Source organism: Mycobacterium sp. FW102-FHT13B02 (genome assembly GCF_058790275.1).
In genome coordinates this window covers 113,754-162,072 of record NZ_JBYTCM010000014.1, presented here as the reverse complement: position 1 = coordinate 162,072, position 48,319 = coordinate 113,754, and the positions used below count along the sequence as shown (strand labels likewise).

49 protein-coding genes (1 of these 49 running past the window's edge) are annotated in these 48,319 nt (G+C 65.8%); 28 read left to right on the top strand and 21 right to left on the bottom strand.

The window, feature by feature from the left end:
* Positions 1 to 100: 100 nt before the first annotated feature.
* Together tet(V) and AC3WTE_RS22170 are read right to left on the bottom strand one after the other, a co-directional pair.
* Positions 101 to 1,384, bottom strand: a complete 1,284-nt coding sequence (tet(V), locus tag AC3WTE_RS22175) for a tetracycline efflux MFS transporter Tet(V) (protein ID WP_492440950.1) — start codon at positions 1,382 to 1,384, stop codon at positions 101 to 103.
* 81 nt (positions 1,385 to 1,465) lie between these two features.
* Entirely contained in the window at positions 1,466 to 2,257 is a 792-nt protein-coding gene (locus AC3WTE_RS22170; RefSeq protein ID WP_492440948.1) for an enoyl-CoA hydratase, read from the bottom strand.
* A 121-nt stretch (positions 2,258 to 2,378) separates the two neighbouring features.
* Between AC3WTE_RS22170 and AC3WTE_RS22165 the strand changes: the two genes are divergently transcribed.
* From AC3WTE_RS22165 to AC3WTE_RS22150, 4 genes are all read left to right on the top strand, one after another.
* Entirely contained in the window at positions 2,379 to 3,479 is a 1,101-nt protein-coding gene (locus tag AC3WTE_RS22165) for a CaiB/BaiF CoA transferase family protein (RefSeq protein WP_492440946.1), read from the top strand.
* Positions 3,480 to 3,520: 41 nt separating this feature from the next.
* Positions 3,521 to 4,273 carry a 3-hydroxyacyl-CoA dehydrogenase gene (locus tag AC3WTE_RS22160; RefSeq protein WP_492440944.1) on the top strand — a complete coding sequence of 251 codons (753 nt, stop codon included), beginning with the start codon at positions 3,521 to 3,523 and terminating at the stop codon, positions 4,271 to 4,273.
* A 40-nt stretch (positions 4,274 to 4,313) separates the two neighbouring features.
* A complete protein-coding gene (locus AC3WTE_RS22155) occupies positions 4,314 to 5,315 on the top strand; it encodes an NAD(P)H-dependent flavin oxidoreductase (protein WP_459368596.1) in 1,002 nt (333 codons plus the stop codon).
* Positions 5,316 to 5,435: 120 nt separating this feature from the next.
* Positions 5,436 to 6,581, top strand: coding sequence for an acyl-CoA dehydrogenase family protein (locus AC3WTE_RS22150; protein WP_492440942.1), 1,146 nt, complete (start codon positions 5,436 to 5,438; stop codon positions 6,579 to 6,581).
* Positions 6,582 to 6,743: 162 nt separating this feature from the next.
* Here the strand turns inward: AC3WTE_RS22150 and AC3WTE_RS22145 are convergent, their stop codons facing one another.
* Positions 6,744 to 6,866, bottom strand: coding sequence for a hypothetical protein (locus AC3WTE_RS22145; protein ID WP_020099274.1), 123 nt, complete (start codon positions 6,864 to 6,866; stop codon positions 6,744 to 6,746).
* A 336-nt stretch (positions 6,867 to 7,202) separates the two neighbouring features.
* On the opposite strand from AC3WTE_RS22145, the gene AC3WTE_RS22140 reads away from it, so the two are divergent.
* The 3 genes from AC3WTE_RS22140 to AC3WTE_RS22130 are packed head-to-tail and all read left to right on the top strand — an operon-like array spanning position 7,203 to position 10,740.
* A complete protein-coding gene (locus AC3WTE_RS22140; RefSeq protein WP_492440939.1) occupies positions 7,203 to 9,437 on the top strand; it encodes an MMPL family transporter in 2,235 nt (744 codons plus the stop codon).
* A complete protein-coding gene (locus AC3WTE_RS22135) occupies positions 9,434 to 10,108 on the top strand; it encodes a TetR/AcrR family transcriptional regulator (protein ID WP_492440938.1) in 675 nt (224 codons plus the stop codon). Before AC3WTE_RS22140 ends, AC3WTE_RS22135 begins: the two co-directional genes overlap by 4 nt.
* A gap of 2 nt (positions 10,109 to 10,110) precedes the next feature.
* Positions 10,111 to 10,740 carry a class I SAM-dependent methyltransferase gene (locus AC3WTE_RS22130; protein WP_492440936.1) on the top strand — a complete coding sequence of 210 codons (630 nt, stop codon included), beginning with the start codon at positions 10,111 to 10,113 and terminating at the stop codon, positions 10,738 to 10,740.
* Here AC3WTE_RS22130 and AC3WTE_RS22125 read toward each other — a convergent pair.
* Positions 10,727 to 11,455 (bottom strand): NAD-dependent deacylase, encoded by a 729-nt coding sequence (locus tag AC3WTE_RS22125; protein ID WP_492440934.1) that lies wholly within the window; start codon positions 11,453 to 11,455, stop codon positions 10,727 to 10,729. The two genes, AC3WTE_RS22130 and AC3WTE_RS22125, sit on opposite strands and share 14 nt — an antisense overlap.
* Positions 11,456 to 11,540: 85 nt before the next feature.
* On the opposite strand from AC3WTE_RS22125, the gene AC3WTE_RS22120 reads away from it, so the two are divergent.
* A complete protein-coding gene (locus tag AC3WTE_RS22120) occupies positions 11,541 to 11,903 on the top strand; it encodes an Rv1152 family transcriptional regulator (RefSeq protein ID WP_492440932.1) in 363 nt (120 codons plus the stop codon).
* 79 nt (positions 11,904 to 11,982) lie between these two features.
* Here AC3WTE_RS22120 and AC3WTE_RS22115 read toward each other — a convergent pair whose 3' ends face one another.
* From AC3WTE_RS22115 to AC3WTE_RS22105, 3 genes are all read right to left on the bottom strand, one after another.
* Positions 11,983 to 12,828 carry an LLM class F420-dependent oxidoreductase gene (locus AC3WTE_RS22115; protein WP_492440930.1) on the bottom strand — a complete coding sequence of 282 codons (846 nt, stop codon included), beginning with the start codon at positions 12,826 to 12,828 and terminating at the stop codon, positions 11,983 to 11,985.
* Positions 12,829 to 13,183: 355 nt separating this feature from the next.
* Positions 13,184 to 14,041, bottom strand: a complete 858-nt coding sequence (locus tag AC3WTE_RS22110) for an alpha/beta hydrolase (protein WP_492440928.1) — start codon at positions 14,039 to 14,041, stop codon at positions 13,184 to 13,186.
* 127 nt (positions 14,042 to 14,168) lie between these two features.
* On the bottom strand, positions 14,169 to 14,627 hold the full coding sequence (locus tag AC3WTE_RS22105; protein ID WP_492440915.1) for a DUF3237 domain-containing protein: 459 nt from the start codon (positions 14,625 to 14,627) through the stop codon (positions 14,169 to 14,171).
* A gap of 252 nt (positions 14,628 to 14,879) precedes the next feature.
* Between AC3WTE_RS22105 and AC3WTE_RS22100 the strand changes: the two genes are divergently transcribed.
* The 4 genes from AC3WTE_RS22100 to AC3WTE_RS22085 are packed head-to-tail and all read left to right on the top strand — an operon-like array spanning position 14,880 to position 18,379.
* The gene (locus tag AC3WTE_RS22100) at positions 14,880 to 15,443 is read left to right on the top strand and encodes a cupin domain-containing protein (protein ID WP_133764878.1); all 564 of its coding nucleotides are present in this window, start codon (positions 14,880 to 14,882) and stop codon (positions 15,441 to 15,443) included.
* A 59-nt stretch (positions 15,444 to 15,502) separates the two neighbouring features.
* A complete protein-coding gene (locus AC3WTE_RS22095) occupies positions 15,503 to 17,008 on the top strand; it encodes a CoA-acylating methylmalonate-semialdehyde dehydrogenase (protein WP_492440926.1) in 1,506 nt (501 codons plus the stop codon).
* Positions 16,951 to 17,484, top strand: coding sequence for a VOC family protein (locus AC3WTE_RS22090; protein ID WP_492440924.1), 534 nt, complete (start codon positions 16,951 to 16,953; stop codon positions 17,482 to 17,484). The genes AC3WTE_RS22095 and AC3WTE_RS22090 overlap by 58 nt, the downstream gene beginning before the upstream one ends.
* 28 nt (positions 17,485 to 17,512) lie before the next feature.
* On the top strand, positions 17,513 to 18,379 hold the full coding sequence (locus AC3WTE_RS22085; protein ID WP_492440922.1) for a mycofactocin-coupled SDR family oxidoreductase: 867 nt from the start codon (positions 17,513 to 17,515) through the stop codon (positions 18,377 to 18,379).
* A gap of 48 nt (positions 18,380 to 18,427) precedes the next feature.
* Here the strand turns inward: AC3WTE_RS22085 and AC3WTE_RS22080 are convergent, their stop codons facing one another.
* The gene (locus tag AC3WTE_RS22080) at positions 18,428 to 19,138 is read right to left on the bottom strand and encodes a TetR/AcrR family transcriptional regulator (RefSeq protein WP_492440921.1); all 711 of its coding nucleotides are present in this window, start codon (positions 19,136 to 19,138) and stop codon (positions 18,428 to 18,430) included.
* 259 nt (positions 19,139 to 19,397) lie between these two features.
* Between AC3WTE_RS22080 and AC3WTE_RS22075 the strand changes: the two genes are divergently transcribed.
* A complete protein-coding gene (locus AC3WTE_RS22075; protein WP_492440920.1) occupies positions 19,398 to 20,897 on the top strand; it encodes a long-chain-fatty-acid--CoA ligase in 1,500 nt (499 codons plus the stop codon).
* Between the two features lie 279 nt (positions 20,898 to 21,176).
* Here AC3WTE_RS22075 and AC3WTE_RS22070 read toward each other — a convergent pair whose 3' ends face one another.
* Positions 21,177 to 22,226, bottom strand: a complete 1,050-nt coding sequence (locus AC3WTE_RS22070; RefSeq protein WP_492440918.1) for an NADP-dependent oxidoreductase — start codon at positions 22,224 to 22,226, stop codon at positions 21,177 to 21,179.
* Positions 22,227 to 22,515: 289 nt separating this feature from the next.
* Between AC3WTE_RS22070 and AC3WTE_RS22065 the strand changes: the two genes are divergently transcribed.
* The 3 genes from AC3WTE_RS22065 (at position 22,516) to AC3WTE_RS22055 (ending at position 25,255) form a co-directional block, all read left to right on the top strand.
* Complete coding sequence (locus AC3WTE_RS22065) at positions 22,516 to 22,998, top strand: nuclear transport factor 2 family protein (protein WP_492440916.1); 483 nt, start codon at positions 22,516 to 22,518, stop codon at positions 22,996 to 22,998.
* Complete coding sequence (locus AC3WTE_RS22060) at positions 22,995 to 23,453, top strand: DUF3237 domain-containing protein (RefSeq protein WP_492440915.1); 459 nt, start codon at positions 22,995 to 22,997, stop codon at positions 23,451 to 23,453. Before AC3WTE_RS22065 ends, AC3WTE_RS22060 begins: the two co-directional genes overlap by 4 nt.
* Positions 23,454 to 23,959: 506 nt before the next feature.
* The gene (locus AC3WTE_RS22055; protein WP_492440913.1) at positions 23,960 to 25,255 is read left to right on the top strand and encodes a PucR family transcriptional regulator; all 1,296 of its coding nucleotides are present in this window, start codon (positions 23,960 to 23,962) and stop codon (positions 25,253 to 25,255) included.
* Positions 25,256 to 25,354: 99 nt separating this feature from the next.
* On the opposite strand, the gene AC3WTE_RS22050 is transcribed toward AC3WTE_RS22055, so the two are convergent.
* Together AC3WTE_RS22050 and AC3WTE_RS22045 are read right to left on the bottom strand one after the other, a co-directional pair.
* Positions 25,355 to 26,791 (bottom strand): carboxylesterase/lipase family protein, encoded by a 1,437-nt coding sequence (locus AC3WTE_RS22050; protein ID WP_492440911.1) that lies wholly within the window; start codon positions 26,789 to 26,791, stop codon positions 25,355 to 25,357.
* Positions 26,792 to 26,819: 28 nt separating this feature from the next.
* Positions 26,820 to 27,725 (bottom strand): MBL fold metallo-hydrolase, encoded by a 906-nt coding sequence (locus AC3WTE_RS22045; RefSeq protein WP_492440909.1) that lies wholly within the window; start codon positions 27,723 to 27,725, stop codon positions 26,820 to 26,822.
* A gap of 127 nt (positions 27,726 to 27,852) precedes the next feature.
* On the opposite strand from AC3WTE_RS22045, the gene AC3WTE_RS22040 reads away from it, so the two are divergent.
* Positions 27,853 to 28,743, top strand: a complete 891-nt coding sequence (locus AC3WTE_RS22040) for a helix-turn-helix domain-containing protein (RefSeq protein WP_492440908.1) — start codon at positions 27,853 to 27,855, stop codon at positions 28,741 to 28,743.
* Between the two features lie 86 nt (positions 28,744 to 28,829).
* Here AC3WTE_RS22040 and AC3WTE_RS22035 read toward each other — a convergent pair whose 3' ends face one another.
* A complete protein-coding gene (locus AC3WTE_RS22035; RefSeq protein ID WP_492440906.1) occupies positions 28,830 to 30,026 on the bottom strand; it encodes a PucR family transcriptional regulator in 1,197 nt (398 codons plus the stop codon).
* A 130-nt stretch (positions 30,027 to 30,156) separates the two neighbouring features.
* Between AC3WTE_RS22035 and AC3WTE_RS22030 the strand changes: the two genes are divergently transcribed.
* Both AC3WTE_RS22030 and AC3WTE_RS22025 read left to right on the top strand, forming a co-directional pair.
* The gene (locus tag AC3WTE_RS22030; RefSeq protein WP_492440904.1) at positions 30,157 to 31,662 is read left to right on the top strand and encodes a flavin-containing monooxygenase; all 1,506 of its coding nucleotides are present in this window, start codon (positions 30,157 to 30,159) and stop codon (positions 31,660 to 31,662) included.
* 34 nt (positions 31,663 to 31,696) lie between these two features.
* A complete protein-coding gene (locus tag AC3WTE_RS22025; RefSeq protein WP_492440902.1) occupies positions 31,697 to 34,870 on the top strand; it encodes a bifunctional cytochrome P450/NADPH--P450 reductase in 3,174 nt (1,057 codons plus the stop codon).
* On the opposite strand, the gene AC3WTE_RS22020 is transcribed toward AC3WTE_RS22025, so the two are convergent.
* From AC3WTE_RS22020 to AC3WTE_RS22010, 3 genes are all read right to left on the bottom strand, one after another.
* Entirely contained in the window at positions 34,843 to 36,114 is a 1,272-nt protein-coding gene (locus AC3WTE_RS22020; RefSeq protein WP_492440901.1) for a uracil-xanthine permease family protein, read from the bottom strand. The genes AC3WTE_RS22025 and AC3WTE_RS22020 overlap by 28 nt on opposite strands.
* A gap of 62 nt (positions 36,115 to 36,176) precedes the next feature.
* The gene (locus AC3WTE_RS22015) at positions 36,177 to 37,010 is read right to left on the bottom strand and encodes a class I SAM-dependent methyltransferase (RefSeq protein WP_492440899.1); all 834 of its coding nucleotides are present in this window, start codon (positions 37,008 to 37,010) and stop codon (positions 36,177 to 36,179) included.
* On the bottom strand, positions 37,007 to 37,528 hold the full coding sequence (locus AC3WTE_RS22010; protein ID WP_492440897.1) for a DUF1697 domain-containing protein: 522 nt from the start codon (positions 37,526 to 37,528) through the stop codon (positions 37,007 to 37,009). The genes AC3WTE_RS22015 and AC3WTE_RS22010 overlap by 4 nt, the downstream gene beginning before the upstream one ends.
* A 54-nt stretch (positions 37,529 to 37,582) precedes the next feature.
* On the opposite strand from AC3WTE_RS22010, the gene AC3WTE_RS22005 reads away from it, so the two are divergent.
* Together AC3WTE_RS22005 and AC3WTE_RS22000 are read left to right on the top strand one after the other, a co-directional pair.
* Positions 37,583 to 38,026, top strand: a complete 444-nt coding sequence (locus tag AC3WTE_RS22005) for a PPOX class F420-dependent oxidoreductase (protein ID WP_492440895.1) — start codon at positions 37,583 to 37,585, stop codon at positions 38,024 to 38,026.
* A gap of 18 nt (positions 38,027 to 38,044) precedes the next feature.
* Complete coding sequence (locus tag AC3WTE_RS22000) at positions 38,045 to 38,233, top strand: DUF5302 domain-containing protein (RefSeq protein ID WP_492440893.1); 189 nt, start codon at positions 38,045 to 38,047, stop codon at positions 38,231 to 38,233.
* On the opposite strand, the gene AC3WTE_RS21995 is transcribed toward AC3WTE_RS22000, so the two are convergent.
* The 3 genes from AC3WTE_RS21995 to AC3WTE_RS21985 are packed head-to-tail and all read right to left on the bottom strand — an operon-like array spanning position 38,230 to position 41,303.
* Positions 38,230 to 39,513, bottom strand: coding sequence for an acyltransferase family protein (locus tag AC3WTE_RS21995; protein ID WP_492440891.1), 1,284 nt, complete (start codon positions 39,511 to 39,513; stop codon positions 38,230 to 38,232). The genes AC3WTE_RS22000 and AC3WTE_RS21995 overlap by 4 nt on opposite strands.
* 44 nt (positions 39,514 to 39,557) lie before the next feature.
* Positions 39,558 to 40,778, bottom strand: coding sequence for an MFS transporter (locus AC3WTE_RS21990; protein ID WP_492440889.1), 1,221 nt, complete (start codon positions 40,776 to 40,778; stop codon positions 39,558 to 39,560).
* Between the two features lie 3 nt (positions 40,779 to 40,781).
* On the bottom strand, positions 40,782 to 41,303 hold the full coding sequence (locus AC3WTE_RS21985) for a helix-turn-helix domain-containing protein (protein WP_492440888.1): 522 nt from the start codon (positions 41,301 to 41,303) through the stop codon (positions 40,782 to 40,784).
* 101 nt (positions 41,304 to 41,404) lie between these two features.
* Here AC3WTE_RS21985 and AC3WTE_RS21980 point away from each other — a divergent pair, with 101 nt between their 5' ends.
* The 3 genes from AC3WTE_RS21980 to AC3WTE_RS21970 are packed head-to-tail and all read left to right on the top strand — an operon-like array spanning position 41,405 to position 43,725.
* On the top strand, positions 41,405 to 42,190 hold the full coding sequence (locus AC3WTE_RS21980) for an aldolase (protein WP_492440886.1): 786 nt from the start codon (positions 41,405 to 41,407) through the stop codon (positions 42,188 to 42,190).
* Between the two features lie 24 nt (positions 42,191 to 42,214).
* Entirely contained in the window at positions 42,215 to 43,099 is an 885-nt protein-coding gene (locus AC3WTE_RS21975; protein WP_492440884.1) for a dihydrodipicolinate synthase family protein, read from the top strand.
* Between the two features lie 47 nt (positions 43,100 to 43,146).
* A complete protein-coding gene (locus AC3WTE_RS21970) occupies positions 43,147 to 43,725 on the top strand; it encodes an HhH-GPD-type base excision DNA repair protein (protein ID WP_492440882.1) in 579 nt (192 codons plus the stop codon).
* Positions 43,726 to 43,795: 70 nt separating this feature from the next.
* On the opposite strand, the gene AC3WTE_RS21965 is transcribed toward AC3WTE_RS21970, so the two are convergent.
* Positions 43,796 to 44,458, bottom strand: a complete 663-nt coding sequence (locus AC3WTE_RS21965) for a nitroreductase family protein (RefSeq protein WP_492440880.1) — start codon at positions 44,456 to 44,458, stop codon at positions 43,796 to 43,798.
* Positions 44,459 to 44,491: 33 nt separating this feature from the next.
* Here AC3WTE_RS21965 and AC3WTE_RS21960 point away from each other — a divergent pair, with 33 nt between their 5' ends.
* The 4 genes from AC3WTE_RS21960 to AC3WTE_RS21945 all read left to right on the top strand — a co-directional run bounded on the left by AC3WTE_RS21960 (position 44,492) and on the right by AC3WTE_RS21945 (position 46,445).
* Positions 44,492 to 44,641 carry a DUF1059 domain-containing protein gene (locus AC3WTE_RS21960; protein WP_459368634.1) on the top strand — a complete coding sequence of 50 codons (150 nt, stop codon included), beginning with the start codon at positions 44,492 to 44,494 and terminating at the stop codon, positions 44,639 to 44,641.
* Between the two features lie 169 nt (positions 44,642 to 44,810).
* Positions 44,811 to 45,239 (top strand): MarR family winged helix-turn-helix transcriptional regulator, encoded by a 429-nt coding sequence (locus AC3WTE_RS21955; RefSeq protein WP_492440964.1) that lies wholly within the window; start codon positions 44,811 to 44,813, stop codon positions 45,237 to 45,239.
* 40 nt (positions 45,240 to 45,279) lie between these two features.
* Positions 45,280 to 45,642, top strand: coding sequence for a nuclear transport factor 2 family protein (locus tag AC3WTE_RS21950; protein ID WP_492440878.1), 363 nt, complete (start codon positions 45,280 to 45,282; stop codon positions 45,640 to 45,642).
* A 62-nt stretch (positions 45,643 to 45,704) separates the two neighbouring features.
* Positions 45,705 to 46,445 (top strand): SDR family NAD(P)-dependent oxidoreductase, encoded by a 741-nt coding sequence (locus AC3WTE_RS21945; RefSeq protein WP_492440876.1) that lies wholly within the window; start codon positions 45,705 to 45,707, stop codon positions 46,443 to 46,445.
* Positions 46,446 to 46,512: 67 nt separating this feature from the next.
* On the opposite strand, the gene AC3WTE_RS21940 is transcribed toward AC3WTE_RS21945, so the two are convergent.
* Together AC3WTE_RS21940 and AC3WTE_RS21935 are read right to left on the bottom strand one after the other, a co-directional pair.
* The gene (locus AC3WTE_RS21940) at positions 46,513 to 47,610 is read right to left on the bottom strand and encodes an Rv1157c family protein (protein WP_492440874.1); all 1,098 of its coding nucleotides are present in this window, start codon (positions 47,608 to 47,610) and stop codon (positions 46,513 to 46,515) included.
* Between the two features lie 43 nt (positions 47,611 to 47,653).
* Positions 47,654 to 48,319: the 3' portion of a hypothetical protein gene (locus AC3WTE_RS21935; RefSeq protein WP_492440872.1), read on the bottom strand. 147 nt of this gene lie beyond the right edge of the window; only the last 666 of its 813 coding nucleotides appear in the window; its start codon lies off the right edge, out of view; its stop codon occupies positions 47,654 to 47,656.

Here is a 48,319-nt window from a genome sequence, read left to right as displayed (position 1 = left end):
TCTTGGCCACCAACACATTCTGCCGAAACGCCAGGTCAAAACACCCAGACACGCTCAATCAAAACGCAACAACCACTAGGCGCGCCTTTTCGTGCATAAATCACAGCGGGTGCGCGAGTTCGTCGGCGCGCATCTTGCCCGCGGTCCAGGCGATGGCGGTCAGGACCGCCGGCACCAAGCCGGATGCCAGGAAAATCCAGTGCATGCCAATGATTTTCGACAGCGGTCCGGCGATCGCGTAGGACACCGGCAGGAATACCAACGAGACGAAGAAGTCGAGGCTCGACACTCGACCCAGCATCTCGGTCGGCACCCGTCGCTGCAGGAGCGTCCCCCAGATCACCATGCTGGCTCCGTCTCCGATGCCGACACCGAACGACGCGGCCAGCATCAGCGGAAACGACCAGGTGCTGCCGACGACGATCAGCGGCAGGGCACCCAGACCCCAGATTGCCATCATCACCGTCAGGTACCGCCGCGGCATGCGGGTCGACGAAACCGCCAACGCGCCAACGGCACTACCGATTCCGAACCCGGCCATGATGAAACCGTAGGCGCGCGGGCCGTCGGTGAATCGCTGCTCGGCGATGAACGGCACCAGCACCTCGATGGGTCCGAGCACCACCAGCACGTACACGCTCGCGACCAACAGCGTCCACAGCAACCATGGGGTGCGGGTCATGAACGTGAAACCGTCACGCAGATCATGCAGTACGTGCTTGTGCTCCGCGGGCTCATCGATGGATGCGACGGCAGCGGGTCTGGTCGCGATCAGCAGCGCCAGGCCCACCGCGAACAACGCTGCGACAGTCGTCGCACCGATCCACGGGAACGTCAGCCCGACCAGTACACCGGCAGCGGCCGGGCCGATCGCTTGCTGGAGCACCGGGCGCACCATGCCCTCAATGCCGTTGGCCGCCAACAATTGTTCGGCCGGCAGTAGCCGGGGGAGCAGTGCGCTGTAGGCCGGGAAGAAGAAGGCGACGGCGATGCCGAGGCACGCCGCGGCGACCGCCATGTGCCAAAGGCGCAGCGTCCCAGTCCAACTGAGGACGGCGACGGTCGACACCACGGCGAGGTTGACCACCTCGACGGTGATGATGATGTTGCGTCGGTTCAGCCGGTCGGCCGCGATGCCACCGACCAGCACGAAGCACACCAGGCCGGTACCCAGGCAGGTCGCCACCAGGGACAGCGCGGCCGGATCGTTGTCCAGCGCGATGACCTGCAGCGCGGCTACGACCGTCCACATGCCCTCGGCGAAGATGGACAGTGAGACGGCAGCGATGAGCAGGCGGTATTCGCGGAAACGTAAGGGCGCGAAGACCCGCCAGCGGTCAGTGGTCCGCGGTTCGGGCGTTTCGACGTCGAACTCGGAACTCACAAATCCATGGTCCCGCGCCCGTCAAGCGATTTGTGCGCGTCTTTCCGCGACGAGAGCGCAAAGACGCGCACAAATCACGCGTTAGACGTCGGAGTAGACCGGCAGCCGGCGCTGCTGGAAGGACGCCACGCCCTCCCGGAAGTCGGCGGCGTGCAAAAGCTGGATCTGCCCGGCGGTTTCGCGGGCGAACGTGTTGTTCAGCTCGGTCAGGGTGGCGTCGTTGACAGCCTGCTTGGTCTTGCGCAGGGCCACGGCCGGGCCGGACTTGAGCACCGCGAGCACGCGATCCACCTCGGCGTCGAGTTCGTCTGCCGCATGCACCGAGCTCACCAGTCCGGCGGCGTATGCCTCGGCGGCGGGCAGCTTCTCGGCGAGCAGCGCCATCCGCATGGCCCGGGCCCGGCCGATCGACGCGGCGACCAGAGCCGAGGCGCCGCCGTCGGGCATCAGCCCGATCTTGGTGAAGGCCAGCAGGAAGGACGACTTCTCTGACGCCAGGACGATGTCGCACCCGAGCGCCAGGGACACCCCGACACCGGCGGTGACGCCGTGCACCACCGCGACCGCGGGCTTGGGCAGGTTCACCAATGCCGCGACGGCCCGGTTGGCGGCATTCAAGACCGCTGCCGCGTCGAACTTCTTGACGTCCTGGTCCTCGGCGCTCAGGCCCGCGCCGGAGCAGAAGCCCCGACCCGCGCCGCCCAGCCGGACCACCTTGACCTCGGGGTCGGTCGCGGCCTGCAGCACCGCATCGCCGAGAAGTTCGAGCATTCCCAGCGACAGCGAGTTCAGTGTGTCCGGCCGGTTGAGCGTCACGGACAACACGCCGTCGTCCAGGGAGACGGTCAGATCGTCGGATCCGGTGTAAGTCATTCAGTACCCCAGTTTCACCAGCGGGCCAGATACCCGCACTAGACAGACTTCGTTATACAAGTAAGCTATGTCGCGGTCAATACGACTGGGCTCGAACCGATCGACCAAGAGGTGCATTTAGATGGCTGGACCACTGCAGGGACTGCGCGTTGTCGAGTTGGCCGGCATCGGCCCGGGCCCGCACGCGGCGATGATTCTCGGAGACCTGGGCGCGGACGTGGTGCGTATAGAAAGGCCCCGCACGGCCGTCAATCCAGCTCCCAGCGGCGACTCCATGCTGCGCAACCGCCGGTCGGTCACCGCCGACATGAAGAGCGACGAAGGCCGCGAGCTGGTCCTGAGCCTGATCAAGAAGGCCGACGTCCTCATCGAAGGCTTCCGCCCGGGTGTCACCGAGCGGCTGGGCCTGGGCCCCGAGGACTGCGCGAAGGTCAACGAGCGCCTGATCTACGGCCGGATGACCGGCTGGGGCCAGACCGGCCCGCGTGCCCTGCAGGCCGGCCACGACATCAACTACATCTCCCTCAACGGTCTGCTGCACGCCGTCGGCCGTAAGGGCGAGCGTCCTGTGCCGCCGCTGAACCTGGCCGGCGACTTCGGCGGCGGGTCGATGTTCCTGCTGGTCGGCATCCTGTCGGCGCTGTTCGAGCGGCAGACCTCGGGCAAGGGCCAGGTGGTCGACGCCGCGATGGTCGACGGCTCCAGCGTGCTCATGCAGATGATGTGGAGCTTCCGTCGGCAGGGCATGTGGAGCGACGAGCGCGGCACCAACATGCTCGACACCGGCGCGCCGTACTACGACACCTATGAGACCTCGGACGGCAAGCACATGGCCGTCGGCTCCATCGAGCCGCAGTTCTACGCCGAGCTGCTGGCCAAGCTGGAACTGGACCCGGCGAGCCTGCCCGCCCAGAACGACGTTGCCCGCTGGCCCGAGCTGCGCGACATCTTCACGGCCGCCTTCAAGGCGCAGACCCGCGATCACTGGACCAAGGTGTTCACCGGCTCGGACGCGTGCGTCAGCCCGGTCCTGAGCTTCGCCGAGGTCGAGACCGAGCCGCACATCACCGAGCGCGACACCTTCTTCCGGTTCTCGCCGGAAGACGGCGGCAACCTCGAGCCCATGCCGGCGCCGCGGTTCTCCCGCAGCGTGGCGAGCATTCCGACGCCACCCCGCGTGCCCGGTTCCGACACCGAGTCGGTCCTGCGCGACTGGGCCTGAGGCGCACCACAGATTTCCGTAACAAGAAGGGAATTGCATCAATGCAGATCAAAGATTCCGTCGCCGTCGTGACCGGTGGTGCGTCGGGCCTGGGCCTGGCGACCGCCAAGCGTCTGCTCGACGCCGGCGGCAGTGTCGTGGTCATCGACCTCAAGGGTGAGGACGTCGTCGCCGAGCTGGGCCCGCGCGCCAAGTTCGTTGCCACCGACGTCACCGACGAGGCCGGCGTCGCCGCGGCGCTGGACGCGGCCGAGGAGATGGGCCCGGTGCGCATCAACGTCAACTGCGCCGGTATCGGTAACGCCATCAAGACCTTGAGCAAGGACGGCGCGTTCCCGCTGGCCGGTTTCCGCAAGGTGGTCGAGGTCAACCTGATCGGCACGTTCAACGTGATCCGGCTGTCGGCTGAGCGCATCGCCAAGACCGAGGCGGTCGACGGTGAGAAGGGCGTCATCATCAACACCGCGTCAGTGGCGGCGTTCGACGGCCAGATCGGTCAGGCCGCGTACTCGGCGTCCAAGGGTGGCGTCGTCGGTATGACCCTGCCGATCGCCCGTGACCTGTCGCGTGAGCTGATCCGCGTGTGCACCATCGCCCCGGGGCTGTTCAAGACGCCGCTGCTGGGCTCGCTGCCCGAGGAGGCGCAGAAGTCGCTGGGCCAGCAGGTGCCGCACCCGGCTCGCCTGGGTGATCCGGACGAGTACGGCTTCCTGGCGCAGCACATCATCGAGAACCCGATGCTCAACGGCGAGGTCATCCGCCTCGACGGCGCGATCCGTATGGCCCCGCGATGAGCGCTTGCGCGAAGAGCATTCAACACAGGGAGATGTCCATATGAGCCTCACGACGAAGTTCACCGAGGCCTTCGGTGTCGAGCACCCGATCGCCCAGGGCGGAATGCAGTGGGTCGGTCGCGCGGAACTGGTTGCGGCCGTTGCCAATGCGGGCGGTCTGGGTTTCATCACCGCGTTGACGCAGCCGACGCCGGCGGATCTGGCCAATGAGATCGCCAAGACCCGCGACCTGACGGACAAGCCGTTCGGCGTCAACCTGACGATCCTGCCGTCGATCACCCCGCCGCCGTACGACGAGTACCGCCAGGTGATCGTCGATGCCGGCATCAAGATCGTCGAGACCGCGGGCTCCAACCCCGGCCCGCACCTGCCGATGTTCCACGACAACGGCATCAAGGTCCTGCACAAGTGCACCTCGGTGCGGCACGCGGTCAAGGCCCAGAGCCTGGGTGTCGACGGCATCAGCATCGACGGTTTCGAGTGCGCCGGTCACCCCGGTGAGGACGACGTGCCAGGGTTGGTGCTGATCCCGGCCGCCGCCAAGGAGATCGAGATCCCGATGATCGCCTCGGGCGGTTTCGGTGACGCCCGCGGCTTGGTCGCGGCGCTGGCGCTGGGCGCGGACGGCATCAACATGGGCACGCGCTTCATGTGCACCGTCGAGTCGTGCATCCACCAGAACGTCAAGGAAGCCATCGTGGCGACCGACGAGCGGGGCACCGAACTCATCTTCCGCAGCTTGAAGAACACCGCGCGGGTGGCGTCCAACGCCGTCTCGCGTGAGGTGGTCGACATCCTGAAGAAGGGCGGCCAGTTCGAGGACGTCAAGGATCTGGTGGCCGGTGTGCGCGGCCGCAAGGTGTTCGAGAACGGTGACATCGACGCCGGTATCTGGACCGCCGGCACCGTCATGGGTCTGATCCACGACATCCCGACGTGCGACGAGCTCATCAGCCGCATCGTCGGCGAGGCCGAGGAGATCATCACGGGCCGCCTGGCCCGGATGGTCGGCGCGGGCGAAGCCGAGCTGGCGTCCGTCTAGTTCTGACGTCGTGCGCGCAGGGCTGTGACTCGCAAGGGGCACAGCCCTCAGTTCGTTCGGCGGCGGGTGGCCAGGTAGCTTTTGGCCGTAAGCGACCCGGTACGCGTTAAGGACGTTGATATGCAGCGCAGCTTGTTCGAGGTAGATCACGACGACTTCCGGGCATCGGTGCGGGAATTCGTCGCTCGGCACATCGAGCCGAATGAAGACAAATTCATCGAGCAGCGCTACATCGACCGTGAGGTGTGGCTGGAGGCCGGCCGCAACGGGTATCTGGGGCTGGAGGTGCCCGAGGAGTACGGCGGCAGTGCGGCGGGGGACTATCGCTTCAATACCGTGCTGTGTGAAGAACTTTCGCGGTCCAGTGCGGCGGCAGCGTCGGCTTTCACCATCCACTATGACTGCGCCGCCCCGTATCTGGTCACGCTGACCACCGAGGAACAGAAGCGTCGGTGGCTGCCGAAGTTCTGCAGCGGCGAGATGATCACCGCTATCGGGATGACCGAGCCGTCCGGTGGATCGGATCTGGCCGCGTTGAAGACGACCGCGGTCAAGGATGGTTCCAGCTACGTCATCAACGGCTCAAAGACGTTCATCACCAACGGGACCCAGGCCGACATGGTGATCGTCGCCTCGCGAACCGCGCCGGAGAAAGGCTCCAAGGGCATCACTCTGTTCGCCGTGGAAACGGGAATGCCCGGGTTCACTCGTGGCCGCAAGCTCGACAAGGTCGGCCAGCCCGAAGCGGACACCGCGGAGCTGTTCTTCGAAGATGTGCGGGTCGACGAGTCGGCGATCATCGGTGAGGTCGACCGGGGCTTCATCCACATGATGACGCTGCTGCCTCAGGAACGCATCAGCGTTGCGGTGGCCAATCTCGCTCACGTCCGGCGGATTCTGGAAGACACCGTCGAATACGCCAAGGAGCGCAAGGCGTTCGGCCAGGCCATCGGCTCACTGCAATGGAACAAGTTCCTGCTCGCTGAGTTGGTCACCAAACTCGATGTGACGCAGGCCTATGTCGACAATTGTGTGGCGGCGCATCTGAGTGGTCAGTTGACCGCCATCGATGCGGCGAAGGCCAAGTACTGGAGTTCGGTGGTGCAGAACGAGATTCTGGACAACTGTGTCCAGATCCACGGCGGCTACGGCTTCATGAACGAGTACCGGGTCGCGCGGGCCTGGAAGGACGCCCGTGTCACCAAGATTTGGGCGGGCTCAAACGAGATCATGCGTGAGGTCATCGGTCGGGACCTGGGGCTGTAGGCGTCAGCGAGGGCTCCGGCCCAGACACGACAAAAGCCGCCGGCCTTATCGGTCGGCGGCTTTGACGCTGGAAATCACCCCTACGAGTCCCTGTATGCGCGGCTTCAGCGCACGGGTATCGCGCTTCGGCGCGGCATCAGACTCGCGGGTGAACCCGCGGAATCAGACAGCCTCGGCGAGGTCGGGGAACTGCTCGGACGTGTCACCCTCGATCAGGACGTCCCCGTGGTACAGGGCATCGAAATCTACTTTGATGACATCTGCGTTGGTGTCGTCGATCCACATGTCTATGAGGCTATGGGTCGCTATTAAGAAATCTTTGAGTCACGATTCGGAAAACACTGGCAATTCTTACCGCTGGGTAGGTTGGCTCAACCGGGTCGCTAAGTGACCCGTGAGTAGGCCTTATTCCGCAAGGCCACAGCTGATCTTGATGCGCTTTTCGCGCCCCGGATCGCGCGTTAGTTCACTGGTGAGTAGCAAACATGATGACCGTCACCTCGGTAACACCTGGTCGGCCACCTGAACCGGACGTCAATAAATCTCGTGATCACTGCGGGCCACTGTTGACACGTTTGAGTTATCGCCGATAACTTAGCGGTGTTATCCGAAGGGGAGTTCATGCTGAACCGCATTGCGCTGCTGGCCATCGCCGCGCCGAAGAGAATTCTGGCGCTGGCCGGGCTGGTGCTGATCGCTGCGGCGATCTTCGGCGTCCCGGTGGTCAAGACCCTGCCGGCCGGTGGTTTCCAAGACCCGAAGGCGGAGTCGTCGCAAGCCAGCCGGCTGTTGGCCACCAAGTTTCATCAGGGCGACATGCCGATGCTGGTTACCGTCACCGCGCCCGACGGGGTGCATGGGCCAGCGGCTTCCGCGGCCGCCCGCGACATCGTCGACCATCTGAAGGCCTCGCCCCACGTGGCCTATGTGTCCTCGGCCTGGACTGTGCCGCAGGCTGCAGCCGGCGAGCTCATCAGCAAGGACGGTAAGTCGGGGCTGATCGTGGCCGGCATGAACGGCGGCGAGAACAACGCGCAGAAATACGCGCAGGAACTCGCCGACCAAGTGGTGCACGACCGCCCGGGCGTCACCGTCAAAGCCGGTGGCGGGGCCATCGTCTACTCCCAGATCAACACGCAGACCGAGCACGACCTGCTTGTCATGGAATCCATCGCAGTGCCGCTGAGTTTCCTGGTGTTGGTGTGGGTCTTCGGGGGGCTGGTTGCCGCGGCCCTGCCGATCCTGGTCGGCGGCCTGGCGATGACCGGCACGCTCGCGGTGCTGCGGACCATCACGTTCTTCACCGACGTGTCCGTGTTCGCGCTGAACGTGGCCACCGCCCTCGGTCTGGCGCTCGCCATCGACTACACGTTGTTGATCATCAGTCGGTATCGCGACGAGATGGCCGAGGGACAGCCCCGGGACCGGGCGCTGATCCGCACCATGGTCACCGCGGGACGCACCGTGTTGTTCTCGGCCACGACGGTCGGTCTGTCGATGGCCGCGATGCTGATGTTCCCCATGTACTTCCTCACCTCCATCGCCTACGCCGGCATCGCGACAGTCGCGTTCGCCGCGGCGGCGGCGGTGATCGTCACGCCGGCCGCCATCTGGCTGCTCGGCGACCGGCTCGACGCCCTCAGCCTGTTCCGGCGCAACACCGCGCCCAAGCCGGTGCACGAGATGTTCTGGTACCGCGCTGCCAAAGCGGTGATGCGCCGCTCGGTGTCGGCCGGTCTGGCCGTCGTCGCACTGTTGTTGGTCCTGGGTGCGCCGTTCCTCGGTGCGAAGTGGGGATTCCCCGACGAACGGGTGTTGCCGGCGACGGCGTCTGCGCACCAGGTGGGGGACCAGCTGCGCGACGACTTCGTCAACAACTCGGCGACCGACATCACGGCCGTCATTCCCGATGCTGCGAACCTGACCCCGGCAGCTTTCGACGCCTACGCCGCCGACCTGTCACGTGTCGCCGCGGTCACGGAAGTGTCGGCGCCGACCGGCACTTTTGCCGGCGGCCAGAAGGTCGGGCCCGCCGGCCCCGGCACCGCGATCGTCGACGGCAGCGCCTTCCTGACCATCGGCAGCAGCGCGCCGCTGTTCTCCGACGCGTCGCAGGCGCAACTCGATGCGGTGCACGCGGTCAGGGGACCGGACGGGCACGCCGTGCAGCTCGCCGGCATCGCGCAGGTCAACCACGACAGCGTGCGGGCCGTCACCGATCGGCTGCCGTGGGTGCTGGCCGTCATTGCCCTCATCACCTTGGGGCTGTTGTTCCTGCTGACCGGCAGCGTGGTGCTGCCGGTGAAAGCCGTTGTGCTCAATGTCCTTTCGCTCACCGCCGCCTTCGGCGCGTTGGTCTGGATTTTCCAGGACGGCCATCTCGGCGCGCTCGGCACCACAGCGACCGGGACGCTGGCCTCCAACATGCCGGTGCTGTTGTTCTGTATCGCGTTCGGGTTGTCCATGGACTACGAGGTGTTCCTGGTGGCTCGCATCCGCGAATTCTGGCAGGCGGAGCAGGCCGCCACGCAAGAAGCCAACGACGAGAGTGTGGCGCTCGGGCTGGCTCACACCGGCCGGGTGATCACCGCGGCGGCGCTGGTCATGTCGATATCGTTCGGCGCGCTGATCGCCGCGGAAGTGTCGTTCATGCGGATGTTCGGCCTCGGGCTGACCATCGCCGTCCTGGTGGACGCCACCCTCGTGCGCACGGTGCTGGTACCGGCCTTCATGCACCTGATGGGGCGGTGGAACTGGTGGGCACCGGCGCCGCTGGCCCGGCTGCACAAGCGCATCGGCATCAGTGAGTCCGGCGCGCCCGAACCGCCCGTGCCGTCGGCGTGCGGCGCGCAATGACAGCGGCTCGGCGGCGTCGTTCCCCGCGCGGGTCGGGTGACCAGCTGCGCGACGAAATCCTTGACGCGGCAACCGAATTGCTCCTCGAATCCAATCAGGAGAAGGCGGTATCCATCCGCTCGGTGTCCCAACGGGTCGGTGTCACCCCGCCGTCGATCTATCTGCACTTCGCCGACAAGGACGCATTGCTGGACGCGGTGTGCGGGCGGTACTTCGAGCGACTGGACCAGGTCATGCAACTCGTGGCCGCCGAGCAACCGACCACGATCGGCCGGCTACGCGCTCAAGGACTGGCGTACGTCCGCTTCGCCCGGGAGAACCCGGAGTTGTACCGGATCGCCATGATGTCCGAGGGACAGCCGGGCAGCGACGTGGATCAGGCCCTCGATGCCGCAGCTTTCGTACACATGCGGGATTCGGTGCAAGCGCTGATGGACGAGGGGAGTTATCCCCGGGGAGATGCGGGAGACGTCACGGTGACGGCACTCGGACTGTGGACGGTGGCGCACGGCCTGGCGGCCCTGTTCATCTCGCGGCCGTACCTGCCGTTCGGTGATTTCGAGGAGTTCGCGGACCGGGTGCTCAGCGCCGCGTGCCTCGGTGGCATGGTGAAAGGACTGGGCGGCCCGGATACGCCGCAGCAGCTGGTCGAACGACTGAAAGGCTCCTGACGATGACCGATACGACGGTGGACAACCCGTTCTTCGCCCGCATGTGGATCGCGATGTCGTCACGTGAACGCAAGTTCATGACCAAACTGCGCCAGGAGAACCTGGCCGGACTCAGTGGCCGGGTGCTGGAAATCGGTGCCGGCACCGGAACCAACTTCGCCTTCTACCCGGACACCGTGACCGAGGTGGTGGCCGTCGAGCCCGAGGTGCGGCTCGCACCGCTGGCGCGGGAGGCGGCGCTGACCGCGCCCGTGCCGGTGACCGTGCGCACCGAGACCGTCGAGAACTTCGACAGCGACGATCTGTTCGACGCAGTCGTGTGCTCGCTGGTGCTGTGCTCGGTCGACCAGCCGGAAAGTGTTTTGCGGCAGATGTATTCGCGTCTCAAGCCGGGCGGTGAGCTGCGCTACTTCGAGCACGTCGCCAGCGGCGGGGTGCGTGGCCGGGTGCAGCGTTTCCTGGATTCGACGTTCTGGCCGAAGATTTCGGGCAACTGCCACGCGCACCGCGAAACCGAGCAGAGCATCGTCGGTGCGGGATTCCAGGTCGCGGACGCCCGGCGGGTGCTGATGCTGCCAGGTTGGGTGCCGCTGGCGGAAGTGGCATTGGGCCGGGCGGTCAGGCCTGCTTGATGGTTGGCAGCAGTTCGGGCAGCCGCTGCAACAAGGTGGGCAGCGCCGTCGCTGCCGTCTCCCGCAGGGACACCGTGGCCTGATCGGAGAACGGGGTGGGCTGCGGATTCACCTCGATCACCGGAATGCCTTGCTGCACAGCCGCTTCCGGCAGGGATGCCGCCGGGTAGACCACCGACGACGTGCCGACGGTGATCACCAGGTCGGCGGCACGGACCGCAGCGACGGAGTTGTTCCACGCGCCGGATGGCAGGTTCTCGCCGAACCACACGACGTTGGGCCGAACCAGCCCGCCGCAGTAGCACTCTGGTGGTTCGACGGCGATTTCCGGCTCCGGCATCGGCGGAAGCGCGCCCTCGAAATCGGCCTTGCAGCTGTCGCAATGGAAGTGGAACAGGCTGCCGTGCAGGTGGTGCACGCGGGTGCTGCCGGCCCGTTCGTGCAGATTGTCGATGTTCTGGGTGACGACGTCGACCTCGGCGTAGTCCTGCCATGCGGCCACCGCGCGGTGCCCGTCGTTGGGGGACACGTTGCCCATCATGTGATGCCGCCACAGATACCAGGCGAACACCCGCTCCGGGTGCCGGCGCCAGGCGTCCGAACTGGAGATCTCGTAGGGGTCGGTGTTGGCCCACAGACCGGTCTCGGCGTCCCGGAAGGTTGGCACGCCACTATCGGCGGACATCCCCGCACCGCTGAACACCGTCACCCGCATCCGACCACGTTATCGGGTTTCGGGTGATCTGGGCCACTCGCCGACGGCGAGAATGGGGTTGAGCGCCATCGGCCATACTCGGCTGATGACCGATTTCGGTGAATGGGTGCACCTCGACCCGCACGCAGGCCCCTTGTTCGACCAGCTGCGGTTGCAGATCATCGATGCCATTCGTAGTGGCCGCCTACCCGCCGGGACCCGGCTGCCCACCGTCCGTGAGCTGGCCGCCGCGCTGGGGATGGCGGCCAATACCGTGGCTCGCGCCTATCGGGAGATGGAGGCCGCGGGCGTCCTCGAAACTCGGGGGAGGTCAGGTACTTTCGTGGCCGCCGCTGACCCAGCCGCGGCGGCGATGGTGGATGCGGCCAACGCATTCGCCGACACCGCCCGGGCGCTGGGGGTGCTCAAGGCCGACGCGCTGCGGTATCTGGACGCGGCGTTCGAGTAAGTGCGTCGGGCCGTCCGGCCAATGTCTGGGAGCTTGTGGCGCTTCGCTGATCGCTGAGGGTGGCGATTGTTGCGCTCGATCAGTTGAGGCCGAGCGGTCCGGCCAGTTCGGCGAGCGCAGGGACCAGCTTGTCGAGCCCAGTGAGTACCTGCACGGGCACGTGGTCCGCGCCGGCGGTCAGATGTTGCTTGAGTCTGGCTGCAACGGCATCGGTGCTGCCATACGCGATGAGGGCGTCGATCAGGGCATCGCTACCGGGCGCGGCGACGTCGGTGTCGTTGAACCCCAACCGCTTCCAGTTGTTCACGTAGTTCTGCCCTTTGAGGTAGACGTCGAGAGCGTTGCGGCCGATGGCCCTTGCCTGCGCGGCGTCGGTCGTCAGCACCACCGTGTGCTCCGGGCCGATGAACGCATCCGGTCCGACCAGAGCACGTGCTTGGGCGGTGTGCTCGGGTGTGGTCAGGTAGGGATGGGCTCCCGCGCTGCGGCGGGCGGACAGCTTGAGTACCTGTGGGCCGAGCGCGGCGACGACGCGCCGGTCGTTGGGCACGCCGTATTCGTCGAGCTTTTTCAGGTACTCGGTGAGCGCGTCGTAGGGCTTCTTGTACTCCGCGATCAGCTCGGGATGTCCAGCTCCGATACCGAGCAGGAATCGGCCCGGGTGGGCCCCTTCGATGCGGTGAAACGACTCGGCGACCGGACCGGCGGGCGCCGACCAGATGTTGACGATGCCGGTTGCCACCTTCAGACTCTCGGTCCGCTCAAGGATCGGCTCAACCCAGTCGAGTTCGGCCGGTGGCGAGCCGCCCGCCCAGATTGCGCCATAGCCGAGCGCCTCGATGTCCCGCAGTTGGTCGGCGGTCAGTTGTTTCCACTGCTGGAAAAGCCCGAACACGCCGAAGGCGCCCAGAGTGGGTTTGGTCATCGTTCGGTCGACATGTCGCATTCTCGCAGATACTCCGTTTTGGTATGCAGGACTGCCTATTTGAGCATCGTGGCCGTCCCGGCGGGGATGTCAGCACGCCTCGGATTCGTTCGTTGTTAACGCCGTAGTTCGAAAGTGCAGAGTGCATTGCGGAATCTGAATTTCACGACCGATCGCGATGGCTTCACGTGGTCTCGAAAAATGTCTTTGGAACGAGATGCCACGAGCGTTCGAGGGACCCGATCTGGGTGATGCCGCGCCCTGGGGGCACGGTTGAAACCACGGGTGCCGTAAAAGCTCTGTGGCGGTGCGCGTTTGATCAGTTGGCGACCTTCGGCGAAGTCGTACAGGTCTGTTATCTGAGCAACGTTGCGAGTTCTCGGGCGAATACGGTGATGGCGTGGTCACCCGCGTCGAGCACGCCGGCCAGTAACGGAAAGGCATGCGGCATGCCCTCGTACTCGTGGGCGCGAACCTTGACGCCCGCCGCAGCAAGTCTTTTGCCGTAACGGTCTGCGTCATCGGCAACGGGATCGACCTGAGCGCTGAGGATCACTGCAGGTGGGGCTCCCGCGAGGTCCTCGGTCAGCAAAGGTGAGGCGAGGTTCGAACGACGGTCGTCGATATCAGGCACGTACATGTCGTACGCCCATTCGAGCGTGGCTCGGGTGAGGAACGGGCCGTCTCTGTGCCGCTCGACGGAGTCACTGCTCATGGTCGCATCGAGTGCGGGACACAGCAGGCCTTGTGCCTTGATCGGAGTGCTCTGTTCTCGCGAGGCGAGCGCAACGCTTGCCGCGAGTGCACCCCCCGACGAATCACCGGCGACGGCAAGCGATTCGACGTCGATGCCGAGTCGGTCGCCGTACTCACTGACCCAAGCGGTGGCATCGGCGGCGTCATGCTGAGCGCGGGGAAACCTGTCTTCTGGTGCTAGCCGGTATGCAACGGAAATCACGATGAGTTCACCCCGGACGCACAGTTTTCGACAGAACCGATCATGCGTGTCCAGGCTGCCTCGGACAAATGCCCCGCCATGCAGATAAACAACACCCGGCAGCGCGGAACCCGCACCGAGTGGGTGGTAGCTGCGAGCCGTGACAAATCCGTGACGCACAGGGATCGTGAAATCGCTTACTGTGCAACGCTGGTCAACATCGCCGGCCAAGGCAATCAATCTCTCGCCGGACTCTCTGTAGTCCACAATCGACATTTCCCACGGTGGTACGGCAGCGTGCGTGGACAGGGAATCCACCAGCTGTTGGGCCTGCGCATGGAGCACACTCATACGCGCCGCCGCTTCCCGGGAGCGCAGGATCTGATGGTGCCGTCAGTCGGCGTCACAGCGTGACTCGGAAGACCTGGAATTCGACGACGGGTCCGGGTTGGACGCGTCCCTGTCCGACGAAGATGGTCTGGTTGACCCAGGTGTACTTGGGGTCTCCGCATTCCAGGCGTGGGGTGGTGACGAAGTAGTGGTCGCCGAAGTCGGTGCCGCCGCCGACGCCGCCGAGTGCGGCTGCGGCTGCTTCGTTGACCTCGACCAGTCCCTGGTAGCTCATGTAGATCACCGCGCCGTCGTCGGTGTAGAACTGGGCCCGTACGTCGAGGCGGCCGTAGCCGTCGTCGCCGGCCAGTAGCCAGTCTCCGCCGCCGGGGGCGGCGGTGCCGCTGATCCGGTTCCCGGTGACCTTGCCTCCGGTGACGGCCAGGACCTGGCGCAGCCCGTAAGGGCCCGGGCCCACGATTTGCGGTGCGGCAAGCTCCGCGGTGTAGGAGAACTCCGGCTCCAACTTCATTGTCTCATCCTCATTTTCGAGTGGGACCGCTTTCAGCCCCGCGCCAGATCCGACTGTGCACTACGCGTCTTCAATAGTCAACACACTGTTGATTCTACGGCGATGTGGCGGGCCGGCGCCGCGCAGCAACAACGCGATCGCCGGAAAGTGGACACAGTGTTGACTAGTCTCGACTGTGAGTCTAATCTCAACCTTGCCGAGCCGTGACGTCGAACATCGGCGCACGGACGACACGACAAGAGAGGAATTGACATGGCAGCCACATCGGAAGTCGACCAAATCCAGCCGACCACTTCGCGCGACGGCGAGAGCTACGTCTCCCACCGTGATGACATCCACTTCAACATGACCGGTGACTTCATGACGGGCGTGGATTTCTGGATTCACGCGACCGGGGAATCCACCAATGGCCAGCTGATCATCATCGAGACCAATTGGGTACGCGGTACCGAACCGGTGTGGCACATCCACCACCGCGAAGAAGAAGGGTTCTTCGTGATGGACGGCGAAATCAAGATTCACACCGAGGCCGGTTCATACAACGCCAAAAAGGGCCAGTTTGTCTGGGGGCGTAAGGATCAGCGGCACACCTATGAGGTGGTCGGTGACGAAGCCCGGATTCTGGTGGTGTTCGTGCCCGGCCCGGACAGCAACGGCTTCGAGCCCAACGGCGGCATCGACAAGTACTTCTACGAAGCTCGCAACCGTGAGCTGCGTACGCCTGAGCAGGTGCAGGCGGAGGTCGAGAACCTGAAAGTCAACTACGGCCTGGAGATGTTCCCGGACCTGCCACATCCTCGCGACCACAAGGCCTGAGCCCCGTTGTCGTCTCAAGTATCTAGAAGTTCCCAGCCTTTCTGAGTATTGGAGTTGCAGTGACCATCGACCTATCTCTTGACACCGTGCCGCATTGGATCGCCGGCGCGGCCGTCTCTTCGGCAGCGGGACCGCGGACCGAGATCCATGATCCCGCTACGGGGCGTGTGATCGGCACAGTGGCGTTGGGAGGTGCCGATGTCGTCGACGAAGCTGTCGCCAGTGCGCGAACCGCGGCGGTGGCCTGGGCCGACACGCCCAGCCCCGTCCGCGCATCGGTACTGCATCGCTTTCGGGTGCTGCTGCATGAGCAGATGGATGACTTGGCGTGGATCATCACGGCCGAACAGGGCAAGACGCTTGACGATGCCCGGGGCGAGTTGGCGCGCTCGATCGAAGCTGTCGACGTGTCGCTTTCCGTTGTGCAGCAACTGAAAGGGGAGTACGCCGAGCAGGTCGCCAATGGCGTGGACACGTATTCCTTCCGGCAACCGCTCGGCGTGTGTGCCGGTATCACGCCGTTCAACTTTCCGGTGATGGTGCCGGTGTCGATGTTTGCGGCCGCCATTGCGTGTGGGAACACGTTCGTGCTCAAGCCGAGTGAGCAGGTGCCGTCGGCAGCGGTGCGATTGGCGCAAATCGCGAGCGATGCGGGATTGCCTGACGGCGTACTCAACGTTGTGCACGGCGGTATAGAGGCAGCCGAGGCGCTCATCGACCACCCAGATGTCGCGGCGGTGTCCTTCGTCGGATCCACCCCCGTCGCGCGTGCGATCTACCGCCGCGCGGCCGAGGCCGGCAAGAAGGTGCAGGCACTTGGAGGCGCCAAGAACCATTTGGTGGTGTTGCCTGACGCCGACCTCGATGCTGCCGCCGATGCGCTGGTGTCGGCGGCCTACGGGGCCGCTGGTCAGCGATGCATGGCCGTGACGGTCGCGGTCGCCGTCGGTTCGGCAGCAGATGCACTGGTGACCAAGATTGCCGAGCGCGCAACCACATTCAAGGTGGGCCCAGGTGCGGCGCTGGGTACCGACATGGGTCCATTGATTTCTGCGGGCGCACTCGATCGGGTCCGTGGGGCGCTGAAGCGGTCCGTCGAACAAGGCGGCCGACTGGTCGTCGACGGCCGCGAACGGCCGACACCTGGCGCGGGTTACTTCATCGGCCCGAGTCTGGTCGACGGCGTCAGCGTCGAGAGCGATCTGTACCGCAACGAAGTGTTCGGACCGGTCCTGAGCGTGGTGCGCGCCGAAGATCTCGACCAGGCGCTGCGGATCGTCAACGACAATCCGTACGGGAACGGCGCGGTCATTTTCACTGGTAGTGGGACGGCTGCTCGTCGCTTCAGCCGGGGCGTGCTGGCGGGCAGCGTCGGGATCAATGTGCCGATTCCGGTGCCGATTTCCTGGTTCGGGTTCGGCGGATGGGGTGATTCGCGCTTCGGAGACGACGGGCTCAACTACGACGGCTACCGGTTCTACACGAGATCCAAAGTCGTCACCCAACGGTGGACCGAGCCCAAGCCCGGCCTGGCTCCGCACTTCGTTGCGGCCGGCCGCCAGTGACCTCGCCACCTGATGCGGACCTCCCCCGACTCGACCATGTCGGCATCCTGGTACGCGACCTGAACTCGGCACTCACGCACTGGTGCGGTCGGTTTGGGATCGAGGTTGCTCGTGCGGTCGAGATTCCGGCCATGAGCCTCAGCGCGGCATTCCTCAACGTTTCCGGCGCCGAGGTCGAGCTGTACACGATGCACGATGTGGATGCGCTCGACCTGGCCCTGGGCGGAGCGCAGGCAAAACTCGATCATCTGGCACTTCGGCTACACCATGCCGATGGTCCCGAACTTGCGGGTTGCGCCTTCCGGGGTCCCGGGCGGCCAGAGCCGATCGCGGCGCCGATCCCTATGGGCGATACCACCCATGTCTGGACCGTGCCTCCCGGAATCGATGTTCTGCTCCAGCTGATCCGGCCGAGCCAGTGCGGTTCTGGCCCGATATCCGTTGCACCACAGCTGATCTCGCCGGACGAAACGTAAAGCAAAACAACTAGGAAAAGGAGTAGACATGGGACGCATGGAAGGAAAGGTCGCTCTGGTCACCGGAGCGGCGCGTGGACAGGGGCGAGCACACGCCATCCGCCTCGCCCAGGAAGGCGCGGACATCCTCGCCTTCGACTGCCCGGCCAACGGAGGGGTCCCGTATCCCGTTGGTACGGCAGCCGATCTCGAGATCACCGTCAAGGAAGTCGAGGCACTGGGCCGGCGAATCATCGCGCACCAGGGCGACGTCCGCGAGCAGGCGCCGCTGGACAAACTGGTCGCTGACGGCGTCAAGGCCTTCGGCGGACTCGACGTCGCAGTCGCCAATGCCGGCATCTGGACTGTGCACCCGTTCGCGGACATTCCCGAGGACGAATTCCTGGATGTGCTCAACGTCAACATCATGGGGCCCTGGCGCACTCTGAAGGCGGTAACTCCCGCCATGAAGGAGCGCGGAGGTGGTTCGGTGATCATCACCTCGTCGGGCAATGGCGTCGAGGGATCTCCCCATTACGTCCACTACGTGGCGTCGAAACACGGCGTGCTCGGGTTGGCGAAGAGCGCGGCACTCGAGTTCGGTCAGTACGGCATCCGAGTCAACTCGCTGCTTCCCGGACCGACCGACACGCCCGCCCTGGATTGGCAAGGCGGCTACGACCTTTGTGCGGGCAAGGGCCCCGGAAACGGCGTGAAGGAAGACCTACAGGGCGCGAAGTACTGGGCGCTTCTCCGAGACGTGGGGCTGCTCCCGCCTCAGGCCATGAGTGAAGCTGTTCTGTGGCTTGCCTCCGACGAATCACGATGGACGACAGGCCTGGAAATGTTGGTCGAAGGCGGCCACATGCTCATGCCCGGGCTGAACATGACGAAAATGGCGCTGGACAACCAGTAAGGTCCGACCAACACCAGAAGTCCAGCAGGCCCTCTCCCCAGGCGTCGATCACGCCTTCGGAGAGGGCTTGCGGCGTTTGTTGGCAGCCTTACGCGGCTTCCACTCCAGGCCGTACACCGTCCGCAGCCAGATCGTGGTCACCGTTTCGGCCATGTCCTCCAACGGGATTGCGTTCTCGCTGCGCAGACTCATCAATCCGAGGTTGCGTTCACCCATCCACATCAACGCGGCAGCCAACGACCTGGCCGGTGGCCCGTCGATAGCCACGCCGGTCTCTCTGTCTCGCTCGATTCCTGCGGCGGCGGCATCGATAAACCGACCGAGAATTGTGTCCCACTGCGTCTGCAGGTCCGGCTCGGCCGCGGCGGCGTCGCCTACTTCACGAAGAACGTGACCGTGCCTTTCCCACACCTGGATAACCTCGTTGACGGCATGCTCGATGGCCGCCTCTGGCGGCATGCCTGCTGGACGCTCGAAAATCAATTGCGACGCTTGGAACACATCGGCTGTGACCCGGGAGAGCAGCGCGGACAAAACCTGCCATTTGGACTCGAAGTAGAAGTAGAACGATGACCGCGAAAGCCCGGCGCGCTTGGTGAGATCGTCGATGGAGATGTTGCGCAGGGGTACTGTGCGCAACATGTCGTAAGCGCCTTCGAGGATGGCTTGCTCGCGCTTGTCGCCCTTGATGTTTCGTCGGCCCACCCGTGTTTCTGCCGCACTCAGGTTGAAGGATGAAGTGGACGCCATAGGAAGCATGATAGGTCAGGTCGACCTCGTACGGCATGCACCGGCGGCAGTCCGTACCGCGCGGCGCCACGTATGTCTGAAATTAATCGACGCTGTGTTGATGATAATGAACATGCCGTGTAAGGTGGTTGTGTCCGCGTCGCCCTCGAAGTCCGCGCAAACTCGACCGTCTTGCCTGGATTCGGCCGCTCTGCTTGCGCTCAAACAGGTTTCGGGCCCCGGGTGCGAAATCAAATGCGAGCTCTCTATTTCGAAGTAGGAGTCAACTATGACGAATCTCGCAGCCAATCTCGTCACCACTGCGCACGAATACGGGCGCCGGCCGGCCGTGAAGCTCGACGAGTACATCTTGTCCTATCGGCAGCTGCATCATCAGGCCGCGGCGGTGGCTGGGGATCTGCGAGCCCACGGCGTGCTCCCAGGCGACCGAGTGGGCCTGATGCTCCCCAATGTCCCCGCCTACCCCGTGTTGTTCTACGGGGCGCTACTCGCCGGCGCGGTCGCTGTTCCCATGAATCCGTTGCTCAATGCGCGCGAGGTCGAGTACTACCTGGCCGACTCGGGCATGACAGTGGTGTACGGGTTGGACAGCAGCGATGCCGTCGTCGCGGCCGCGGCGGCGAAGGTCGGGATTCGCTCGGTATCGGTATCCGCGACGGGTCCAATCGAGTTGTCCGGCATCCCAATCCATGACGGGACCGTTCGAACCGACGACGACACCGCTGTCATTCTCTACACCTCCGGGACCACCGGGAAACCCAAGGGGGCGGAACTCACCCACCGGAACCTGTCGACGAACGCCGCGACGACAGTGGACACATTGATCAACGTGGGTCCCGAAGACGTGATCCTTGGTTGCTTGCCCTTGTTTCACGTCTTCGGCCTCACATGCGGACTCAACGCGGCGGTCAAAGCCGGCGCCCTCCTCACCCTCGTGCCTCGCTTCGACGCCGCCAAGGCGTTGGAGGTGGTGTCCCGCGATCGAGTGACCGTTCTCGAGGGCGTGCCCACCATGTACTCCGCGATGCTGCACTCATCCGATGCAGACGACACCGACATGTCCTCGCTGCGTACGTGTATCACCGGAGGCGCACCCATGCCTGTCGAGATTCTCAAAGCGTTCGAGAAGAAGTTCGCCTGCGAGATCTACGAAGGTTACGGGCTTTCGGAGACGGCACCGATCGCCTGTTTCAACCAACCCGGGCGCCAACGTAGGCCCGGCACCATCGGGATACCTGTGCGGGGCTGCGCGCTGCGGATCGTCGGGGAGAACGGTGAAGACATTCCTGACGGCGTACCTGGTGAAATCGCCATCCGGGGCGAGAATGTGATGAAGGGATACTGGAACCGGCCTGAGGCCACGGCCGAAGCTATTCCCGATGGATGGTTTCGTACCGGGGACATCGCCACCCGCGATGGCGACGGGTACTACACCATCGTCGACCGGAAGAAAGATCTGATCATCCGCGGTGGGTACAACGTTTATCCACGCGAAGTCGAGGAAGTTCTCTACGAACATCCTTGCGTCGCTGAAGCAGCGGTGATCGGCATCAAACACGCAGAACTCGGCGAGGAGGTCGGCGCAGCCGTCGCTCTCAAACGCGGGATGCACGCAGACGCCGACGAATTGAAGGCCTTTGTCCGGGACCGACTCGCCGCATACAAATACCCGCGCGAGATATGGCTGGTCGACTCTGTACCCAAGGGTCCGACGGGAAAAATCCTCCGACGCGAAGTCAAACCGCCGAGGCCAGCCCGAATCGATTGAGAGACTGGAGGTTTCATCTGAACTTGTCGCCGGCGACGGGCGCTCGGCAGACGATCAACCGACCTTGGGGCAGTCGCTCTTCCGGTCGTCGACCAGAGCTGCAAGCGTTTGAGCGCGGGGCTGGAGTACGTCGAACAACCCGACTGCGCGAACTGCCGGCATCAGCTCGCGCAGTTGGGCTTCCACTTCCGGATGCATCCTTGGTGCTTCTCGAGCAACGCCCATAGCCGCTACCCAAAAACCGGTGAATCCTCTACCTTGACAAGCGTTCTCGCCGTATCAACCGACGGGCGAGGGGTCAGACGCGACCTTGATGACCGCTTTTCCTCGTGTGCCGCCGGACAATGCTTGGTTGAGCGTGTCCCGGGCGTTCTCCAGTCCTTCGACGATGGTCTCGTCGTACGTCAACGAGCCTTCGCCCAGCGCGGCGGCGAGCTTACCGATGATCTCGGCGTAGCGGTCGATGTGGTCGGTGACGATGAAGCCGCGCAGGGTGGCTCGCTGCATGAGCAACTGGTTTGCGTTGCGCAGGCCCGGTTGGTCGCCGTCGTCGTTGTAGGTGTCGTACTCCGAGATCAGGCCACACAGCGATACTCGTGCGCCGATGTTCAACCGGCCCAGGACGTGATCCATGATGGGGCCGCCGACGTTCTCGAAGTCCACGTCGATGCCCGCTGGGGTCGCTTCGTCGAGCTGCTCGCGCCAGTTGTCCGAGTGTCGGTCTACGCATGCGTCGAAGCCCAGTTCCTCCACGAGGTGTCGGCACTTCTCGGCGCCGCCGGCGATGCCGACCACGCGGGCGCCATGCTGCTTTGCCAGCTGTCCAGCGATCGAACCGACGGCGCCTCCTGCGGCAGAAACGACGACCGTCTCGCCGGGCTGGGGATCGCCCAGCTCGATACCGATGAACGCTGAAATGCCGGTGTGGCCAAGTACTCCGAGGAACGCGGGAAGCGGTGCCGGCAGTGGGTCGGGAAGAACCGTGAACGGAATCTCCAGAACGGAATCGTCAGCGACACAGTAGTCTTGCCAGCCGGTGAAGCCGAGGACAATTGCGCCGACGGGCAGATCGTCTCGCCGGCTTTCGACCACCTGTCCGACTCCGAGGCCACGCATCACGGCACCCAGTTCGACCGGCGGGATGTAGGAACGCAACTGGCTCATCCAGACACGGTTCGTGGGGTCGAGTGACAGGTACAGCGTGCGGATCAACGCCTGTCCCTCCGCAATATCGGGGATGGACTCCTCGACCCACTCGAGATCTTGTTCGGTGACCTGGCCTTGCGGCCGCCTCTGTAGACGGAACAGTCGGTTGGTGGGCGTTTTCATGGCGAATCCTCATCGTCGGCGGTGACTGGAATGGTGGTCATCGGGGCGCGCGGCCCCGCATCAGCAGGGATGACGGCAAGACCCTGCAATGACTGTAAACGCGTAGTCGTTATTAATCAACGCTATGTCGAGTAATTGAGCATTTTTCGCACCAATGGTCGCCAGTCGCGTTCGGGGCCAACGGATCCGGTATGTATCGACATGGTGTTGACTATCAACGACATATGGTGCACTCTCGACTTTGGCATCCGACTGTGATTGCAGTCGACCGAGAGATGGAGGTGGGCGCATGAGCGTACAAACGGACAACCGCGCGACGGTTGAGCGATTCTGGGGGGCCCTCGATGACGGACCGCCTCGCGGTGAGGCGCTGGAGGTGTGGAAGGAGAACTTTGCCGAAGACGGAGTCTGGGAGATGCCGTTCGCACCCGAGCCGCTCGCCGATACCGTTCCCGGCCGACACCTGATCGGTCATTTCATCGACTGGTTCTTCGCCTCGGTGCCCGACCTCCGGATCGATTCACTTGTCGTACACGACACGACCGACCCGGAACTCTTCATTCTGGAACTGCACGGAAATGCGACGGTCACGCAGACCGGCAAGATCTACGCCAACACCTATTGCACACATATGCGCATCCGGGACGGCAAGGTTGTGTTGATCCGCGAGTACTTCAATCCCAATGTGGTCCTGGAGGCATTTGGACGCGACGTGATCGCCGAGGGCATGTCTGCTGTGATGGCAGCCGCCGGAGTGGGGGCTGCACAGTGAAGTTGGAGCCGGAGTTCTCCTACACCGCGGAGCTTGCCGCACCGCAAATCGTGGGCCCGGGCCCTTACGGGCTGCGCCAGGTCTTGGCCGTCACCGGAGGCAAGGTCACCGGGAACCGGATCAGCGGCACCGCCGCCCCCGGCGGCGGAGACTGGCTACTGGCCGGCGACGACGGCTACGGCCGCCTCGACGTACGGGCCCAGTTCTACACCGACGACGGCGCGGTGATCTACATGAGCTACCAGGGACTGGTCGAGGTCAACGAAGCAGCCGCAGCCGCACTCGGCGGCGTCGGCGGCGGCACCGACTTCGGCGACCACTACTTCGTCACCACCCCACGCCTGGAATGCGGAGACCCCAAGTACACCTGGGTCAACCAGACCATCTTCGTCGGACAGGGACGCGTCCAACCCGGACCCGTCGTCGAATTCCAGGTCTTCCGAGTCACGCTGTGACAGGCCGCGTTTCATCAACGCGGTAACGGCGGGCGCCGGCTTTGCAAGCGTTGCTGCCGAGGTGGGAACCCAATCGGCGGATGCCTACGCTGATGCGTGCACGCCGACCCGGGCGCACGTCACCGCGCGGACGGCCGCGTCCGGTTCGGCGCTGCGTTCGGTCTCGCCTGGTCCGGGCCGAGCGCGCGATCAACGCTGACGCCACGGCGGATCTCGGTGGCGTGCGCAAAGTCGCCGTGTTCCGATATCGATTGGACCGCAGTCGATTACGACATTGCTGCACGAGCTGGGGCCAAGATTATCTGTATGTTGTTGTTCGGCAGTCACTTCCGTCCGCGATCCACTGAGTGCGGCTCAGTACCGACGAGACTTGATCGCATCGCCGCGGGAGCTATGCCTACCGGCGCAAATGAAGGCCTTTACCGTGATTCTGCGATAGCCGCGCAGAGGGGCGAATCATGTTGCCAATAAACGCTACTCGGACGCTTGCCGCGGAAACCGCCGCCATGATCATGGATCGGTTGAGCCAGAAACTTCCGGCGACGTCGCTGTCCATTCAGGAGATGCTGTACCGGGAACAGTCGGAGATGGCGGGCGACGGCGAGTTGCTGGCATTGCTTTACGACACGGTCCAGAGCAACCTTGAGACGTTCTTCCCCGCCATCCGCCACGGGATTCCCATTGACCGCATAGTGGCGCCTACCGCCGCCCTCGAGCATGCGCGTCGGATGGCGCAACGCGGTACCCATGTCGAAGAATTGGTCCGCGCGTATTGGCTCGGCTACCAAGATTTCCTCAAGATCATCCTTGCTGAAATCCAGAACGCACAGCTTGAGGCTCATCTGGGATTGCTGGTATTCGCGCAGTTGTCGGCGAGCTCATTCGCTTATCTCGATCGCGTGTCGCATCAAGTAGTCAACGCCTATCAGGAAGAACGTGATCGGTGGCTGGCCAATCAAAATCAGATGCGGTCACTACGGGTACGCGAGGTCCTGGACGGCGACGACGATCTCGATATCGACGAAACGTCCGTCCTCATCCGCTATCCGTTGCGCCGGGTTCATCTCGCACTCATTCTCTGGTGCCCGGAACAGGAAGATGGCGAGGAACTGGACGCCATGGAGCGGTTCGTCGCTGAGCTGTCCGTCGCATTGGGCGCTCGGGAGCGCCCGTTGTTTGTCGCCTCCGATCGCATCACCGGGTGGGCGTGGATTCAGCTCACCGCCGACGCGGCGGCCGGCGATGTGGTGGGCCGGCTCCAAGAGTTCGTCCGCTTGCATTCGAACCCGCCGTGGCTCGCCGCCGGCAATGCGTTGCCCGGTCTCGCCGGGTTCCGGCAGTCACATCGCCAGGCCTTCGCTGCCCGCACCGTGGCGCTCGCGCCGGGCGCACCGCCACGGCGGGTGACCGCGGCCAACGAACCCGGTCTCGTCGTCGCAGCACAGTTCAGCTCCGACTTGGAAAACGCCCGTTCATGGGTGGGGCAGGTCCTCGGTCCACTTGCTTCGGACAATGACAGCGACGAGCGACTGCGGGACACGTTGGCCGAATTTCTGCGCAACAGATCGAGCTTTAAAGCCAGCGCGTACGAGCTGCACATTCATGTCAATTCGGTGAAGTACCGCGTACAACGCGCCCTCGAACGTCGGGGTAGACCGATCGAGAATGATCACCTTGATGTGGAAGTCGCGCTGTTGCTATGCCATTGGTACGGCAGGGCAGTTCTGGCCCCGGCCAAGCCGGTGAACAGTGGCGGACGTCCAGCTGCCACAACCACGACATTGCGCACCTCGACCGCATAAGTCAGGCGGCGCGCCCTACGGCCGGTCGTCGAGCGGGGTCCGGGCCGCGCACGCAGGCGGCGGGAACATTCGCGGCGGTGACGCTCCAGTGGGCTTCCGCTACTCGAAGTGCTGCACTGCAGCGTCGTCGCCGCGATAGCCGTCCCATCCAGGAGAACCGTTGCGGGCGAACGACACCCACGAGCGGTGCATCCGCCGGGCCAAGTCCTCGGGAACTGGATCGGGCCCCAGCAGGCCCGTCTTCCCGTGCAGCCACGGTGAGTCGGCGGTGTCGAAGACGAAGGGAAGCTCGACGGTGTGCGCTGCGCCGAGCTTGCCGTCGAGTGCGCTCGAGCGGAAGCCGAATCGGTAGACGTAGGTACCGCGTGCCGAGACCAGCGAGTGCGCCCGCGCCATCCGGGCGGTGCCAGAACCGAAGAGGGCCTCGCCGAGCAGGGCCGAACGCAACTCTCCGTGCGTGGCGTGGGGCAGCCGGGCGGCCAGTCCGTCAACCGTGGCCTGGGGGTCCGAGTGTGTCTGGACCGCAACGGCCACGACATCGCCGTGCTGCGACGTATCGAAGGAGCCCTGAGGCACGAGATAGAGGTTGCCCTCCTCGGTGTTGGTGCCGATGAGCAGAGCGACGTCGGCCGCCGGGCCGAGGGCCAGTGCGTCGGTGGGCTGCCGGTCCAGGACGAGGCTGAGCGGGCTCAGGCCCACCAGCGGGTCGGTAGCGGTGGCGGTTCGCAGGTCAAGGCCTGCCAGTCTGGGAAGGACGGCGACGAATTGTTCGTCGGGAATGCCCGCGAGCCCGTCCACGGTGGGTTCAACATCCAATTCGGCGGCCGCCGCACGGGTGACTCGGGCAGCCTGCTCCGGCGTGAATGCACCTGTGCCGCTACCGCTTTGCATGACAGCTTGGCGGAACAATCCGGCGGCTTCCGGTGTGGCGAGCAGGGCTCCTACCAAGGTGGCTCCGGCGGACTGGCCGAAGACGGTGACATTTGCCGGGTTACCACCAAATACACTGATCGTGTCGCGGACCCACGTCAGCGCGGCCAGCACATCGAGTAGCCCACGATTGCGCGGCGCTCCGGGGACGTCGAGAAATCCAGAGACCCCCAAGCGGTAGTTGAGGGTGACGAGCACGACGCCGTCACGGGCGAATGCCCGGCCGTCGTACAGCGCGGCCTGCGACGACCCGGTGACGAATCCGCCGCCGTGGACGAAGACCATCACCGGTCGCGCCGCGTTGTCGGCGGCGGGAGTGTGCACGTTGAGCGTCAGATAGTCCGCGCCGCGCACCCACCCGGGGCCGAAGTACGGCCGCATATCGAGTGCGCCGAAGTCGCGGACAGGCTGTGGCGCCGTCGCTCCAGGACCGGTCGCGTCCCGGATGCCGTCCCAACCCGGGTGCAGTGCCGGTGGAGCGAAGCGGGCCGCTCCTGTCGGGCTGGCGGCATAGGGGATGGCGCAGTAGCGCTCGCCGCTATGGTCGCGGACGCCGCCCACCGCTCCGTAAGGGGTGCGGACGACGGGAGTGTTGTGCTGAGACAAAGGTTCTCCTGAGTGGATGGGGGGTCGATCAGCTGATGCGGGCGAAGTCGGCCCAGCCCTTGATGGCGAAACTCGAGCCATCCCGGACCACTTCGACAGCGCCGTGTCCGCCGAGGTGTGCCGGGAAGAGGAGCACATTGTCGTCGCTGGCGCGGCCCAGCAGCTTGTGCCGGGTGTTGCGCGCTTCCGCGGGGTCTTCGCAGAAGCAGCTGTTGGTATGCGGTGTGACGATCTGCAGCGGGGTGTGGATGAGATCGCCGACGAACACAGCACGGTCTCCGCCGGATGCCAACGTCAGGACCGACGAGCCGGGGGTGTGTCCGGGCGCGAGGTCCAGCCGCAGATTCTTGTCGATCTGGTAGGTGCCGTCCCACAGCTGCGCCAGCCCGGCTTGGTGGACCGGGGTGACGCTGTCCTCGAACACATTCAGACTCCCGCGGCTGGCGGCGGCTTTGTGGGCATTGGCCGGGTTCCAGAAGTCGAAATCGCGTTGTGGCATCAGGTAAGTCGCGTTCGGGAAGGTGGGCACCCACGTCGAACCGTCCAGTCGGGTGTTCCAGCCCACGTGATCGATGTGCAGGTGGGTGTTGATCACCAGGTCGACGTCCTCGGGCGCAACGCCTGCGACGGCCAGATTGTCGAGGAACGCTGTGTCAAGGTGGTTCCACACCGGGACATACGGCCGCTCCTTGTGGTTGCCGACACCGGTGTCGACCAGGATGGTGCGGCCCTCGCTGCGCAGCACCCAGGTCTGGATGGCCGAGATGCACTGATCGGTGCCGGGATCCCAGAAATCAGGAGCCAGCCAGTGCTTGTTGGCTTCCCATTCGTGGTCGGTGCTGTCCGGGAAGAATTCGGCGGGACCCATCTGCACGGAGCCGTAGTACTCCATGACGCGGGTGACGGTGACATCCCCCAATTCGATCTGTTCCATGTGACTCCCTTGCTCGTCGGCGCGGCTCACTCGAGTCTGTCGACGGGCGTGGGGGGCAGCCACACCTCGTCGGTCCTATCCCTGGCAGGGTGTGGCTGGGATCCGACAGCGCGCGGATACTGAAGAAATGCACGGACCTGGGCCCCTCGGAGAGTTCCTGCAGGCACGGCGCGCACGTACCCGCCCTGGGGACATCGGCGTGCAGGACTTCGGTGCGCGTCGGCGCGTGCAGGGTCTCCGACGCGACGAAGTGGCGCACCTGGCGGGAGTCAGCGTGTCCTACTACACGCGGCTTGAGCAGGGCATCTCCCGCGGCGCGTCGCCCGAGGTCCTGGAAGCGATTGCCGCTGCGCTGCAACTAGATCCGCACGAACGTGAACATCTTGAAAGGTTGGCCGGGACAGCCCGGCGGGCACCTCGGCCGCGGCGTCCCCGGCCGGAAATGGTGAGCGACGAGACGCGTGATCTGATGCGTGCCCTCGATGGCACGCCGGCGTTGGTTCTCGGCCGGCGTACCGATGTCTTGGCGTGGAATCACCTGGGTCATGCGCTGCTGGCCGGACACGTGGACCGGACTGCCGTAGACGATGCGGTGAACCGACCCAACATGAGCCGGATGGTGTTCCTGGATGGACACAAGCGTGAGCTCTACACAGACTGGCGACGCAAGGCCAGGGCTGTGGTGGGCAATCTGCGTATCGCCGTGGGGCGGTATCCGGACGACCGTGACCTGGCCGCCCTCATCGGTGAGCTGACGATGAAGAGCCCAGAATTCGTGACGATGTGGCGCGATCATCGGATCACCCCCTGTGATGCCGCGTCGTACGATCTGCACCATCCGGTGGTGGGCTCCCTGACTGTCACCCAACAGACGCTGGCGATCGCGCGCTCGCCTGGCCAGAGCCTGATCGTGGTCACTACCGCGGCGGAGTCACCATCGGAACGGGCGCTGGCGCTGCTGCGAACTCTGGGCACACCGATGGTCGACCGGGAGCTGTCCGGGAGGTTCCGCGTCTGAGGCCCGGCAATGGCGCTTTGACGTTGTTGAAGTGCCAACATGACGACGGGCAGATAAAGCCGAGTGATATTTCTGGCCGTGAAATCTCAACCGCGCCAATGCAGCACGTCCAGTGCGACGCCGACTTCGACACTGTTCCCCGACAGCGGCCGAGGCAGCAGTTCGTCGGCCCGGGCCAGTCGGCGCAACAGGGTGTTGCGATGTGTGAAGAGTTTGCCGGCGGCGCGGGAGACGTTGCACTGCTCACGTACGAATATCCGGACGGCAGAACGTAATTCCGGGCTCGCGGCCTCCAGATCGCCCAGCACACGCTTGACGAAGACTGCGGCGCGGTCGGCATCCGCGGTCAGCAGCGCGACCATCTCGATGTCCGTGTACTCCGCGATCTGCTGCGGTGAGTGCAGTCGCGCCATCATCTGTTGTGTGGTGATCGCATCGAAGTGACTGCGCCGAAACCCGTCCACCCCGGTGCCTGTCGACCCGACCGCGATCCGGACTTCGCGTCCGGCGGCAGGTGCCAATGAGTCGACATCGACCGAACCTGGTGCCCACACCCACCGCGTGGCGGTACTGGCGAGCACACTCAGTGGTCGGCCGCCCGCCGCTCGCCCGAAAGCCTCAGCGGCCCGGTCCAATTGCGATAGATCACTATCTGGATTGTCGGTCCAGATGACGGCGGCGGTGTGGTCGCCGCCGAGTCCGTAGGCCAGGCGGCTTTCGGCGCGCTGCCGGGGGATCGGGGCGCCCTCGAGGAGCAGTGCGACCGTTGCGCGCCGCTCGGCGTGGCTGCCGCGGGTGAGTTCGTCGCGCTCGAGTTCGATCTGGGCGGCGATGGCGGCCAGGGTGGCCTCGATGAAGTCGCTGATGGACCGCGAGCACACGTCGAGCATCGCGTGCAGTTCGGCCGGGTCGGCGGTCAGCTCAAAGGCGATATCCATCAGGCGCCGCCACGCCACGCCTTCGCCGACTCGGTAGGCGTCCAGGGTGTACGAGTCCACGCCGCGCCGGACCATTTCCCGGGCGACGCTCATGGGCTCGGCGCCGGCGTTGGGCGGTACGGGTGCGCCGGGATCGCGCACGTTGGCCGCACCCCAGAACAGCAGATTCGAGCGGTTGCTGCGGCTGACGGCCGCGGCCAGCTCAGGGTCGGAGGCGATGGCCGGATTGGCGCCCAGCACGGCGCGGTCGAGTTCGTCGAGCCATTCCGCACGAGCGTTGACGACCACCTGTGCGCACTGCCGAATCAGCTCGCGTACCTGCACTGATGGTTGGGTGGCGTCCATGGGACCAGGCTATCGCGCTGGTGCATAGTGCACTGCAAATCATCAAAGTTGGGACGTTTTGGCCTTCTGCTGAAGAGCTGTCGGCCCGACCATTGTTTCCACGCCCACCACCGCCAACAGGGAGTCTGCAATGGAGCACACCGCCACCACCAACCAGGTCGACGTGCTGATCGTCGGCGCCGGAATCTCCGGCATCGGTGCCGCCTACTACCTGCAGAAGGAACATCCCGGACGGACGTACACCATCTTGGAGTCCCGTGGCGCGACCGGTGGCACCTGGGACCTGTTCCGGTACCCCGGCATTCGCTCGGACTCCGACCTGCACACGTTCGGCTATGAGTTCAAGCCGTGGCGCGACGAGGACGCCATCGCCTCCGCCGGCAAGATTCTGGCCTACCTGCGAGAGACGGTCAGCGAGAACAACATCGACCGCAACATCCGGTTCCACCACAAGGTGCTCGGCGCCGCGTGGGACAGCGCTACCGCGCGCTGGGTCGTCGACATCGAGCGGACCGATACCAGCGAACTGATGCAGATCTCCGCCAACTGGCTGTTCTGTGCCGGCGGCTACTACCGCTACGACGAGGGTTTCACGCCGCAGTTCCCGGGCCGCGACCGCTTCACGGGCCAGGTCGTGCACCCGCAGCACTGGCCCGAGGACCTCGACTACACCGGCAAGAAGGTCGTCATCATCGGCAGCGGGGCAACTGCGGTCACGCTGGTGCCGTCGATGGCAGACACCGCCGCGCACGTGACCATGCTGCAGCGCTCACCGACGTACGTCCTTCCGGTGCCGGCCAAGGACACCTTCGCCAACGTGGCCGGTCGGGTGCTCGGCGCTGATCGCGGTTACGCCCTGGCCCGACGGAAGAACGTCATCCGGCAGCGCGCGGTGTACACCCTGTGCCAGAAGTACCCGGCCGCCGCCCGACGCGTGATCCGCTGGACCAACGCCCGGCAGCTGCCCGGGGGATACCCCGTCGACACGCATTTCAGCCCCAACTACAAGCCGTGGGATCAGCGTCTGTGCACGGTTCCGGACGCCGACCTGTTCAAGGCCATCGGCAGCGGCAAGGCGTCGGTGGTCACCGACCGCATCGCGACATTCACCGAGACCGGGCTCGAGTTGGAGTCGGGGCAGCACCTGGATGCCGACATCATCGTCACCGCAACAGGTTTGAACGTCCAGCTGTTCGGTGGCATGACGCTGACCGTGGATGGCGAGGCCGTCGACTTCGCCGACACCGTCGCATATAAGGGCATCATGCTGTCGGGCGTGCCGAACTTCGCCTTCGCCTTCGGCTACACGAACTCCTCGTGGACCCTCAAGGTCGGGCTGTTGTGCGAGCACTTCTGCCGACTGCTGAAGCACATGGACGCCAATGGATTCGATAGCGTGCGGCCGGTGTTCGGCGACGCCGGCATGGAGACCAAGCCGCTGCTGGACTTTGCCGCCGGGTACGTGCAGCGGGTCGCTGACACGCTGCCGCGGCAAGGTGCCTCCGGGCCGTGGGTGATGTCGATGAACTACAACTTCGACCGCGAGATGCTGCGCCACGGTGCGGTGACGGATCCGAACCTGCGGTTCACGGCCGCCGCGCGCACCGAAGCTCGGGAGTTCGTGCCGATTTCCTGATCGGCACTCAGGGCGGCCGTTTACGCTGGCGTGAATGGAGACATCTAAGGCGAGCGAAGCGACGGAATGTATAAAGTCGCCGGCCGTGCCGCCCGAGATCCCCGGTGTCCCTTCAGCTGTCGGTGTCGAATTGCCGCCCGGGCCGGTGCCCGGGCGGCCGTATTCGTTGCCGCTGGATTTGCTGACGGAGGAATACGGCCCGCTGTTCTACGCCGACTTCGGCGGCAGTCGGCGGTTGTACGCCTGCTCCCTGGCGCTGGTCGATGAGCTGTGCGATGAGACCCGGTTCGTCAAAGCCCTCACCGACCGCCTGGCGCGGTTTCGCGCGCTTGCCGGTAACGGGTTGTTCACTGCCTACACCGGTGAGGACGGCTGGCAGCAGGCCCACGATCTGTTGATTCCCGGCTTCAGCTTCAGTGGACTGCGGAGCTATCACCTCGCGATGCTCGACATCAACCGCCAGCTGGTGGAGCAGTGGGACGCGGCCGTCGGTACCCGCTCGGTGGACGTGGCGGGTGATCTGGCGAAGCTGGCCATGGACACCGTGGGCCTGGCCGGGTTCGGCGCCAGGTTCGACTCCTTTCAGTACGACGGCCTTGCCGACGTCCCCGCCAGTTTCGCGGCTGCGCTGAACCAGATACTGCTCGGAGCCAATGCCGACCCGGCGGTCTTCGAGGCCGAGCGCACCAAGCTCTTCGCCTTCATCGCGGAGCTGATCGCCGGCCACCGCGCAGGCGAGGCCGACCTGGACGACCTCCTGGTGCTGATGCTGCAGCCTGGTCCCGACGGGAAACCGATCCTCGACGACGTCAGCATCCGCAACCAGATCGCCACGTTCATGGTCGCGGGGCAGGACACCACGTCGACGGTGATGCCGACGGCGCTGTACAGCATCGTCAAGAACCCGGCGGTGCTCCACCGCGCGCAGGCGGAGGCCGACGCGGTGTTCGGCCCCGGCGACGACCACGTGCCGGCATTCGATGAGATCGGCAAGCTCACCTACATCCGCCGGATCATCGACGAGACGTTGCGGCTGTCCCCGCCGGTACGCGAGTTCGACCGAATGGCGTTGGCAGATACCGTCATCGGCGGCCAGTATCCCGTCGAGCGCGGTGCAGCGGTGACGGTGCTGACATCGTCATTACACCGGCAACCGGAGTGGGGCGACAACGTCGACATCTTCGACCCCGATCGGTTCGACACCGAGCGGTCCGGGCAGCGTCCGGTCAACCTGTTCAAGCCGTTCGGCACCGGCGCACGGTCGTGCATCGGACGCCAATTCGCGCTGCACGAAGCGACCATGGCGATCGCGACTCTGGTACACCGCTACCGGTTCGTGGACGTCGAGCACTACACCCTCCGCACGCACAGCGACCTGCTGCGCAAGCCGGAGGGCTTCCATCTGCGGCTCATTCGCCGAACCCCGGAGGAACGGCGGCAGGCTCCCGCCGCCGTCACGGTGGCGCCGGTGACCCAATCCCGAGTGGCGGTGCCGTCCGGGACGAAACTGCTTGTGCTGCATGGGTCGAACCTCGGCAATTGCCGGTCGCTGGCCCAGCAGCTCGGTGACGAAGCCGTCGACCTCGGTTACGAAACGACCGTTGCCGCTTTGGATTCCGCGGCGGGCGCGGTGCCGGACCAGGGGGCGGTGGTGATCGTCGCCGCGTCGTACAACGGGATGCCGACCGACGACGCCCGCGCATTCATGGACTGGCTGGACGAAACGGCGGATCGGGTGCCGGCGGTGCCGTATGCGGTGCTCGGTGTCGGTGACCGCAACTGGGCCGAGACCTACATGGCCATACCCCGACGTATCGATGCCCGGCTCGCGGAACTCGGTGCCACGCAACTCTTTCCAATGGTGGAAGCCGACACGTCGGGTGACTTCGCCGGTGTGGTCGAGGACTTCTCCGTGGCACTGTGGAATGCGCTCGGCAGTGCTTTCGGTGTGGTTGCCGCGGATGAACCGGTGGCCGAAGAGTCACTCTACGACTTGCGCGCCATCGACGGGCCGGTCACCGCGGCGATCGACGCCCGTTACCAGGTGCAGCCGGCCACGGTGCTGGACAACATTCCGTTGGTGGACACCGGCTCCGAGTTCGGGCAGGACAAGCGGTTGATTCGCATCGCGCTGCCGGACGGCGTCGACTATCAGACGGGCGATCACCTCACTGTGCTGCCGGACAACAGTCCCGCACTCGTCGACGAGGTCGCCGAGCTACTGGACCTGCGCCTCGATCGTCGGATCTCGATCAATCCACGGCGCAGCACGCGACGGGCCATCCCGATCGACCGGGAAGTCACTGTGCGCGAACTGCTTACGCACTTTCTCGAACTCCGTAGACCGGCGACCCGGAGCCAACTCTTGCGGCTCGCGGCGGCGAACCCGTGTCCACCGGAACGCGCCGCGCTGACCGCATTGGCCGACGATCCCGAGATCCGCGCGCTCAGCATCACCGAATGCCTCGTGGAGTTCCCGGCCACCCAGCTCAGCCGTGCGGAGCTGCTGGAACTCTTCGAACCGATGTCACCACGCCATTACTCGATCGCGACGTCGTCGCGCCGGCGGGCCCGTGAAGTCGAGCTGGTGGTGGGCGTGCTCGAAGGGCCGGCCCGCTCCGGAACCGGCGTGTTCCGCGGCGTCTCATCCAGCTACCTCGCGGATGCTGTGCCAGGGCAGCAGATTCGGATGCGTGTCGACCCGGCCCGGCAGGCTTTTCGCGCGGGTGCGGACCCGGCCCGCAACGTCATCCTGGTCAGTGCCGGCACCGGCGTCGCCCCGTTCCGCGGCTTCATCGGAGATCGCCTCGGCGCGCTGGAGGCGGGGGAGCCGTTCACCGCAGCGCTGTGTTTCTTCGGCGTACGACACCTTGACGTGGACTACCTGTTCCGCAACGAGGCCGAGGACGCCGAGCGCCTCGGCATCGTCCGGATGCGGCCGGCGTTCTCCCGAGCCGGTGATGAGGTCAAGTACGTGCAGGACCGCATCGCTGCGGACGCCGATGAAGTCTGGGACATGCTCGGCAACCCCGACAACGACACCCACGTCTATGTGTGCGGCGACGGCGCCCGGATGGCGCCTGCCGTGCGCGCCGCGTTCCAGGACATCTACCGCAGCCGGACCGGCGCCGACGATGACGCGGCCCGCGCCTGGCTGGCGGGCCTGGTCAGCACCGACCGCTATGTCGAGGACGTCTGGGCCGGGTAGCGCGTCCCGCCGCGCAGGGCCGTGAGCCCGCGCATGCCGTGGTAGATCACCAGTGCGGCAACGGAACCGAGCGCGATACCGGTGAACGTCAACGGTCCGGCACGCCAGGTGAAATCGGCGATACCGATGATGAGCGGTATCGCGGCGGTCATCTGGTTGATCGGCTGCGAGAAGTCCACCCGGTTGGTCAGCCAGATCCGCACGCCGAGGATGCCGACCAGGCCGTACAGAACGATCGTCGCCCCGCCCAGCACACCCGGCGGGATGGCGGAGATCGCGGCTCCGACCTTGGGGCACAATGACAATAGGACAGCCACCGCGGCGGCCACCCAATATGCGGCGGTGGAGTAGACGCGCGTCGCGGCCATCACTCCGATGTTCTCGGCGTAGGTGGTGGTGGCCGAACCGCCGCCGGCACCGGCCAGCACGGTGGCCACCCCGTCCGCCGCGAGGGCCCGTCCCATCAGTGGATCCAGATCCTTGCCGGTCATCTGGCCCACGGATTTCACATGCCCGATGTTCTCGGCGATGAGCGCGATCACCGCCGGCAGAAACATCGGCAGGACCGCCAGACTGAATGACGGACTGCGGAATTCGGGCAGCCCGATCCATGGGGCCGCCGCGATGGCCGTCGTATCGACCTCACCGAGGGCCAGCGCCAGCAGGTAACCGATGACCACCGCCAGAAAGATGGCGAGCCGGCCGATGATGCCCCGGAAGAATGCGAGCGTCGCGATCAGCAGCACCAGCGTCACCAGGCCGACGAGCGGTCCCTTCTCGAAATTGTTCTTCGCCGCGGGAGCCAGGTTGAACCCGATGAGAGCGACGATGGCGCCGGTGACCACCGGCGGCAGCGTGAGATCCAGCCAATGCGTGCCGACCAGATGCACCACCGCGCCGACCAGGATCAGCAGCAGACCCACGGCGATCAGACCACCGAGCGCGCTGCCGCTGCCATGTGCGGCGGTCGCGGCTGTCACCGGCGCGATCACCGAGAAGCTCGACCCGAGATAACTCGGCAGCCGGTTTCCGGTGATCAACAGGAAAGCGATGGTTCCGATACCGGAAAACAACAGCGTGGTGGCGGGCGGGAAACCGGTCAGCACCGGCACCAGGAAGGTGGCGCCGAACATGGCCACCACGTGCTGGGCGCCGATACCGATGGTGCGCGGCCAGCTCAGCCGTTCATCGGGGGCGACGACAGGGGCGTCCGGACCGACCGGTGTCCAGGCGAGGGGAATCATCCGGTCATATTGCCGGACGGGGCCCGTATTCGCTGTCTGTCAGCGCATACGGCGCGAGGCGACTAGCCGAACTCCAGCAGCGTCATCGCGGGGCGCACCGGGTCGAGCAGCGACGTCCGTTGTGCCGCGCGCATGACGGCGTTGAGCACCCGGCTGCGCGTGGCGGGGGACTCGACGTCGTGGACAGCCCGAATCCCCGGGATGGTGTCGACCAATCGCGCCGCCTGGCTTGCCGACAGGGTGAATGGCATCGGAGGCACCCGGTAGCGCAACGAGGTCCGCATCCCGCGGCCCACCAGTCGGGCGAACATCGCGGGCGGCGAATCGAACATCATCCGTCCGCCCGGAAACCGCTTGGCGCACTCGGCGATCAGCCCCAACGACTCCTCGGGCTGCAGGTACATCAGTAGGCCCTCGGCCGTGATGAAGACGCCCTCGGAGCTGTCGACCCGATCCATCCAGCTGTAGTCGAGCGCCGATTGTGCGCACACCGCAACCCGGTCCGAAGGGGGCAGCAGCTTGCTGCGAACCTCGATCATCGGCGGAAGATCGACTGTCAGCCAACGGAATTCGGTACCCACGTCGCCGGCGGAGATGCGGTAGAAGCTGGTCTGCAGACCTTCGGCCAGCGCCACCACGGTGGCCTTCGGATGCTCGCGCAGATAGTCGCAGGTAGCGCGGTCGAACGCCAACGCGCGCATCGCCATGTCCGGGCGCCTCGAATATCCGAACTTGGCGAAATCGAAGTCGATGCGGTCCACCAGCTCGACCGCGACCGGATCGTCGATGATGCCGTCGGGCCGGCGCGCCTCGCTGGCCCGGACCTGCAGGGTCATCAACGCCGTCTCGGAGACGCCCGTCAGCGTGGTGCCGTCGATCTTCTGCGGTGAGGTCATACGGCGGCCAGCACTTTCTCGACGGTCCGCAGGTTGCGGGTGGTGGTGGACGATTTATAGCGTTTCTTGGCCATGGTCTTGCTGAGCGCACTGTCGAGGGTGTTACCGCGCGCCACCTGCCAGTACAGAACACCGTGACCGCGCCGGATGGTCTCACCGGAGGTGGGCGTCAGGGCGGCCAATTCGTCGAGCACATCCGGATCGCTGACGAATGTCACGTACGAATGATGGCCGTCGACTTCGCGCTCGAACGGGAAATCCGCGGAGATGGTCCGCAGTTCGTCGCCCGGGTACACCAGCACCCAGGCGTCGTACCCGAACGATTCCCGCAGCGCTGCTTCGGCTTTCGTGCGCACGGTAGCTGCCTTGGCGGAGCTGGTCAGCACGACGTTGCCGCTGGCCAGCAGGGTCTTCACATCCTCGAAGCCGGCTTCGCGGAAGGCCGCGGTCACGTCGGCCATCTTCAGATTCACCCCGCCGACGTTGACGCCGCGCAGGAACACCGCGTAGCGCGTCATACCAACTCCGTCATGACGCCCAATGGTAGGCACTTGCGCCGTACGCTGGGTGCCATGACCCGTCAGGTCTTCGAAGACAAGCTGCTCGCGCTGATCAGCGATAATTCGCTGGGCGTGCTGGCCACCATCAAACGCGACGGTCGCCCGCAGTTGTCGAACGTGTCCTATTACTTCGACCCACGCGCCGTCACCATCGGGGTCTCGATCACCGAACCCCGGGCCAAGACCCGAAACTTGCGGCGCGATGCTCGGGCGTCGATCTACGTCCGGTCCGACGACGGCTGGGCGTATGCGGTCGCCGAGGGCGATGCGGTGCTGAGCCCACCGGCCGCGTCGCCCGACGACGACACCGTCGAAGGCTTGATTGCCTTGTACCGCAATATCTCCGGCGAGCACCCGGACTGGGACGACTACCGGCGGGCGATGGTCGCCGACCGCCGGGTCCTGTTCACCATGCCGATAACCCATCTGTACGGGATGCCGCCCGGCCTGCTGTGAACGCGCTAGTCTGCGTGCATGCCCGAGAACTCCGCCGAAGGTTCAGCATCATCCGACGAGACCAAGCGCAAGTTCCGCGAGGCGCTCGAGCGTAAGAAGGCCGGTTCTGCCGGTGGCACCGCGCATCGGGACGGCGGCGCCAAGCAGAACAAGTCGCACGGCGCGGTCGGCGGCGGTCGGCGGGAATTCCGCCGCAAGAGCGGCTAGTCCCGGGCCAGTGCCCGAGCCGCTACCAGCGCGGCCAGCAGCACCGAAACACACTGCAAACCGGTGCCTTTCAGGCCCCAGCCGACCGACGCCAACGTCGCGGCGCCGGCGATCACCAACAGCGTGCCGACGGCTGCGCTGCGCCAACCCGGTTCTGAGACCCGGCCGCCGTCCCACAGCGGCAGCGGGTTGGTCTCCAGCGGTCGCAGCAGCAGGAACAGTCCGGCGACCAGCGCCGCCATGAGCGCCACCTGGTAGACGCTCAGCACCAGTAAGTGCGGCTGGCCGGGGTAGCGGGGCAGGCCCGCCAGATCGAAGGCCAGGTGCATACCGAGCAACGCGGGCATGTGCCACAGGTACAGCGTCATCGCGCCGGTATTGCCGATCACGGCGAGGCGCCATACCTGCGGCCGGGCGGCCCAGCGGCTGATCGCCGGGGCAGCGGCAATGGCGAACGCGCACATCATGATTGCGTGCCCGGCGAGCAGCAGTGACGGTGGCGTCATGTTCTTGATGTGCTGCGTCTCGATGCCGACCAGGCTCAGCTCGTAGGGGCCCACCCAGACCATCGCGACATTGACGGCCAGCATGGCGACGCCGACGCGCAGCGCGTTGGCGGCCGTCAGTAGGCAACGGCGGTACGCCACCCCGAACATGCCGGGGATCAGCCACACCACGAAGTTCACATAACCCAGCGCCGACCAGGAGTGGTCGTTGATGCGGATGGCGTCGACGAGAGCGACCAGGGCGTAGGTACCGGCCACCGACGCGACGAGCCGGCCGACGGTGGTGATCCGAAGCAGTAGTGGCACCGCGGCCAGCACCATGACGTAGGCACCCAGGAACCACAGCAATTGGATGCTGATGCCGGCGATGGGCTCGTAGACGTGGATCGGTAGCAGCGGTTTCAGGATCAGCAGCACCCCGGCCCAGAACGCCAGGTAGTAGAACACCGGCCGGTACAGCCGGGTGCAGCGCTTGAGCAGCCAACCGCCCCAGCTCATCCCGCGGGTGTACGAGCCGACCGAAGCGGCGACACCGGCGAAGAAGAACAGCGGCATGATCTGGAAGATCCACGTCAGGGCTTGGAAGACCACCGAGGTGGTGAGCAGATTGCCCCACCGGAACACGTCGTGCTCGATCAGGCTGGTGGCCATGATGGTGTGACCGGCGACGACGCCGATCAGCGAGACGATGCGGATGACGTCGATGGCGCGGTCACGGTCGGCCGGCGTGCGCTGCGCGATCTCGGCGGCAGAAGGAAAGACGCGGGTGGTCATGCCTTTGAACGTAAGGGCCGACCCCCTAGGTAGTGCTACTCAAATTACGCTGATCTGCGGCGTTCCTGCCACAGAACGGCAGCCAGACAGACGGCCGCCAGGCCCGCGATGATGACCGCGAAGCTGACCCCGGCTGCCTGCAGGCCCCAGCGCTGGGCGGCGAACCCGAGGCTGACGACCGGTAGTGAGATGGCCACATAGGCCACCACGAAGTACGTCGAACTGACTTCGGCGCGCCGCTCGGTCGCAGTGCCTTCGACAACGGCCGCCAAGCCGCGGCTGAAGCTGATGCCCTGCCCGACGCCTGCCACGACGGCGGCGATCAACAGACCCGACAGCGATGAAAGTTGCAGAGCCACAGCAAGAATTGCCATGCCTGCGACGAGGATGGCGCAGCCCAGCGCGACGGCCCGCGGAGGATGAAGGCGTCGTCCGGCCAGCTGAGCGGCCGCCGAGGCGACGAAGATCGACGCCGCGACCGCGCCGCCGACGGCGTGATTGTCGATGCCGATCACGTTGCTGACGAACGCCGGCGCCACCGCCGTGAACAGGCCCATCACGGCGAACCCGGCGAACGCGGCCGTGGCCGCGAGGATGAACGTCGCCCGAACCTCGGCGGGGACCGACAGCCGCTGGAAACCGATCCGGCCGGCACGGCTCGAGGTCTCCGGGACCAGCCATACCGCCGCGATCGCCAGCACCGCCAACACGATGTGCACGAGGTATGGCAGCTGCATGGGGTGCGGCGCGTACTGCACCAGCAGGCCGGCCACGACCGGTCCGGCGCCCAGCCCGCCGATGTTGGCGATGGTGGCGCCGGCTGCGGCCTGTTCGCGTCGGTCCTCCGGCACCGACTCGACGACGGCGGCCGTCGCGGTACCGGTGAAGATGCCCGCCGACAGGCCGGACAGCAGCCGGCCCAGGAGCAGCAATGGCACGCTGTCGGCGTAGAGGAAGACGACGGCACTGGCGATGGCAGCGACGGCCCCCGCGATCAGCACCGGCCGTCGGCCGACGGCGTCGGACCAGCGGCCGAACAGCAGCAGCGCGGCCAGCACGCCGATGGCGTAGGCCGAGAAGATGACCGTCGTCGTCAGGACCGCGAAGTGCAGGTTGTGGGCGTACAGCGCGTAGATCGGCGTCGGCAGCGTGGTGCCGAGCATGATGGCGGCGAAGGCGTAGGCGAGTAGCGGGAACCCAAGGCGCGAGGTCACGGTTCGAGTTTGGAGCACGGGTAGGGCAACACCGTCGTGACCCGCTGGCATTCCTCAGCGGCGCGGCGCGGGGGACGTCACGACGACCACCTCGGCGGTCTCGTCGCCGACCTGCCGGAGCTTGTGCTGCGTGGCCGCGTCGAAGTAGGCGCAGTCACCTGCCGCCAGCTCCACGAGGCGGCCGTCGTAGTTGAGTTCGACGGTTCCCGCGTGGACGAACACGAACTCCTGGCCAGGATGCGTCGGGTGCGCATGGGTGGCGAATTGACGGCCGGGGCGCACCAGGAACGGTGACATGGCCTTGCCCAGCATGCCCGCGGCGATCGCGTGATTGCGAACGGCTCCGCGGTCGGACACCCGCTCGACGGTGAAGGTGCTGACTTCGGGATCATCGGAAAAGAGTTGCGCCACATCGACATCGAGCGTTCGCGAGATCTTGAGCGCGGCGGCGATCGACGGCACGCTGTGGCCGCGCTCGACCTTCGACAGGTAGCTCTTGGTCAGCCCGGTGCCGGCTGCCAGCTCCTCCAGCGTCATCCCGCGCTGCTGGCGCACCGCACGTAACAGGCCACTCACGCCACCCAGGATATCTCATTGACTGAATGACACAATGTGTCCTATGGTCTGCAATGTGTCATCGAGGTGCGGCCGCGCACCGAAGTCGAGGGGAGTGCCGAATGACCGACACCATGCATGACTCCAAGAGCGCGTTGATGCAGCGTGCCGCGGACGGGTTGAACCGTCATATCGCGGAGTCCGGCCTGACCGTCCGCGAGAAGCTGGCGCTGACGTGCCGGGCACTGTTCGACGCCGGACATGACTCGGGCCTGGCCGGGCAGATCACCGCCCGCGCCGAGGAGCCGGGCGCCTACTACACACAGCGGCTGGGGCTGGGCTTCGACGAGATCACCGCGGGCAACCTGCTGCTCGTCGACGAAGACCTGGGCGTCCTCGATGGCGGCGGAATGGCCAACCCCGCCAACCGTTTTCACTCCTGGATCTACCGCGCCCGGCCGGACGTGAACTGCATCGTGCACACGCATCCGTTCCACGTCGCGGCACTGTCGATGCTCGAAGTCCCGCTGATCGTCTCGCAGATGGACATCGCGCCGTTGTACGACGACTGCGCCTTCCTGAAGGACTGGCCCGGCGTGCCGGTCGGCAACGAGGAAGGCGAGATCATCTCCGCTGCGCTGGGGGACAAGAAGGCAATCCTGCTGGCCCACCACGGACAGGTGGTGGCCGGCGCCAGCGTCGAGGAAGCCTGCTCGCTGGCCATGCTCATCGAGCGCGGCGCCAAGCTGCAGCTGGCTGCCATGGCTGCCGGCACCATCGCTCCGCTGCCGGACCGGCTGGCCCGCGAGGCGCACGACTGGACGCTGACGCCCAAGCGCAGCGTCGCCAACTTTGCCTACTACGCGCGGCGTGCCCTGGTGCGCCACCCCGACGCGCTCGACAACTGACCGACCCTGGAAAGGACCTGAACCATGACCGAGATCCACGGCATCATCGCCTACCCCATCACCCCGTTCACCGCTGACGGTGGCACCGTCGACACCGACACCCTGGCCGCTGTCGTCGAGCACCTCGTCAGCACCGGCGCGCACGCCATCGCCCCGTTGGGCAGCACCGGCGAATCGGCGTACCTCACCGAGGCCGAGTTCGACGCCGTGGTCGACACCACGGTTGGCACCGTCAACCGCCGGGTCCCGGTGATCGTCGGCGCGTCGGATCTGACCACCACCAACACGATTCGGCGCGCGCGGTATGCGCAGCAGGCCGGTGCCGACGCGGTGATGGTGCTGCCGATCTCCTACTGGAAGTTGAATGAGCGGGAGATCGTCCAGCACTACGCCAGCATCTCGACCGCTGTGGACCTGCCGATCATGGTCTACAACAACCCGGCCACCAGCGGCATCGACATGGCCCCCGAACTGCTGGTGCGGATGTTCAACGACATCGACAACGTCCGCATGGTCAAGGAATCCACCGGCGACCTCACCCGGATGCTGCGCATCAAGGAGCTCTCCGGCGGGACCTTGCCGTTCTACAACGGCAGCAACCCCTTGGTGCTCGACGCCCTGCTCGCCGGAGCGTCCGGATGGTGCACAGCCGCACCGACCTTGCGTCCACAGCCGTGCATCGATTTGTACGACGCGGTGCGCGCCGGTGATCAGGCCCGCGCGCGGGAGGTTTACGACGAGCTGGCGCCCCTGCTGCGCTTCATCGTCGCCGGCGGGCTGCCGACGACCGTGAAAGCCGGACTGGATCTGCTGGGCCGCAATGCCGGTGACCCGCGGCCGCCACTGTTGCCGCTCGATGAGGACGGTCGCGCGGAACTCAAAGGCCTGCTGGCCCCCGAACCGGCGTAATCCGTTCGCGGCTCCGTGGGTGCGGAGCGGGGTCCTAAACTGGCCTGATGTCGAAGCTGCAGCTGGTCCAGGAGCCGTCCGCCGATGCACTGCTCGAGTCCAACCCGTTCGCGCTGCTGGTCGGGATGCTTCTCGATCAGCAGATTCCGATGGAGGTGGCGTTCGCCGGCCCGAAGAAGCTCGAGGACCGGATGGGCGGCCTCGACGCCCGCGAGATCGCCGACTACAACCCCGACAAGTTCGCTGAGCTGTTCGCGCAAACGCCTGCGGTGCACCGCTTTCCAGGGTCCATGGCCAAGCGGGTGCAGGCCCTGTCGCAGGTGATCGTCGACGAGTACGACGGCAATGCGGCGGCCCTGTGGACCACCGGCGACCCCGACGGCAAAGAGGTGCTGCGCCGCCTCAAGGCGCTGCCCGGATTCGGTGAGCAGAAAGCCAAGATCTTCCTGGCACTGCTCGGCAAGCAGTACGGCGTCACGCCCGACGGCTGGCGCGCCGCGGCCGGTGACTACGGCAAGCAGGGCACCCACATGTCCGTCGCCGACGTCGTCGACAAGGGCTCACTGGACCAGGTCCGCGCCTACAAGAAGCAGATGAAGGCAGCTGCGAAAGCAGCCAAGGCCTGAGTTGTCGAGAGTGGGGGATGACGAGGAAATTCTCGGGAGAATCCCTCGTAAAACCCCACGCTCGACGCGATCACAACGGCGGGCCGTCGAACCGCTCCCGCGTGGTGAACTCCGAGACCGGCCGCCGGGTCAGTTTGGTCACCTGCTTGACCGGCTTGCCCAGCGGCAGCATGCACGCCACCGCGTAGTTGTCGGGGATGCCGAGTAGTTCGCGCACTGCGGGCTCCTGCGCGACCACCATGGTGGTCAGCACGCCGCCGAAGCCCTCGTTGCGGGCGGCCAGCAGAATGCCCCAGACGAACGGGTAGATCGAGGCACCGCTGATCACGCCGATGCGGTCCAGGTGCTGATCGAACGCCGCAGCCACGCCGAGGTCCAGGCACACCACGAGTACGACGTCGGCGCCCAACAAGGTGCCGGTGACCATGCCGTCCGGTACCGGCGTGGCCTCGACGACCGCGGGGTCGACACCGCAGGGCTGCAACGGGTTCCAGGGGCCCTCGCCGGCGGCGATCTGCGCGACGTACTGCCTGGCGCCGGGTTTGGACAGTTCACCCAGCTTCTTGCGTGTTTCGACGTCACGCACCGCGATCACCCGCGCGCCCTGCCGGTTGCCGCCGCTCGGGGCGAATCGCGCGTTGTCGAGGATGCGCTCGAGCACTTCGTCGGGGAGCGGCTCGCCGCTGAACTTGCGGACGGCACCGGTCGTGCGCATGACGTCGTAAATCTCCATACCGACCATCATGCGTATGCGAAGGTGATGTGTATGGCTAAGACACACTTGAACTGCCCCTGCGGCGAGGCGATTTCCGGCAAGGACGAGGACGATCTGGTCGAGAAGGCACAAGCCCACCTCGCCGAGCAGCATCCCGGCCGCGAATACGACCGCGAGATGATCCTGTTCATGGCTTACTGAAGCAACAAGCAAGCGAGCGTGGCTGCCGTTGGGGGGTAGCCACGCTCGCTGTTGTGTAGGTGTGTCGAGTCCGACCGTCATACTGACGGGCGTGACGCCGAGAAACGTGGGGGAGACGCCCGAGCGGGGATGGCTCACGCCGAAGCAGCAGCGGGCCTGGGTGGCGTACATGCGGGTGCAGCTGCGGATGAATTACGAGATGAACCGGCAGCTGCAGGCCGATTCCGGGCTGTCCCTGGCCGACTACGACGTCTTGGTGGCGCTCTCCGGCGACAACGACGCCGGACTGCGGGTCAGCGACCTCGCCGCGCAGATCGGCTGGGAACGCAGCCGGCTCTCGCATCAACTGCGGCGCATGGAAGAACGTGGCTTGACCGAGCGCCGCCCGAGTGCCCAGGACGGCCGCACCACCAATGTCGTGCTGACCGCGAGCGGTCGGCGGGCGATAGCCGAGGCCGCGCCCGGGCACGTCGACCTGGTCCGGAGCCTGTTCTTCGATCCATTGCCGGACAACCTGCTCGGACCGTTCACCGCCGCGTTGGAGCACATCCACGTCAACCTCGATCACAACAGCTCGCTGCCGCCGACACCAAGCTAGGATTAGGTGATCTATCACCTAAATCGTCTGGAGTTGCGCAATGAGTGAAGTCGTCACCCGCCTGATGGAAGCCAACCTGCTGGCCGTGTTCGACGAGCGCGACCCGCAGCGCCGGGCGGCCGCCATTGCCGAGACCTACGCCGAGGATGTGCAGTGGACCGACGACGAGGGTGTCGCCATCGGCCACGACCAGCTGAACGCCAAAGCCGCTGAACTGCAGGAAAAGTTGACCGGTCTGCGCTTCGCGAAGGCCGGCCCGGTTCGCCAGACCCGTGGCCTGGGGTTCCTGGCGTGGGAGGTTCGCGCCGCGGGCGAGGTCACGGTGGCGTCGGGTTTCGACGTCGCCGAGATAGCCGATGGCCGCATTGTTCGGTTGTGGACGGTGCTCAACAGTGCGGAATAGGTGATACATCACCTAAGTTGATACGAGCGAAAGCGTCATCCATCCAGACAAGGAGCCCGATCATGGGACAGCTCGACGGCAAGACAGCACTGGTCACCGGAGGGACGTCAGGCATCGGCCTGGCGACCGCGAAGCGGCTCGCTGATGAGGGTGCGTACGTCTTCATCACCGGTCGTGATCGCACTCGACTCGATGAGGCGGCCGCCGCCATCGGCGCTCACGGTGTGCAGAGCGACATCAGCAAGCCCGAAGAACTCGACGGCCTGGCCGCGGAAATCGCCGAGCACGGCACGGGGCTCGACATCGTGTTCGCCAATGCCGGCGGCGGCGACTTCGCCACCCTCGCCGATGTGACACCGCAGCACTACCGGGACAACTTCGACCGCAACGTGGCCGGCACGGTGTTCACCGTGCAGAAGACGCTGCCGCTGCTGAACGAGGGCGCCTCGATCGTGCTCGCCGGGTCCACCGCTGCATCCGAAGGGGTCCCGGCTTTCGGGCTCTACGCCGCGTCCAAGGCTGCCATCCGGTCTCTGGGCCGGACCTGGGCCGCCGAGCTGGCCGACCGCAAAATCCGGGTCAACACCATCGTTCCGGGCCCGATCGAAACGCCAGGGCTCTCCGGCCTGGCACCCGCCGATCAGAAACAGGACCTGCTCGACGGTATGGCCGCTCAGGTGCCGATGAAGCGTCTGGGGCGTCCTGACGAAATCGCTGCCGCCGTGCTGTTCCTGGCCTCGGACCAGAGCAGCTTCATGACCGGTGCGGAGTTGGCCGTCGACGGCGGCCTGATCCAGCTCTAGCGCTACACAGAGAGGACGCCCGGGGTGTGGTGCACCCCGGGCGTCCTCTCGGTACGTCGGCTGAGGGTTACGGAACCACCGACGAGCCGATGGTGGGCATGAACTGGCACTGCTTCTCGGTCGTGGTCACCTGACCGAAGATGGTCGACATGATGCTGCCCGAGCCGGTGTCGACGATTGCGGTCAGCGTCGTCGGCCCCTGCGGGTTGATGTCGGCCTGCGGCTTGAGGGTCGCGCTGCCCGACTTGCCAGTGGTCAGGTTGACCCAGGTGACGTTCAGCGGCAGCTTCTGCTCGGCGGCGGGGCCGGGCGTGCCGACCGCGGTGAACACGTAGGCGGTTTGGCCAGGGCCGGGACCCGGCGTCGGAATTTTCGCCGGGCCGGCGACCGAGATGGCCGTCGCCAGGACGTTTCCGCCGTCGGCGAGGCAGCCGTTGCTGATCGACGGGTACATGAAGTCCTGCGTGATGGGCGTGCCCGGTCCGAAGGCGCCGGCCGGAGCCGGAGCCGCCGCAGCCGGTGCAGCCGCCGGCGCCGCAGCCGGTGCGGCGTCGGGAGCCGGGACGGTCGCCGCGGCCTGGGTGATCGGCGCGGCGGCCGGTGCAGCTTCGGGAGCAGGAGCAGGAGCAGGAGCCGGCGCGGGTGCTGGAGCAGGAGCGGGTGCCGGAGCAGGCGCTGCGGCGGGTGCCGGAGCCGGGGCCGGGGCCGCCTCTGGCGCGGGAGCCGGGGCCGGGGCCGCTTCGGGGGCCGGTGCGGGGGCGGCTTCAGCCACCGGGCCGACGGCGTGTGCGGGGTCGACGCCAGCGGGCAGGTGAGCTTCGGCGCCCGGTACCGCCCCGGGAGCCGGCACGTGGTTGGCAGCCGGGTCGGCCGCGAACTGGTTCACCGCGTTGGCGAGATTCTTCGAATCCGACGGTGCGGCCTTGCTGCCGGCGAACGCCCGGGCTGCTGCCATGAGCAGCTCCGCGGCGCCCGCCGGATCAGCGGCGGCCTGCTGGATCACCGGGGCAAGAGTCTGCATGGCCGGCAGGCCAGGAGCCTGCAGACCATCGATGGGCAGTGGCAACGGCAGTGGCGACGCCGGATCAGCGTGGGCGGCAGTGGCCGCGCTGATCGTGAGTGCGGCGGCTGCGCCGAGTGCGACGAACAGCTTCCTCGATTGCATGACTCTCCCCGGTTTCGTATCGGTTATCTGGTTACGCTGCGGATCACGGCAAGCCGGAGGTGATGACCGGAGCCAAGCTGGTCAGGCTCATGAGTCCCGGCACGACACCGGGGATGGCCTGTGCTGCCGGCGCGGCCGCCGCAACGGCGGCGGGCGCGGTCGCCAGCGGAGTCGACGCTGCCGGAGCGGCCGCCAGCGGCGCGGCGAGCGGTGCGGTGGCAGCGGCCAGCGGAGCTGCGGCGGCAGGAGCAGCAGCAGCCAGCGGTGCGGTAGCGGCGGCGAGCGGTGCGGTGGCAGCGGCCAGCGGCGAGGTCGCGGCGGTGGCGGCGGTCGCAGCAGGAGCGGCGGCAGCAGCCGGCTGGGGCAGCAGGTTCGCCAGCGGCGTACCGGCAGGCAGCAGCGAGGTCAGGTCACCCGGGAAGGCGATCTGCTTCGGCAGCGGCACGGGCGAGCCCGGAATTTGCGGCAGGTTGATATTGGCCGAGGGGATGATGCCTTGGGCCGGGGCGGCGGCTGCGGCAGCTGCGGGTGCAGCGGGTGCGGCGGCGGCCGGCGCGGTGGCGCCGGGGACCAGGTTCTGCGGCAGGGTCACCGACGCGGTGGCGGCGGGAGCGGCCGGAGTGGCCGGAGCCGCGGCCGGCGCGCCCGCGGCGAGGGCTTGGGTAACGCCCGACAGGGCCTGGACCGGAGCCTGGGCGAGTTCGTTCAC

Excerpts from the sequence above, each read along its gene's own strand:
- AC3WTE_RS22170 (WP_492440948.1), bottom strand. The coding sequence starts at position 2,257 with ATGACTTACACCGGATCCGACGATCTGACCGTCTCCCTGGACGACGGC.
- AC3WTE_RS22165 (WP_492440946.1), top strand. The coding sequence starts at position 2,379 with ATGGCTGGACCACTGCAGGGACTGCGCGTTGTCGAGTTGGCCGGCATC.
- AC3WTE_RS22160 (WP_492440944.1), top strand. The coding sequence starts at position 3,521 with ATGCAGATCAAAGATTCCGTCGCCGTCGTGACCGGTGGTGCGTCGGGC.
- AC3WTE_RS22155 (WP_459368596.1), top strand. The coding sequence starts at position 4,314 with ATGAGCCTCACGACGAAGTTCACCGAGGCCTTCGGTGTCGAGCACCCG.
- AC3WTE_RS22150 (WP_492440942.1), top strand. The coding sequence starts at position 5,436 with ATGCAGCGCAGCTTGTTCGAGGTAGATCACGACGACTTCCGGGCATCG.
- AC3WTE_RS22145 (WP_020099274.1), bottom strand. The coding sequence starts at position 6,866 with ATGTGGATCGACGACACCAACGCAGATGTCATCAAAGTAGATTTCGAT.
- AC3WTE_RS22140 (WP_492440939.1), top strand. The coding sequence starts at position 7,203 with ATGCTGAACCGCATTGCGCTGCTGGCCATCGCCGCGCCGAAGAGAATT.
- AC3WTE_RS22135 (WP_492440938.1), top strand. The coding sequence starts at position 9,434 with ATGACAGCGGCTCGGCGGCGTCGTTCCCCGCGCGGGTCGGGTGACCAG.
- AC3WTE_RS22130 (WP_492440936.1), top strand. The coding sequence starts at position 10,111 with ATGACCGATACGACGGTGGACAACCCGTTCTTCGCCCGCATGTGGATC.
- AC3WTE_RS22125 (WP_492440934.1), bottom strand. The coding sequence starts at position 11,455 with ATGCGGGTGACGGTGTTCAGCGGTGCGGGGATGTCCGCCGATAGTGGC.
- AC3WTE_RS22120 (WP_492440932.1), top strand. The coding sequence starts at position 11,541 with ATGACCGATTTCGGTGAATGGGTGCACCTCGACCCGCACGCAGGCCCC.
- AC3WTE_RS22115 (WP_492440930.1), bottom strand. The coding sequence starts at position 12,828 with ATGACCAAACCCACTCTGGGCGCCTTCGGCGTGTTCGGGCTTTTCCAG.
- AC3WTE_RS22110 (WP_492440928.1), bottom strand. The coding sequence starts at position 14,041 with ATGTCGATTGTGGACTACAGAGAGTCCGGCGAGAGATTGATTGCCTTG.
- AC3WTE_RS22105 (WP_492440915.1), bottom strand. The coding sequence starts at position 14,627 with ATGAAGTTGGAGCCGGAGTTCTCCTACACCGCGGAGCTTGCCGCACCG.
- AC3WTE_RS22100 (WP_133764878.1), top strand. The coding sequence starts at position 14,880 with ATGGCAGCCACATCGGAAGTCGACCAAATCCAGCCGACCACTTCGCGC.
- AC3WTE_RS22085 (WP_492440922.1), top strand. The coding sequence starts at position 17,513 with ATGGGACGCATGGAAGGAAAGGTCGCTCTGGTCACCGGAGCGGCGCGT.
- AC3WTE_RS22080 (WP_492440921.1), bottom strand. The coding sequence starts at position 19,138 with ATGCTTCCTATGGCGTCCACTTCATCCTTCAACCTGAGTGCGGCAGAA.
- AC3WTE_RS22075 (WP_492440920.1), top strand. The coding sequence starts at position 19,398 with ATGACGAATCTCGCAGCCAATCTCGTCACCACTGCGCACGAATACGGG.
- AC3WTE_RS22070 (WP_492440918.1), bottom strand. The coding sequence starts at position 22,226 with ATGAAAACGCCCACCAACCGACTGTTCCGTCTACAGAGGCGGCCGCAA.
- AC3WTE_RS22065 (WP_492440916.1), top strand. The coding sequence starts at position 22,516 with ATGAGCGTACAAACGGACAACCGCGCGACGGTTGAGCGATTCTGGGGG.
- AC3WTE_RS22055 (WP_492440913.1), top strand. The coding sequence starts at position 23,960 with ATGATCATGGATCGGTTGAGCCAGAAACTTCCGGCGACGTCGCTGTCC.
- AC3WTE_RS22045 (WP_492440909.1), bottom strand. The coding sequence starts at position 27,725 with ATGGAACAGATCGAATTGGGGGATGTCACCGTCACCCGCGTCATGGAG.
- AC3WTE_RS22040 (WP_492440908.1), top strand. The coding sequence starts at position 27,853 with ATGCACGGACCTGGGCCCCTCGGAGAGTTCCTGCAGGCACGGCGCGCA.
- AC3WTE_RS22035 (WP_492440906.1), bottom strand. The coding sequence starts at position 30,026 with ATGGACGCCACCCAACCATCAGTGCAGGTACGCGAGCTGATTCGGCAG.
- AC3WTE_RS22030 (WP_492440904.1), top strand. The coding sequence starts at position 30,157 with ATGGAGCACACCGCCACCACCAACCAGGTCGACGTGCTGATCGTCGGC.
- AC3WTE_RS22025 (WP_492440902.1), top strand. The coding sequence starts at position 31,697 with ATGGAGACATCTAAGGCGAGCGAAGCGACGGAATGTATAAAGTCGCCG.
- AC3WTE_RS22020 (WP_492440901.1), bottom strand. The coding sequence starts at position 36,114 with ATGATTCCCCTCGCCTGGACACCGGTCGGTCCGGACGCCCCTGTCGTC.
- AC3WTE_RS22015 (WP_492440899.1), bottom strand. The coding sequence starts at position 37,010 with ATGACCTCACCGCAGAAGATCGACGGCACCACGCTGACGGGCGTCTCC.
- AC3WTE_RS22010 (WP_492440897.1), bottom strand. The coding sequence starts at position 37,528 with ATGACGCGCTACGCGGTGTTCCTGCGCGGCGTCAACGTCGGCGGGGTG.
- AC3WTE_RS22005 (WP_492440895.1), top strand. The coding sequence starts at position 37,583 with ATGACCCGTCAGGTCTTCGAAGACAAGCTGCTCGCGCTGATCAGCGAT.
- AC3WTE_RS22000 (WP_492440893.1), top strand. The coding sequence starts at position 38,045 with ATGCCCGAGAACTCCGCCGAAGGTTCAGCATCATCCGACGAGACCAAG.
- AC3WTE_RS21995 (WP_492440891.1), bottom strand. The coding sequence starts at position 39,513 with ATGACCACCCGCGTCTTTCCTTCTGCCGCCGAGATCGCGCAGCGCACG.
- AC3WTE_RS21990 (WP_492440889.1), bottom strand. The coding sequence starts at position 40,778 with ATGCCAGCGGGTCACGACGGTGTTGCCCTACCCGTGCTCCAAACTCGA.
- AC3WTE_RS21980 (WP_492440886.1), top strand. The coding sequence starts at position 41,405 with ATGACCGACACCATGCATGACTCCAAGAGCGCGTTGATGCAGCGTGCC.
- AC3WTE_RS21975 (WP_492440884.1), top strand. The coding sequence starts at position 42,215 with ATGACCGAGATCCACGGCATCATCGCCTACCCCATCACCCCGTTCACC.
- AC3WTE_RS21970 (WP_492440882.1), top strand. The coding sequence starts at position 43,147 with ATGTCGAAGCTGCAGCTGGTCCAGGAGCCGTCCGCCGATGCACTGCTC.
- AC3WTE_RS21965 (WP_492440880.1), bottom strand. The coding sequence starts at position 44,458 with ATGGAGATTTACGACGTCATGCGCACGACCGGTGCCGTCCGCAAGTTC.
- AC3WTE_RS21960 (WP_459368634.1), top strand. The coding sequence starts at position 44,492 with ATGGCTAAGACACACTTGAACTGCCCCTGCGGCGAGGCGATTTCCGGC.
- AC3WTE_RS21955 (WP_492440964.1), top strand. The coding sequence starts at position 44,811 with ATGCGGGTGCAGCTGCGGATGAATTACGAGATGAACCGGCAGCTGCAG.
- AC3WTE_RS21950 (WP_492440878.1), top strand. The coding sequence starts at position 45,280 with ATGAGTGAAGTCGTCACCCGCCTGATGGAAGCCAACCTGCTGGCCGTG.
- AC3WTE_RS21945 (WP_492440876.1), top strand. The coding sequence starts at position 45,705 with ATGGGACAGCTCGACGGCAAGACAGCACTGGTCACCGGAGGGACGTCA.
- AC3WTE_RS21940 (WP_492440874.1), bottom strand. The coding sequence starts at position 47,610 with ATGCAATCGAGGAAGCTGTTCGTCGCACTCGGCGCAGCCGCCGCACTC.